General features: G+C 61.1%; 55 protein-coding genes (1 of these 55 running past the window's edge). 29 read left to right on the top strand and 26 right to left on the bottom strand.

From position 1 onward, the window contains the following. The 6 genes from CPY51_RS17345 to CPY51_RS17320 all read right to left on the bottom strand — a co-directional run. On the bottom strand, positions 1–468 hold the 5' portion of the coding sequence (locus tag CPY51_RS17345; RefSeq protein ID WP_111161482.1) for a carbohydrate ABC transporter permease. 369 nt of this gene lie to the left of the window's left edge; the window shows 468 of its 837 coding nt (coding positions 1–468); its start codon is at positions 466–468; the stop codon falls past the left edge of the window. Beyond that, positions 465–1,388: a carbohydrate ABC transporter permease gene (locus tag CPY51_RS17340; RefSeq protein WP_111161481.1), complete on the bottom strand. Its 924-nt coding sequence runs from the start codon at positions 1,386–1,388 to the stop codon at positions 465–467. Before CPY51_RS17340 ends, CPY51_RS17345 begins: the two co-directional genes overlap by 4 nt. Further along, complete coding sequence (locus tag CPY51_RS17335; RefSeq protein ID WP_111161480.1) at positions 1,381–2,544, bottom strand: ABC transporter ATP-binding protein; 1,164 nt, start codon at positions 2,542–2,544, stop codon at positions 1,381–1,383. Before CPY51_RS17335 ends, CPY51_RS17340 begins: the two co-directional genes overlap by 8 nt. Next, on the bottom strand, positions 2,541–3,377 hold the full coding sequence (locus tag CPY51_RS17330) for a metallophosphoesterase family protein (protein WP_111161479.1): 837 nt from the start codon (positions 3,375–3,377) through the stop codon (positions 2,541–2,543). The genes CPY51_RS17335 and CPY51_RS17330 overlap by 4 nt, the downstream gene beginning before the upstream one ends. A 148-nt stretch (positions 3,378–3,525) precedes the next feature. Next, positions 3,526–4,347: an SDR family oxidoreductase gene (locus CPY51_RS17325; protein WP_111161478.1), complete on the bottom strand. Its 822-nt coding sequence runs from the start codon at positions 4,345–4,347 to the stop codon at positions 3,526–3,528. A 199-nt stretch (positions 4,348–4,546) separates the two neighbouring features. Beyond that, complete coding sequence (locus CPY51_RS17320; RefSeq protein WP_111161477.1) at positions 4,547–5,740, bottom strand: phytanoyl-CoA dioxygenase family protein; 1,194 nt, start codon at positions 5,738–5,740, stop codon at positions 4,547–4,549. Positions 5,741–5,840: 100 nt separating this feature from the next. Between CPY51_RS17320 and CPY51_RS17315 the strand changes: the two genes are divergently transcribed. Beyond that, complete coding sequence (locus tag CPY51_RS17315; RefSeq protein ID WP_111161476.1) at positions 5,841–6,866, top strand: LacI family DNA-binding transcriptional regulator; 1,026 nt, start codon at positions 5,841–5,843, stop codon at positions 6,864–6,866. Positions 6,867–6,942: 76 nt separating this feature from the next. Next, entirely contained in the window at positions 6,943–7,152 is a 210-nt protein-coding gene (locus CPY51_RS17310; RefSeq protein ID WP_111161475.1) for a SlyX family protein, read from the top strand. 3 nt (positions 7,153–7,155) lie between these two features. Here CPY51_RS17310 and CPY51_RS17305 read toward each other — a convergent pair whose 3' ends face one another. Next, entirely contained in the window at positions 7,156–7,938 is a 783-nt protein-coding gene (locus tag CPY51_RS17305) for an SDR family oxidoreductase (protein ID WP_111161474.1), read from the bottom strand. 208 nt (positions 7,939–8,146) lie between these two features. On the opposite strand from CPY51_RS17305, the gene msrB reads away from it, so the two are divergent. The 3 genes from msrB to msrA are packed head-to-tail and all read left to right on the top strand — an operon-like array spanning position 8,147 to position 11,259. Further along, positions 8,147–8,635, top strand: a complete 489-nt coding sequence (gene msrB / locus CPY51_RS17300) for a peptide-methionine (R)-S-oxide reductase MsrB (RefSeq protein ID WP_111161505.1) — start codon at positions 8,147–8,149, stop codon at positions 8,633–8,635. Between the two features lie 22 nt (positions 8,636–8,657). Next, positions 8,658–10,508 carry a cytochrome c biogenesis protein DipZ gene (locus CPY51_RS17295; protein ID WP_111161473.1) on the top strand — a complete coding sequence of 617 codons (1,851 nt, stop codon included), beginning with the start codon at positions 8,658–8,660 and terminating at the stop codon, positions 10,506–10,508. Between the two features lie 13 nt (positions 10,509–10,521). After that, on the top strand, positions 10,522–11,259 hold the full coding sequence (gene msrA / locus CPY51_RS17290; RefSeq protein ID WP_111161472.1) for a peptide-methionine (S)-S-oxide reductase MsrA: 738 nt from the start codon (positions 10,522–10,524) through the stop codon (positions 11,257–11,259). Positions 11,260–11,272: 13 nt separating this feature from the next. Here the strand turns inward: msrA and CPY51_RS17285 are convergent, their stop codons facing one another. Together CPY51_RS17285 and CPY51_RS17280 are read right to left on the bottom strand one after the other, a co-directional pair. Continuing rightward, complete coding sequence (locus CPY51_RS17285; RefSeq protein WP_206607258.1) at positions 11,273–11,692, bottom strand: NUDIX hydrolase; 420 nt, start codon at positions 11,690–11,692, stop codon at positions 11,273–11,275. Beyond that, a complete protein-coding gene (locus CPY51_RS17280) occupies positions 11,689–12,477 on the bottom strand; it encodes a class I SAM-dependent methyltransferase (RefSeq protein WP_111161503.1) in 789 nt (262 codons plus the stop codon). Before CPY51_RS17280 ends, CPY51_RS17285 begins: the two co-directional genes overlap by 4 nt. A gap of 172 nt (positions 12,478–12,649) precedes the next feature. On the opposite strand from CPY51_RS17280, the gene CPY51_RS17275 reads away from it, so the two are divergent. From CPY51_RS17275 to CPY51_RS17260, 4 genes are all read left to right on the top strand, one after another. Next, on the top strand, positions 12,650–13,576 hold the full coding sequence (locus CPY51_RS17275) for a bestrophin family protein (RefSeq protein ID WP_111161502.1): 927 nt from the start codon (positions 12,650–12,652) through the stop codon (positions 13,574–13,576). A 65-nt stretch (positions 13,577–13,641) separates the two neighbouring features. Further along, on the top strand, positions 13,642–14,181 hold the full coding sequence (locus CPY51_RS17270) for a sigma-70 family RNA polymerase sigma factor (protein WP_111161471.1): 540 nt from the start codon (positions 13,642–13,644) through the stop codon (positions 14,179–14,181). Continuing rightward, positions 14,168–14,935, top strand: coding sequence for an anti-sigma factor family protein (locus CPY51_RS17265; protein ID WP_111161470.1), 768 nt, complete (start codon positions 14,168–14,170; stop codon positions 14,933–14,935). Before CPY51_RS17270 ends, CPY51_RS17265 begins: the two co-directional genes overlap by 14 nt. 22 nt (positions 14,936–14,957) lie before the next feature. Next, a complete protein-coding gene (locus CPY51_RS17260) occupies positions 14,958–15,677 on the top strand; it encodes a Bax inhibitor-1/YccA family protein (RefSeq protein WP_111161469.1) in 720 nt (239 codons plus the stop codon). A gap of 86 nt (positions 15,678–15,763) precedes the next feature. Here CPY51_RS17260 and CPY51_RS17255 read toward each other — a convergent pair whose 3' ends face one another. From CPY51_RS17255 to CPY51_RS17235, 5 genes are read right to left on the bottom strand one after another with little or no spacing between them, the layout of a single operon-like run. Further along, the gene (locus CPY51_RS17255) at positions 15,764–17,074 is read right to left on the bottom strand and encodes an NAD(P)/FAD-dependent oxidoreductase (RefSeq protein ID WP_111161468.1); all 1,311 of its coding nucleotides are present in this window, start codon (positions 17,072–17,074) and stop codon (positions 15,764–15,766) included. Beyond that, positions 17,071–18,057, bottom strand: a complete 987-nt coding sequence (locus CPY51_RS17250) for a branched-chain amino acid ABC transporter permease (RefSeq protein ID WP_195909560.1) — start codon at positions 18,055–18,057, stop codon at positions 17,071–17,073. The genes CPY51_RS17255 and CPY51_RS17250 overlap by 4 nt, the downstream gene beginning before the upstream one ends. Continuing rightward, positions 18,054–18,962, bottom strand: a complete 909-nt coding sequence (locus CPY51_RS17245; protein ID WP_111161467.1) for a branched-chain amino acid ABC transporter permease — start codon at positions 18,960–18,962, stop codon at positions 18,054–18,056. Before CPY51_RS17245 ends, CPY51_RS17250 begins: the two co-directional genes overlap by 4 nt. Beyond that, positions 18,959–19,708: an ABC transporter ATP-binding protein gene (locus tag CPY51_RS17240; protein WP_111161466.1), complete on the bottom strand. Its 750-nt coding sequence runs from the start codon at positions 19,706–19,708 to the stop codon at positions 18,959–18,961. Before CPY51_RS17240 ends, CPY51_RS17245 begins: the two co-directional genes overlap by 4 nt. Continuing rightward, positions 19,705–20,505, bottom strand: a complete 801-nt coding sequence (locus CPY51_RS17235; RefSeq protein WP_111161465.1) for an ABC transporter ATP-binding protein — start codon at positions 20,503–20,505, stop codon at positions 19,705–19,707. Before CPY51_RS17235 ends, CPY51_RS17240 begins: the two co-directional genes overlap by 4 nt. 119 nt (positions 20,506–20,624) lie before the next feature. On the opposite strand from CPY51_RS17235, the gene CPY51_RS17230 reads away from it, so the two are divergent. The 7 genes from CPY51_RS17230 (at position 20,625) to CPY51_RS17200 (ending at position 26,679) form a co-directional block, all read left to right on the top strand. Further along, positions 20,625–21,368, top strand: a complete 744-nt coding sequence (locus CPY51_RS17230; RefSeq protein WP_111161464.1) for a GntR family transcriptional regulator — start codon at positions 20,625–20,627, stop codon at positions 21,366–21,368. Further along, on the top strand, positions 21,365–21,853 hold the full coding sequence (locus CPY51_RS17225) for a DUF3830 family protein (protein ID WP_111161463.1): 489 nt from the start codon (positions 21,365–21,367) through the stop codon (positions 21,851–21,853). The genes CPY51_RS17230 and CPY51_RS17225 overlap by 4 nt, the downstream gene beginning before the upstream one ends. A 1-nt stretch (position 21,854) precedes the next feature. Further along, a complete protein-coding gene (locus tag CPY51_RS17220; RefSeq protein WP_111161462.1) occupies positions 21,855–22,214 on the top strand; it encodes a TIGR04076 family protein in 360 nt (119 codons plus the stop codon). Next, positions 22,211–23,266 (top strand): aldo/keto reductase, encoded by a 1,056-nt coding sequence (locus CPY51_RS17215; RefSeq protein ID WP_111161461.1) that lies wholly within the window; start codon positions 22,211–22,213, stop codon positions 23,264–23,266. Before CPY51_RS17220 ends, CPY51_RS17215 begins: the two co-directional genes overlap by 4 nt. Then, positions 23,263–23,700, top strand: a complete 438-nt coding sequence (locus CPY51_RS17210) for a hypothetical protein (protein ID WP_111161460.1) — start codon at positions 23,263–23,265, stop codon at positions 23,698–23,700. The genes CPY51_RS17215 and CPY51_RS17210 overlap by 4 nt, the downstream gene beginning before the upstream one ends. 42 nt (positions 23,701–23,742) lie before the next feature. Beyond that, positions 23,743–25,005: an ABC transporter substrate-binding protein gene (locus CPY51_RS17205; RefSeq protein ID WP_111161459.1), complete on the top strand. Its 1,263-nt coding sequence runs from the start codon at positions 23,743–23,745 to the stop codon at positions 25,003–25,005. 183 nt (positions 25,006–25,188) lie between these two features. Next, positions 25,189–26,679 (top strand): GMC oxidoreductase, encoded by a 1,491-nt coding sequence (locus CPY51_RS17200; protein ID WP_244598716.1) that lies wholly within the window; start codon positions 25,189–25,191, stop codon positions 26,677–26,679. A 155-nt stretch (positions 26,680–26,834) separates the two neighbouring features. Here the strand turns inward: CPY51_RS17200 and dgoD are convergent, their stop codons facing one another. Both dgoD and CPY51_RS17190 read right to left on the bottom strand, forming a co-directional pair. Next, on the bottom strand, positions 26,835–27,983 hold the full coding sequence (dgoD, locus tag CPY51_RS17195) for a galactonate dehydratase (protein WP_111161458.1): 1,149 nt from the start codon (positions 27,981–27,983) through the stop codon (positions 26,835–26,837). A gap of 70 nt (positions 27,984–28,053) precedes the next feature. Continuing rightward, positions 28,054–28,821, bottom strand: a complete 768-nt coding sequence (locus CPY51_RS17190) for a FadR/GntR family transcriptional regulator (RefSeq protein ID WP_244598713.1) — start codon at positions 28,819–28,821, stop codon at positions 28,054–28,056. 223 nt (positions 28,822–29,044) lie between these two features. Between CPY51_RS17190 and CPY51_RS17185 the strand changes: the two genes are divergently transcribed. The 8 genes from CPY51_RS17185 to CPY51_RS17150 all read left to right on the top strand — a co-directional run bounded on the left by CPY51_RS17185 (position 29,045) and on the right by CPY51_RS17150 (position 38,977). Further along, complete coding sequence (locus CPY51_RS17185) at positions 29,045–30,028, top strand: arabinose ABC transporter substrate-binding protein (RefSeq protein WP_111161456.1); 984 nt, start codon at positions 29,045–29,047, stop codon at positions 30,026–30,028. 116 nt (positions 30,029–30,144) lie between these two features. Beyond that, on the top strand, positions 30,145–31,653 hold the full coding sequence (gene araG / locus CPY51_RS17180; RefSeq protein WP_111161455.1) for an L-arabinose ABC transporter ATP-binding protein AraG: 1,509 nt from the start codon (positions 30,145–30,147) through the stop codon (positions 31,651–31,653). Between the two features lie 19 nt (positions 31,654–31,672). Further along, positions 31,673–32,623, top strand: a complete 951-nt coding sequence (gene araH, locus CPY51_RS17175; RefSeq protein ID WP_111161454.1) for an L-arabinose ABC transporter permease AraH — start codon at positions 31,673–31,675, stop codon at positions 32,621–32,623. 169 nt (positions 32,624–32,792) lie between these two features. Continuing rightward, entirely contained in the window at positions 32,793–33,224 is a 432-nt protein-coding gene (locus CPY51_RS17170) for an OsmC family protein (RefSeq protein ID WP_111161453.1), read from the top strand. 140 nt (positions 33,225–33,364) lie between these two features. Further along, positions 33,365–33,844, top strand: coding sequence for a hypothetical protein (locus CPY51_RS17165; RefSeq protein ID WP_111161452.1), 480 nt, complete (start codon positions 33,365–33,367; stop codon positions 33,842–33,844). Positions 33,845–33,975: 131 nt separating this feature from the next. After that, the gene (locus tag CPY51_RS17160) at positions 33,976–34,584 is read left to right on the top strand and encodes a TetR/AcrR family transcriptional regulator (RefSeq protein WP_111161451.1); all 609 of its coding nucleotides are present in this window, start codon (positions 33,976–33,978) and stop codon (positions 34,582–34,584) included. A gap of 56 nt (positions 34,585–34,640) precedes the next feature. Further along, positions 34,641–35,795 carry an efflux RND transporter periplasmic adaptor subunit gene (locus CPY51_RS17155; protein ID WP_111161450.1) on the top strand — a complete coding sequence of 385 codons (1,155 nt, stop codon included), beginning with the start codon at positions 34,641–34,643 and terminating at the stop codon, positions 35,793–35,795. Between the two features lie 35 nt (positions 35,796–35,830). Continuing rightward, positions 35,831–38,977 carry an efflux RND transporter permease subunit gene (locus CPY51_RS17150; RefSeq protein ID WP_111161449.1) on the top strand — a complete coding sequence of 1,049 codons (3,147 nt, stop codon included), beginning with the start codon at positions 35,831–35,833 and terminating at the stop codon, positions 38,975–38,977. A 214-nt stretch (positions 38,978–39,191) separates the two neighbouring features. On the opposite strand, the gene CPY51_RS17145 is transcribed toward CPY51_RS17150, so the two are convergent. The 7 genes from CPY51_RS17145 to CPY51_RS17115 all read right to left on the bottom strand — a co-directional run bounded on the left by CPY51_RS17145 (position 39,192) and on the right by CPY51_RS17115 (position 47,646). After that, entirely contained in the window at positions 39,192–40,847 is a 1,656-nt protein-coding gene (locus tag CPY51_RS17145) for a GMC family oxidoreductase (RefSeq protein ID WP_111161448.1), read from the bottom strand. A gap of 9 nt (positions 40,848–40,856) precedes the next feature. Further along, positions 40,857–41,633 (bottom strand): 3-ketoacyl-ACP reductase, encoded by a 777-nt coding sequence (locus CPY51_RS17140; RefSeq protein WP_111161447.1) that lies wholly within the window; start codon positions 41,631–41,633, stop codon positions 40,857–40,859. A 62-nt stretch (positions 41,634–41,695) separates the two neighbouring features. Further along, entirely contained in the window at positions 41,696–43,204 is a 1,509-nt protein-coding gene (locus CPY51_RS17135; protein WP_111161446.1) for an aldehyde dehydrogenase family protein, read from the bottom strand. Beyond that, the gene (locus tag CPY51_RS17130) at positions 43,204–43,983 is read right to left on the bottom strand and encodes an enoyl-CoA hydratase/isomerase family protein (RefSeq protein WP_111161445.1); all 780 of its coding nucleotides are present in this window, start codon (positions 43,981–43,983) and stop codon (positions 43,204–43,206) included. Before CPY51_RS17130 ends, CPY51_RS17135 begins: the two co-directional genes overlap by 1 nt. A 1-nt stretch (position 43,984) precedes the next feature. After that, a complete protein-coding gene (locus tag CPY51_RS17125; RefSeq protein ID WP_111161444.1) occupies positions 43,985–45,592 on the bottom strand; it encodes an acyl CoA:acetate/3-ketoacid CoA transferase in 1,608 nt (535 codons plus the stop codon). A 3-nt stretch (positions 45,593–45,595) separates the two neighbouring features. Beyond that, positions 45,596–46,600: a Gfo/Idh/MocA family protein gene (locus tag CPY51_RS17120; RefSeq protein ID WP_111161443.1), complete on the bottom strand. Its 1,005-nt coding sequence runs from the start codon at positions 46,598–46,600 to the stop codon at positions 45,596–45,598. After that, on the bottom strand, positions 46,600–47,646 hold the full coding sequence (locus CPY51_RS17115; RefSeq protein ID WP_111161442.1) for a LacI family DNA-binding transcriptional regulator: 1,047 nt from the start codon (positions 47,644–47,646) through the stop codon (positions 46,600–46,602). The genes CPY51_RS17120 and CPY51_RS17115 overlap by 1 nt, the downstream gene beginning before the upstream one ends. Before the next feature lie 307 nt (positions 47,647–47,953). Between CPY51_RS17115 and CPY51_RS17110 the strand changes: the two genes are divergently transcribed. Continuing rightward, positions 47,954–49,117, top strand: a complete 1,164-nt coding sequence (locus tag CPY51_RS17110) for a dihydrodipicolinate synthase family protein (protein WP_111161441.1) — start codon at positions 47,954–47,956, stop codon at positions 49,115–49,117. A gap of 39 nt (positions 49,118–49,156) precedes the next feature. On the opposite strand, the gene CPY51_RS17105 is transcribed toward CPY51_RS17110, so the two are convergent. Continuing rightward, the gene (locus CPY51_RS17105) at positions 49,157–50,209 is read right to left on the bottom strand and encodes a LacI family transcriptional regulator (RefSeq protein ID WP_244598712.1); all 1,053 of its coding nucleotides are present in this window, start codon (positions 50,207–50,209) and stop codon (positions 49,157–49,159) included. A 340-nt stretch (positions 50,210–50,549) separates the two neighbouring features. Between CPY51_RS17105 and CPY51_RS17100 the strand changes: the two genes are divergently transcribed. The 4 genes from CPY51_RS17100 (at position 50,550) to CPY51_RS17085 (ending at position 54,901) form a co-directional block, all read left to right on the top strand. Next, on the top strand, positions 50,550–51,809 hold the full coding sequence (locus CPY51_RS17100) for an ABC transporter substrate-binding protein (protein ID WP_111161440.1): 1,260 nt from the start codon (positions 50,550–50,552) through the stop codon (positions 51,807–51,809). An 81-nt stretch (positions 51,810–51,890) separates the two neighbouring features. After that, positions 51,891–52,844: a carbohydrate ABC transporter permease gene (locus CPY51_RS17095; RefSeq protein ID WP_111161439.1), complete on the top strand. Its 954-nt coding sequence runs from the start codon at positions 51,891–51,893 to the stop codon at positions 52,842–52,844. Beyond that, a complete protein-coding gene (locus CPY51_RS17090; RefSeq protein ID WP_111161438.1) occupies positions 52,841–53,785 on the top strand; it encodes a carbohydrate ABC transporter permease in 945 nt (314 codons plus the stop codon). Before CPY51_RS17095 ends, CPY51_RS17090 begins: the two co-directional genes overlap by 4 nt. A 3-nt stretch (positions 53,786–53,788) precedes the next feature. Then, a complete protein-coding gene (locus tag CPY51_RS17085) occupies positions 53,789–54,901 on the top strand; it encodes an ABC transporter ATP-binding protein (RefSeq protein WP_111161437.1) in 1,113 nt (370 codons plus the stop codon). A 115-nt stretch (positions 54,902–55,016) separates the two neighbouring features. On the opposite strand, the gene CPY51_RS17080 is transcribed toward CPY51_RS17085, so the two are convergent. Both CPY51_RS17080 and CPY51_RS17075 read right to left on the bottom strand, forming a co-directional pair. Then, positions 55,017–55,355 carry a hypothetical protein gene (locus CPY51_RS17080; protein WP_111161436.1) on the bottom strand — a complete coding sequence of 113 codons (339 nt, stop codon included), beginning with the start codon at positions 55,353–55,355 and terminating at the stop codon, positions 55,017–55,019. A 1-nt stretch (position 55,356) separates the two neighbouring features. Further along, positions 55,357–55,779 carry a PIN-like domain-containing protein gene (locus CPY51_RS17075; RefSeq protein WP_111161435.1) on the bottom strand — a complete coding sequence of 141 codons (423 nt, stop codon included), beginning with the start codon at positions 55,777–55,779 and terminating at the stop codon, positions 55,357–55,359. Between the last annotated feature and the right edge of the window lie 116 nt (positions 55,780–55,895).

The raw sequence follows: 55,895 nt of genomic DNA, 5'->3' as shown, positions 1-55,895 counted from the left end.
GAAGATCGCGAATACCGAGATCGAGAAGGGTGCGACCAGCGCCGTGTAGCTGTTGAGCAGCGACAACCCGTTGAAGCCGACGTAAAGCGGCAGGGCGGTCGCATGGATCGGGATCAGCAGGCCGAGCATGACCAGCACCATCATCAGCCGCGCGGCGCGAAATTTGAGTTTCGCCATTGCATAGGCGCAGGGAATGGCAATCAGCACCTGAAGCGAGAAGATCAGGCCGCAGACGAGCACGCCGTTGAGGAGCAGCGTCCCCATCGGCACCCGCGTCAGCGCCTTGGTGAAATTGGCGATGTAGTAGAAGTGCGCGGGGATGAGCGACAGCGCGGAGGTGAAGATATCGTCCTGCGCCTTCCCTGCTGTAGAGATCATGAAGATGTAGGGTGCGAGGAAAATCAGCGCACAGACCGAGAGAAGGCCAAAGCGGATTGCGCGGCCTGGGGTGAGAGCCTCAGTCTTCATGTGTAGTGCACCTGGCGATCGAGGAGGCGATATTGCAGGAACATCAGCACGACGAGGATGGCGAGGAACACCACGGTCATGGCCGAGGCATAGCCGACGCGCATATAGACGAAGCCTTCCTGATAGATGGTGAAGAGCAGGACCTCGGAGGCATGGTTCGGGCCGCCATCGGTCAGCGTCTTGACCGTGTCGAAGACCTTGACGGCGTTGATGACGCTGATCGTCGTGACGAAAAGCGTGGTCGGCCCGAGCATCGGCCAGGTCACCAGACGGAAGCGATCGAACGAGGATCTGGCGCCGTCGACTTCTGCCGCTGCATAGAGTTCGCGCGGGATGGCGGTCAGTCCGGCCAGGAACAGCACCATGTTGAAGCCGACCGACTGCCAGACGCCGATGATCGACAGGCTGTAGAGCACGGTTCCCGATGCGCCGAGCCAGTTCGGGCCGGGAATATCAACAAGTGCGAGCAGCGCGTTGATCGGCCCGATCGTCGGATGGAAAAGATATTGCCAGACGGTCGCCATCGCGACGATCAGCGAGGCGACGGGCAGAAAGAAAGCGGTTCGAAAAAAGCTGCGGGCAAGGGTCTCGCTTTCGATCAGGAGAGCCACGCCGAGACCGAGGACGATCGAAAGCGGGGCGACGATCGCGGTGTAGACCGACGTATTCCAGAGCGACTTGCGGAAGGTGCGGTCATTGAACAGATGCGCGTAGTTCTCGAAGCCGACGAAGCGGAACTTGCCGATCCCAAGCTGGAAATCCGTGAAGCCCAGGAAGATGACGGCGGCGATCGGCGCGAGCACGAAGAGAACGATGAGCAGGATCGCCGGAGATGCCAGCAGCCAGGCCGTGCGGGCTTCGCTGCGCTCACGCGCACGCTCGGTCGTCAACGGTATCGACATGGAGGCGAGGCTAGCCATGCGCCTTCTCCTTGAGGGCGTCGACGGCAACCGGCGTTGCCGCCAGGCGGCGGCCGTCCTCGGCGAAGACCATGGCCTTCTCGGGCGATAGCGTCAGTGCCACGGGCATGCCGGCGCTGACGCCGTTTGCCTCTGCCGGCGTGAGCTTGGCGATCATGATTTCGCCGATGGCGTCCAGCTTGCAGTAGAGGATCACTTCGGAACCGAGAAACTCGATACGCTCGACGTGGGCCGCGAGCGCATCCTTGCGGTTCTGCGAAAGCGACACGAATTCCGGTCGGATGCCGAGTGTGACTGATGTGCCGGCAAAGCTTGCATCATTCAGCGCCAGCCGGACGCCTCCGAATGACACGAGACCATTCTCGGCGAGCGCCGGCACAACATTGATGCGCGGCTGGCCGATGAAGCGGGCAACTTCGAGGTGGGTCGGGTCATCGTAGATGGCTTGCGGGGTGGTCAGCTGCAGCAGGTTGCCGCCGATCATGACAGCGACGCGGTCAGCCATCGAGAGCGCTTCGGCCTGATCGTGCGTCACATAGACCGTTGGGACACCGGCGCGGCGATGCAGCTCGACGATCTCACCGCGGGCATGGACGCGCAGGTTGGCGTCGAGATTGGAGAGCGGCTCGTCCATCAGGAAAACGCTCGGCTGCCGCACCATGGCGCGGGCAAGCGCCACGCGCTGGCGCTGGCCGCCGGACATCTGGCCCGGCTTGCGGTCGAGCAGGTGGTCGATCTTCAGCGATTTCGCCATCTCCTCGACATCGCGAAGGATAGCCGCGCGGGCACTGCGCTGGCCGGGAAGCATGGAGCCGACGAAAGGCAGGCGCTGCGTCCGCGAAAGGCGTCGCATGGCGAGCGGGACGGCAATGTTCTGGCCAGCCGTCAAATGCGGGTAAAGCGCGTAGGACTGGAAGACCATGGCGACGTTGCGGTCGGCTGGTGCGATGCCTGACATTTCCTGGCCGCCGATGAGGATTTCGCCGCCATCGGCATGGTCGAGACCGGCAAGGATGCGGAGCAGCGTGCTCTTGCCGCAGCCGGATGGGCCGACCAGCGCGATGAATTCACCGGGGGCGACATCCAGGCTGACGCCCTTGAGGATGGCCTGGTCGCCGAAGGATTTGGTGATGCCGCGAAGCGAGAGTGCGTTCATAGGGTCCGCTCCCGCTGCACCTTGTGGGCGACATGCGGATAGACCTCGGCGACGACGTCGTCGAGGACATGGGCCTTCATGCCGGGCACGGCGACAATCTCGCTGGTGACGTCAGTATCGAGATGATGCACCACGGCGCCGATCAGCCGCTCGCCCGGCATTTCGCGCTCCATCGTGTCGATGATGAAGGCCGCGGAGGGACCCCAGACGGTCGAGGTCCGGTCGAAGCCGCCCTTCCAGGCCCAGTGCAGATGGCCGCTGGCAAAGAGCGCCACGTCGTGGGTGGCGATCAGATCGTATAGTCTCCGGCGCGGTGTCGGACGGACGCTCCAGTAGCCGGTGTCGCCTTCGTCGGGCGCGTCGACGAAGAGCGGCTTATGGGCAAAGATCGCGACGCGAAGATCGCCGCGCCCTTCCAGCATGCCCTGCAGCCACTCGAACTGCGCCTCCTCTTCGGTGCTTCCGGAGCCCAGCAGCAGGCTGTCGATGCCGATCAGACGCCAGTTGTCGAGGTCTTCCGCCCAGTAGTCGGGGCCGACGAGGCGGCGCCAGCGATCCAGGCGAACGGCGTTTACCGGCTGGAGCGTGCCCGGCAGGTCGCCGACATCGTGGTTGCCGGGAACCAGCAGCATCGGCACGGAGATCTGACGCATCAGATCCATCGAGAAGGTGATGTCCTCATCGTTGTCGGCGCCGTCGACGGTGAGGTCGCCGGTGTGGATGACGAGATCGGCACCGCTTTCCTCGATCCAGCGTGTCAAAGGCTCCCAGTTGCCGTTGAAATGCGGTTTGCCGGGGCTGAAATGGGTATCGGTGATCTGGATGATCTTCACGGCGCCTCTCCGAGATTCGGGGTGGAAGCGCCGTGACGAATTCGGGCATCGCTGCCCGTCAGGCGCTTCTTGCGGCCTGTATAGAAGCGTCCGATGTCAGTTGGGTAACAGGCTTTTTCAGCCGTTTTCCAGTTTTGTCACATCTCTGTCAAAGTGGCGCTACCGGGTGCGGCGAACCGTCATAGGCGCCCCAGATCGACTGGTCGAAGCAGATCACCGACCCGGTCATCAAGCCGGACTCGGAAGAGGAGAGATAGGCGCAGGCTCGGGCGACTTCGGCAGGATCGACAAGCCGTCCGAACGGCTGGCTCGATGCGGCCTTTTCCAGCCAGTCGGCGGGTGCGTCGTGAAATTCGCGCTGGATGCGGTCCTCGCCTTCGGATGCCATCCAGCCGATGTTGAGGCCGTTGACACGGATGCGGTTGCGCAGCAGCGCATAGGCCGTGTTCTTCGTCAGCGTCTCCAGCGCTCCCTTGGAAGCGCAGTAGGCTGATATGAAGGGCTGGCCGGCCTTGGCGGACATCGAGCCGATGTTGACGATCGTGCCCTCTATCTTCTCGCGCCGCATGACCTTGACCGCCTCCTGCATCAGAAAGAACGGTGCGCGGACGTTGACTGCGAACATCGCGTCGAAGAGCTCAGGGCTGGTGTCGAGGATGGTGCCGCGGTCCGTGATGGCTGCGGCATTCACCAGTATATCGACGCGGCCGAAGGCATTGTCGCAAACGGCCACGACGTTGCGTGCGTCTTCGACATTGGCGAGATCGGCCCTGATGTAGACGACCTTTGCTCCGGTGGCGGCCTCGATTTCGTCAGCCTTGGCGCGGCCCTTGGCCTCGTTGCGCCCGCAGATGACGATGCCCTTGGCACCGCGTTCGGCAAAGAGCGTGGCGATGGTGGCGCCAAGCCCCTGCGTACCGCCGGTGACGATAGCGATCTTGCCGTCGAGGCGGCCGTGGTCAGTACTCATGGATGTCCTCCGTTTTGGAAATGTTTGAATAAATCCCCCTCATCCGCGCTGTCGCGCACCTTCTCCCCGAGGGGAGAAGGAGATGCCGCCGCCTCGACCTTCGTTCGTTTCATCGAGAGGAAGCGCCGCAGCCTCGGTTGCTTTCTCCCCTCGGGGAGAAGGTGCCCGCAGGGCGGATGAGGGGGTCTACGTTCGACACTCAGGTCAGCTTCTTCTCAGCCAGTTCCGCCAAAGCCGCGACGAATGCCTCGTCGCTCCAGCCCTCCCTCAGCGCCTCATGCATCAGCTGCGCCTGCGTCTTCGGTGCAAGGCCGCCGACGGGTGGGTCGCGGTCGAGGTTCGTGGGGAAGGAATAGCCTTCGGCGCACGAGGCGATGGCATTGGCGATTTCGGTGTCGGTCAATCTGGCCGAAGCCTTCAGCGCCTTGAGTGCCGGGAAGAGGGCGGCGCTCATGCGCCGGCGATCGACCGTCTCCATGGCGCGTCCGAATGCGGAGGATACCTGCAGGAGGTTTGCAACGCGCTTGATGTCGGCCGAGCGGTTTGTGCCGGCGGCATGGAAGAGGGCGGGGTTGAAGAAAACGACGTCGCCTTTTTCAAGCGGCAGCTGGACATGGTTGCGATCGAAATATTCCCTGAACTCCGGGCGCTTGAGCGCGAGGTAGCCGGGTACATAGGTCTGGCTGTGCGGCAGGAACAGCGTCGGTCCGCTTTCGAGCGGCATGTCGCAATGGGCGATCGCGCCCTGCAGCGTCAGCACCGGCGACAGCCTGTGGACATGGGCCGGATACTGCTCGATGACAGCGGAAGATTGGAAGCCGAGGTGATAGTCGCGATGGGCGGACTGTGCCGCGCCGCCCGGATTGACCCGGTTGACCTGCGCCGTCATCTGGTAGTTCGGCCCGAGCCAGGCCTGGCTCGCCAGTGCGACGATCGCGTTGCCGTAGTAGGCGGCGAAATTGCCTGGATCGGCAAGGCAATGTTTTTCCAGAGAATTCCAGATGCGGTCGTTGGCGCCCGGCTTGGCGAAATGGTCGCCGCCACCGGACGAGGTGCGATGCTGCTCTTCGATGATATCGCTGAATATGCCGCTGGCGTCGTCGATGACAGCTGTATCTTCATAGGCGCGCTTGAAGACGACGACACCAGGGCCGTCGCCGAAGACCTCGCAGATTTCGGCGAGTACCGCGCGGCGGCCTTCCGCGGTCGAGGCGGATGCCAGAACCTTGCGGCTGTCGTAGACGAGGACGTTCTTCTCGACGGCGCTGGCGTGCGGATAGTCCGCAAGCGCGGTTGTCTTTTCGGCGAGTGCGCGAAAGTCGTCGAGATCGCAGGCGTCCTCCGTCAGCCAGACGCGGTTCGCTCTCAATTTCTGAATGTTGTCGGTTTTCATCATGTGCCTCCCGTCACATTTCGGATGGAAGCACTATACGCTTGGATGAAGCGTGTTATAGCTCAACGATCCATCAAAAATCCATCAGAACGGCATAGCTGTGGGACATCCTTTTCTCGTCAAGGACATCGCGTTTCAGGCAGGCTTGAGCACCGCGACGGTCGATCGCGTATTGAACGGCCGTCCCGGCGTGCGGCGGCAGACCGAGCTGCGTGTCAGGGCGGCGATCGCCGAGCTGGAGAAGCAGCAAACCGGGGCCGAGACGACCGGCCGCAAACTGGCGATCGATATTCTGATGGAGGCGCCGGAGCGATTTACGGCGGCCGTGCGCGATGCCTTCGAGGCGGAGGTCGCGACCTATCTGCCGACAGTCTTTCGTTGCCGCTTTCATTTTTCCGAGGTGATGCGACCGGCCGAACTGGCACTGCTGGTCGACCGCATCCGGCTGCGCGGCACTGATGGTATGGTCGTGAAGGCGCCCGATGTGCCCGAAGTCGTGGAGGCGGTCGGCCGCGCCGTCGGGGCCGGCATTCCCGTGGTGACGCTGGTGACCGATCTGCCGAATGTCGCCCGTGCCGCCTATGTCGGCGCCGATAACCGCGCCGCCGGCGAGACGGCTGCCTATCTGATAGGGGAGCATCTGGCGGGCAGTCGCGGGACAGTGCTCGTGACGCTTTCGAGCAGCCGTTTTCGCGGGGAGGAAGAGCGGGAGATCGGCTTTCGCCGGATCATTCGCGACCGCTTTCCGGATGTCGGCATCCAGGAGATCAGCGAGGGGCATGGGACGGACGCTGCGACGGGCAGCCTGGTCTCCGTGGCGCTTGCGCGCGATCCGGCGATCAACGCGGTCTATTCCATCGGCGGCGGAAATCGCGCCGTGCTTGCGGCATTCGAGGCTGCCGGCCGGGCGATCCGCATCTACGTGGCGCATGACCTCGATGCCGACAACCGCGTGCTGCTGCGGGACCGGCGCATCACGTTCGTGCTGCATCACGATCTCAGGACCGATGCACGTTCGGCGTTTCGCGCCATCATGAGCCGCAGCCCCATCGGCGGCCGCGCTGCTGCGTCGTCCTTGTCTGCGGTCGAGATCATCACGCCCTACAACATGCCGGCTATGGGCTAGGCTGCCTTTCGGGCTTGCCATCGATACGGAAATCTGGTGTCTCCTGACGGCCTCACGATCGACAAGGAGCGGAGAGATGTCCGACATACAGAGCCGCATCACCAAGCTCGAGGAAGTCATTGCCCATCAGGCAAAGACGATCGAGGAGCTTTCCGACCAGCTGGCCGAACAGTGGCGCGTCGTCGAACAGACGCGATCGAAGCTCGACAGGCTGACGGAGCGTTTTCTGACGATCGAGGGCGAGTCGCTGGATGCGCCGGCGAATACGCGTCCGCCGCATTATTGAGCGCTATCTAAGCAGGCTTTGGCCGCCGTCGATCCAGATCGGCGTACCGGTGATGTGACGCGAGCGTTCCGAGGCGAGGAACAGCACGGCTTCGGCGACATCTTCAGCGCTGCCGGATTTTCCGTCTGTGAGGGGGATTTCTCCCTCCGGCCAGACGACCGGGATAGCCGCCTCGTCCTGGTTGCGCCTCGTCGTATTGGCGGAAATCTCGGTGGTTATCGCACCCGGACAAATCGCATTGATGCGGATGTGATGCTTGCCGAGTTCGAGGGCGAGCTGCTGGACCATCGCCAACTGCGCCGCCTTGGTGGCTGAGTAGGCGGTGGCGCCCGGTGTGGTGAAGGTGCGGGTACCATTGATCGAGGAGATGACGACGATCGATCCGCTGCCGCGCGCCTTGAGATAGGGCATGCAAACATGCAGCGTCAGATAGGTGCCGCGAAGATTTACGGATATCGTCCGGTCCCATTCCTCGGGTTTGAGATCATCGATGGGAGCCCAGACGCCGTTGATGCCTGCATTGGCGACGACGATGTCGATATGTCCGAAATGCTCGGCCAGCGCCCTTGCGGCTTCGCGCATCTGGTTCTCGTCGGAGACATCGGCGAGCAGTGCCAAGGCTTTGCCGCCGGCCGCATGGATTTCCAGTACCGTATCGTCGAGTTCGCTTCCGGTGTGACCCAGCACGCCGACCATGGCGCCGTCCCGTGCCAGCCGCAGTGCCGATGCCCTGCCGATGCCGGACGCTCCGCCCGTAATCAGCGCCACCTTGCCTGACAGTTCCATCGGGGTTCCTCTTCGACCACTCTCCGGCCATCAACCGTTCGGTCCCGCGATTGTTCCCCGAGCCTGTTACGCTTAGCCGTGATGGAGATATCGAGAAGAAACATTCACGTTTTGGTGTTTTCACGCGCACGTGTGTAACAAAACGCCTCTTCCTTCCGTATCAGCTGGTAGAATTCATGATCATCCACGTGATGGGGAGATTTCAATGATGTTGAACAGACGATATCTACTTATGGCGGGTGTATTTGGAGCGGTGGCCGCGCGTTTGAGCTGGGGCACCGACCCGGCACGGGCTGCCGAGACTTTTCCGGTCACTCATACCGACGCGGAATGGCACAAGCTGCTGACGGCAGATCAATTCGAGGTCCTGCGCAACGAAGGGACCGAGCGTCCTTTCACCAGCGAATTGCTGCATGAGGAACGCAAGGGCAATTTCGCCTGCGCCGGCTGCGATCAGGACGCTTTCCTGTCGAGCACCAAATTCGATAGCGGCACAGGCTGGCCGAGCTTCTGGGCGCCGATCGAGAATGCGGTGGCAACGACAAACGACACGTCCTACGGCATGGTGCGCAATGCGGTGCACTGCATGCGCTGCGGCGGCCATCTCGGCCATGTCTTCGGCGACGGGCCAAAGCCGACAGGTCTGCGCTACTGCATGAATGGCGTCGCCCTGAAATTCCACACTGTTTCTGCCTGACCAACCGGAAAGTCCTGTTCCCATGCTCCTTTTCCTGCTCGCCTATCTCGGCGGCGTGCTGACCATTGTCAGCCCCTGCATCCTGCCGGTCCTGCCCTTTGTCTTTGCGAGGGCGGGGCAGCCCTTCATGCGCAGCACGTTGCCGATGCTGGTCGGCATGGCCGCGACGTTCGCAGCGGTTGCGACCCTTGCAGCGGTGGGCGGCGGCTGGGCGGTCGAGGCCAACCAGTATGGCCGGTTCGCGGCGCTGATCCTGCTTGCCGTCTTCGGCATCATCCTGCTGTTTCCGGCCCTGTCCGATTATCTGACGAGGCCGCTGGTTTCCCTCGGAGCAAGTCTTTCGCAGTCGGCCGATCGCGGCAGCCGCAAGGGCGGCTCGACGGTTGTCGCGTCGCTGCTCCTCGGTGTGGCCACCGGTTTGCTCTGGGCTCCCTGCGCCGGTCCGGTGCTCGGGTTGATCCTGACGGGTGCAGCGCTTCAGGGCGCCAGCGTCGGCACGACCCTGCTGTTGCTCGCCTATGCCCTCGGCGCGGCGACATCGCTGGCGCTTGCACTTTTGATCGGCGGGCGGGTCTATCAGGTGATGAGAAATTCGCTTGGCGTCGGCGAGTGGGTTCGCCGTGGCCTTGGCGTTGCAGTTCTGGTTGCTGTCGTGGCGATTGGCCTCGGCGCGGATACGGGGTTCCTGACGCAGGCTTCGCTTGCCAGCACCGGGACGCTGGAACAGAGCCTGCTGGACAAGTTCCACCCGCAAAATCCGCCTGAGAACCAGCCTTCCGTCGTCATGAAGGGTGGCGACGCGATGATGAGTGCCAACAATGCGATGAAGGGCAACACAAGCAATACTGCGATGATGAGCGGCACCAACGCCATGATGATGAAGGCCGCAGCGCCTGCCGAGCCTGCGCTGCCGGTCGAAAGCACGATGCCGTCGCTCGACGGCGCCGTGCAGTGGCTGAACTCTCCGCCGCTGACGGCCGAGTCGCTGAAGGGCAAGGTCGTGCTCGTCGATTTCTGGACCTATTCGTGCATCAACTGCCTTCGCGCCATTCCCTATGTGAAGGCCTGGGCAGATAAATACAAAGACCAGGGCCTGGTCGTCATCGGGGTGCATGCGCCGGAATTCGCCTTCGAGAAGAACGTCGACAACGTCAAGCAGGCGATCGGCGACCTGAAGATCGACTACCCCGTTGCGGTCGACAACAATTATGCGATCTGGCGAGCCTTCGACAACCAGTACTGGCCGGCGCATTATTTCATCGATGCAGAGGGACGTGTGCGCCATCATCACTTCGGCGAGGGCGAGTACGACCAGTCGGAACATGTCATCCAGCAGCTTCTTGCGGAAGCCGGAAAAGCTGGCGTCGCCAGCGATGTGGTCGAGGTCAAGGCGACGGGTGCGCAGGCTGCGTCTGATGAGAGCGACGTCAAGTCGCCGGAGACCTATGTCGGCTGGCAGCGCTCGGAGAATTTCGTTGGAACCGAGGGTACGGTCAACGATGCCGCCCACACCTACACCGCATCGGAGCCGCAGCTCAACCAATGGGGCCTGACGGGCAACTGGACGGTTGGCAGCGAACAGGCTGCGCTAAATGAAAAGGACGGCAGCATCTATTACAAGTTCCATGCCCGAGACCTACATCTGGTGCTCGGACCGGGAGCCGACGGCAAGCCGGTGCGCTTTCAGGTGATGATCGACGGCAAGCCGCCGGCCAATAGCCATGGCGCCGATACCGACGAGGCCGGCCAGGGAACGGTTACCGGCCAGCGGCTTTACCAGCTTGTCCGATCGAACGGCCCGGTTGCCGACCACACATTCGAAATCCACTTTCTCGACCCCGGCGTAGAAGCCTATGCATTCACCTTCGGCTGATAGGAGATCATCCATGAAAACGTCATCGGAAAACGCTGTCTCGAACGTTCTGTCGCGGCGCGGCCGCCTGGTCGCGTCTGCCGCCGCTGTCCTCCTGATCGGTGGATTCGCGCTGCATTTCACGCCGTCGATGGCAGGCGAGGCAAGGGAAATCCCGGCACCGGCCGCCGACGAGGCGCCTGGCGCCGGCAATGAGACGATCGTGCTTGCAGGCGGCTGTTTCTGGGGTGTGCAGGGCGTGTTCCAGCATGTCAACGGCGTCGTCAGCGCAACATCAGGCTATGCCGGCGGCGCCAAGAATGCGGCTCAGTACGAGACTGTCAGCACCGGCACCACTGGTCACGCCGAGTCTGTCAAGGTCGTGTTCGATCCGAAGAAGGTGAGCCTCGGCCATCTGCTGCAGATCTATTTCTCCGTCGCGCATGACCCGACGGAGCTGAACTATCAGGGTCCCGACAGCGGTACGCAATACCGGTCCGCCATCTTCCCGACGTCGGCTGAGCAGGCGAAGGTTGCCAAGGCCTATATCGATCAGCTCAATCAGGCGCATGCCTTCGGCGCTGCCATCGTCACGAAAATCGAGCCGGACAAAACGTTTTATCCTGCGGAGGACTATCATCAGGACTTCCTGACGACCCATCCGACCTACCCCTACATCGTCATCAACGATCTTCCGAAGATCGACGATCTCAAGCGGATATTCCCCAAGGAGTATCGCGCAGATCCGGTTCTGGTCGAAGCCGCCAACTGACGTGATTTGCCGGCTATACGTCGCCGGCAGAGAGCGTCCGTCGGTAGTGCGGCAATATCAGGTACTCGGTTAAAGGAGCCATCGGGATATCCGCTTGCGCATGCGGCGATATCCAGACGGCCTCCTCGATTTCGGCCGCGGCCTCTATCCGATCCGCGGCCGTCACGTCGAGGCGGAATACGTCGGCAATGACGATATGATCCGGTTCGTTCGCGGCGGTTGCCTCGAAACGGCCGAGCAGTGTCAGCCTGTCCGGATCGACGAGAAGTCCGATTTCTTCCGCCAACTCCCGCACGAGCGCCTCGTGCGGACTTTCGCCCGGCTCGATCTTGCCTCCCGGCTGCATGAAGGCCGTCGTGCCGCGCTTTCGCACCAGAAGGGTTTCGCCATCATCACGAACGATCAGCGCGGCCGCTATCCTGATCGTGCTCAATTGCCGGTCATCCCTCGTGATATGACGAGATAGAGCGAGCCGTGGAATTCCGGCTGGGTTCGGAGCTCGCCGTATTTCTCGTCCCAGCGTCCGTCTTCGATTTCTGTGCGCAGCCGGTCGATGTAGCCTTTTGCGACCTCCGGTGTGACGAAGCTCCAGGCCGAGCACGAGAGGCGGGCTCCGTCTTCGAGCAGCATTTCCGGCCGGCCGTAATAGGCCTCGTTGAAGCCGTCTCGGCAATCGAGCGGGATCGGCATGGGCAGGATGTCGATTTCGGCGCCGAAGCCTTCGCGGATCGCAGCCATCGAAGGGTAGCGCCGCGCCTCGGTCGATAGTACGTCGGGCGCATAGTCGTTCAGCCAGAAGGATTGCACTTCGTTCGGATCGCAGGTGAGGATGAGGACCGGTCCGCGGGTGACGCGGCGCATCTCGCCGAGGCCCGCTTTCAGGTCCGGCCATTGGTGGATGGTGAACGTGCCCATGGCGGCGTCGAAGTGCTTGTCTGGGAATGGCAGGTTTTCGGCGACTGCGTCGATCGCGACCGATAGGTGTGCCGGGCGCTGGGCGCGCATCGAGGCGGAGGGTTCGACGGCCGTCACGTCGCGGTTGGTCGGTTCATACGACCCGGCGCCTGCTCCGACGTTGAGGACGGTGCCGGCATTGCCGAGCGCGTCGTTGATGACGGCAGCGATACGTGGGTCCGGCTGGCGGTAGCTCGAATAGCTCTTGCCGATCGTCCCGTAGTTCGCGTCGCCCGCGCTGCCATCGATGTGTCTCACGCTCATATCAGTCGATCCCATGTGTCATTCGAGTTGGGCACCTCTAAGCTCTGGATGTAATAGAGATTTGACGATGCCGGACAAAGTGGCAATGTTTCGCGGCCAGCAAAAACTTTGCTCCCGGCCAATCGTTTTGATGTATCGGTCGACGACAGCTATTCCTTGCCAAGAGCGCACCATGATCATCAGGCCGCGGCCCAGCCTACTGCAACTTTTCTTCATTGTCCGCGGTTCGGTGATCCTCAGAATCCTGCCGCAGATGATCGTCGTGTTCGTTTTGTCGGTGGCGATCGTCTGGGGACATGAGGCGAAGCCTGGGGTATTCCTTTCGCTGAACGGTGCGCCCTTCGCGCTTCTCGGCATCGCGCTGTCGATCTTCCTCGGTTTCCGCAATAACGCCTGTTACGACCGCTGGTGGGAAGCCAGGCGCAACTGGGGCCAGCTTGTCCATGTCTCCCGCGGGTTTGCCCGGCAGGCGCTGATGCTCGAGGCCGAGCATGGTGAAGAGGGTCGTGCCAAGCGGCGGCAACTCCTGAAGCTTACGATAGCCTTCGCCCAGGCGCTCGTCTGTCATCTGCGGCCGGGCGGCGGAGAAGAGAAGGTCGCCCGTCATCTCGAGGACGGGATCATCGACCTTTATCGCGCCACTGGAAATCCGCCCGATATGCTCCTGAGGCTGCTGGCCGCCGATCTGGCGCGATTGCGCGCGGACCGACGGATATCCGACATCCAGTATCAGATGCTCGATGCCAGTGTCGGGCAGATGGGCGCTGTTCAGGCCGCCTGCGAGCGCATCCGCAATACGCCCCTGCCGTTCGGCTACACGCTGCTTCTGCACCGTACGGCCTATCTCTTCTGCTTCCTCCTGCCGTTCGGCTTCGTCGATGCGCTCGGCTGGGGCACGCCGTTCGTCGCCGCACTTGTCGCCTATACTTTCTTCGGGCTCGATGCGCTCGGCGACGAACTCGAGGACCCATTCGGCAACCAGCCGAATGCGCTAGCGATCAGCGCGCTTGCCGACACGATCGAGATCAATCTGCTCGAAGCGATGGGCGAGACCGACCTGCCACCGGCGCCGCTTCCGAAGGATTTCATCCTGATGTGAGGCCTTTGCGAAAATTTCTGCAGGGGCGATGGAATAAACTTCGGCGTGCTTGCGTATACTAGGTCATGGAACGCAAGGGACGGACATTTGATGTTTTAGGGCAGCTCGGTTCGCTGAGGCGCTATGCCCGTTCGCTCGTACGCAATCCCGACGAGGCGGAAGACCTGGTGCATGACGCGCTGGTCAAGGCCTATGAACGCAAATCGACCTTTCGGCGCGGCGCGAACCTGCGCAGCTGGCTGTTGTCGATCGTGCATAACGCCCATATCGACCGACTTCGGAAAGGTCGCTCCATGAACCGGCGTCATGACGAGGCGGCAGTGGAGATGGAAACGTCTCTCCCTGCAGGCCAGGAGCATGCCGTTCGGCTAAGCCAGGTCCGCAGCGCCTTCTTCAGCCTGCCGGAAGAACAACGCGAAGCACTGCACCTCGTCGCCATCGAGGATCTTTCGTACCAGGAAGCGGCGTCGACATTGGGAATTCCGATCGGCACGCTGATGTCGCGGATATCTCGAGCCCGGGCTCATTTGCGGGATTTTGAAGACAAGGCGCCGGGTGCGTCCCATCTTCGGCTCATCGGAGGAAACGGTCATGACAACAATTGATCCGGTCATCGACGCCGACCTCGACGCCTATGTGGATGGCGAGCTCGATGTCGCCCGTCGCATCGCGGTGGAGTCCTATCTGTCCGATCATCCTGTTACCGCCGCCAAGGTCATGGCCGATCTCAGCATTCGCGGCGAGCTGCGCCTGGCGCTGGCAGCCGAGCCGCTTGCCGGGCGCCCTGAAACCCGTGAGGCGGCCCGCCGTCTCGAGCGAGGGCTTGCCTATAACAGGGTGCTGAATTCGCTTCAGCGGATTGCCGCGGTCGCGGTTCTCATCGCCGCCGGATGGGTGGCCCATACGTCATTCGGCGCCTTTACGGCCACCGAGGTCTCCGCCTCCGTACCGCCTCCGGTCTTTGTCGAGGATGCGGTGCGCGCCTATCGAACGACCGAGACCCGCGGCCGGGTCGCCTCGCAGCAAAAGGCGACAACCTACAATGCCGACGATATCCGCGCCGCAACGGCGATCGTCATGCCCGCACTGCCGGGCGGCTGGTCGGTTTCCGACGCCGAGATCTATCCCTCGGATTACGGCCCGAGCGTCGAGTTGTCAGTCGATGCGCGCGGCGAGCGGCTGTCGCTGTTTGCCGTTCGGCCCGGCAGCTTCTCGGTGCAGAAGGTCAGTCACGTGGCGCTTGACGGCATCCAGGCGGCTTACTGGCAGATCGGCGAGGTCGCCTATGTCCTGATCGCCAATGGCAAGGCGGAAAATCTCGACGGGGAGGCCGAACAGCTTTCCCGAACGCTCTATTAATTCAACTCTTGGAGATCGATCGATGACCCCGACTAATCCACGCTACGGCCTCGGCGCCACTACCGCCGGTTCACAGGCCCTGTTCGACGAGGGATTGCGCAAGCACATGCTGCGCATCTTCAACTACATGGGCATCGGCCTGGTTCTGACCGGCCTCGTTGCCCTGGTGGTCGGAACGACGCCTGCGCTTTACGTGCCGATCTTCTCGTCGCCGCTGAAGTGGGTGGTGATGCTGGCGCCGCTCGCCTTCGTGATGTTCTTCTCGTTCCGCATCCAGTCGATGTCGGGCGCCGGCGCGCAGCTGATGTTCTGGGCGTTCTGCGCGGTCATGGGTCTTTCGCTTGCCTCGGTGTTCCTGGTGTTCACCGGCACCAGCATAGCCCGGACCTTCTTCATCGCCGCGACGATGTTCGGGGCGACCAGCCTCTATGGCTACACGACCAAGCGTGATCTGGCGAATTTCGGCTCTTTTCTGATGATGGGCCTGATCGGCGTGGTCATTGCGAGCGTCGTCAACATATTCCTCGGCTCGAGCGCGCTGCAGTTTGCAATCTCGCTGATCGGTATCGTCGTCTTCGTCGGCCTGACCGCATGGGACACGCAGAACATCAAGGAGCAATATGCAGAGAACTACGACCAGGAATCGCAGCAGAAGATGGCCGTCATGGGAGCCCTTTCGCTCTACCTGAATTTCGTGAATATATTCCAGCTTCTCCTGAACTTCACAGGTGAAAAGGAGTAAGGGCGACTTCTTGGTGGGGCCAGAAGACGCCTGGGCGCCCGCGGCATCGGTCAATCGATGCTGCGGGCGCTGTCATTTTTGACGGGTCAATGGGCTGAGCGCTCGTCGAGGCGATCGCGCAGCATGCTCCACGGTAGTAGCGCGTTCGGTGCGTGTCGGAGCAGGCCATGAAAAGGGATCGGCGCCGGCGGGGCGAAGGGGATCGCAAGTTCGTTTGCGTCGGCACCGGCCGCCCAGTCGGCAAGCACCTTGCCCATGCCCGACGTCATGGCGATGCCACGGCCGTTGCAGGCAAAGCCGGCGATCATGCCGGGTCCGAGATCGACCAGGTGCGGCAGGAAATCCGGTTCCACGGCCGCAAGACCGGACCAGCTATAGGCGGGCGACGGCAGATCCTGCAGGTCCAGATGCTCGGCGAGGCGGCGATGGATGGTCTGCGGCACGCGATCGTCGGCACCGGCGCCGAATATATGCATGCCACCCGAGATCAGCCGATTGGCGGCATCGAAGCGAAAGGTGAAGAGGTTTCTGCGGGTGTCGGAGACGCATTGGTTTCCCGGCAGCAGGCGGGCACGCAGCGAGACGGGCAAAGGCTCGGTGGCGATCTGGAAGACCTTGAGCGGAAAATAGGTTCGGGAAAGCTGCGGGTTCAGCGCGCCGCCATAGGCGTTGGTGGCAACGACGACCTTGCCGGCGCGCACTTTGCCGCTGCGGGTGGCCAGGACCCAACCGTCGCCTGTACGATCGATCGATGTCACCGGCGATCGCTCGAAGACGCGCGCGCCGGCATTTTCGGCAGCGTCCGCAAGACCGCGCGCATATTCCACCGGGTTGAGTACTCCCCCCGATTCGTCCATCCAGCCGCCGAAATAGCCGTCGGCGCCGGTGAGGTAGCGAACGGCCTGCTTGTCGAGAACGACAGCCGGGCGGCCCCTGTCGGACCATTGTCGGGATCTCGATTTCACCTTTTCGAACGCCGCGGCCGAGTGGGCCGGCTGGATCCAGCCGCTCTGCTGCGCGTCGCATTCGATGCCATGCCGCCTGATCAGGTCGAATACGAGGTCGGCGCTGCCTGCAGCGAAGTCGACAAGCCGCTCGCCCCGCTCCGGGCCGAGCTCGGCGATGATGTCGTCCGGATCCCGCTTGGCGAAATTCGGAACGACAAAACCGGCATTGCGACCGGTGGCGCCCCAGGCGACGATCTCGGCTTCGAGGACCACGACCGAGAGGCCTTTTTCGGCCGCATGCAGTGCAGTCGACAGGCCGGAGAAGCCTCCGCCGACAATGGCGAGGTCCGCATCGATTTCGCCTTCGAACGTCGGCCTCGTCTTGTTATTTCGGCCGACTGCATGCCAGAGCGACAGGCCGCCGTTGCGATCGCTTGTTGCCTGGCTCATGGGGTGGCGCCGTCCTGATCGGGGACGGTCTTCTGCAGCTTCTTTCCAAAGCGTGGGCGACGGGGCATGTCACCGAGGATGCCGTTGGGGCGCACCAGCAGGATGATGCAGAGCATGACGCCGATGGCGACGATCTGCAGCGAGGCTGCGCGTGCCTGTTGTTCCGGGGTGAAAAGCACGCTGGTGAGCGCGCCCGATCCGGCCCAGATTGCCCAGACGAGGACGCTGCCAACGACGGCTCCCTTGTTGCTGCCCGAACCGCCGACGATCAGCATGACCCAGACCTGGAAGGTCAGGATAGGCACATAGTTATCCGGCGCGATGAAGCCGATGAAATGAGCTTGCACGGCGCCGGCGAGACCCATGATGGCGCCGCCGACCGCGAAGGCCTGAACACGGTAGAAGCGAGCGCTCTTGCCGAGCGAGATTGCCGCGCGCTCGTCTTCGCGAAGGCCTTTCAGGACGCGGCCCCAGGGGCTGCGCGCAAGGTGCTCGAGCGCCAGATAGGCAACGAGGGTGACGACGGCGACCACGGCGAGGTTTGAAAAATTGAAGAGGATCGGCGTCGAGGCAAGGCCGCCGAAGGGGCGGGGGATGAAGCCTATACCGAAGGGGCCGCCGGTGAAGCTTTGTGCATTCAGCGCCACGAGTTGCACCACGACCGCCACCCCGAAGGTGGTGATGGCGAGGTAATCCGACTTCAGGCGCAGGGTCGCAACGCCGGTGATCGCTGCAGCGATGGCGGCGACGACCATGGCGCCGACCCAGCCGACGAGGATCGGCATGTCGAAGCCGCCGAACCTGCCCGTCGCATCGGGCGTCGTCAGCAGCGCCGAGGTATAGGCGCCGATTGCGACGAAGCCGGCAACGCCGACGTTGAAGAGGCCGGTGAGACCCCATTGCAGATTGAGGCCGAGGGTGATGAGCGAGAATATGAGCGCGGTCGTCAGGAAGAACGCGCCGTAACCGACGATATCCATCATCTCTCTTTCACTCCGAAAATGCCGATCGGCCGGACGAGCAGCACCGCCATCAGGATGATGAAGGAGACCGCCGCACGCCATTCGGCACCGATCAGTTGCACCGCGCCGGACTCGGCAAGGCCGATGATGAGGCCGCCGAGGACGGCGCCGGGTACGCTGCCGATGCCGCCGAGGATGGCCGCCGCGAACATTGGCAGCAGCATGTCGAAGCCCATCAGCGGGCGGATCTGGACGAGGATGCCGATCATTACGCCGGCGACGCAGGCAAGAGAGCCGCCGAGCAGCCAGGTGACGCGGACGACCTTGGCGACGTCGATGCCGACAACGCGGGCGAGCGCCGCGTTCTGGCTGACGGCCTGCATCGAGCGACCGATCTGCGTCCGGGTGATGAGCAGGTGGACTGTGAGTACGAGAGCGGCGGTGACCAGCAGCAGAACGATCTGGTCGGGGGTGATGCGGATACCGAAGCCGACCGGCATGGCGATCTGGATGGCGCGGCTGAAATAGGCCGGGCGCGAGGTGAAGATGAATTCGAGCAGGCTTCGCAGCGCCATGGATGCGCCGAAGCTTGCCATGACGACGATAATGGCCTGCCCCTTGGCTCGCAATCGCGCAAAGAGGATCATGTCGAGCACGAGTGCCATGAACCCGGTGAAGGCCATGCCGACGATGACGGCGACGATGAGCGGCCAGCCGAACGATAGCGCGCCGATCGGAGCGATCTTGCCGAACATGGCTCCGATGGCGCTGACGACGGTGAGCGTCGCATAGGTGCCCCAGGCCATGAAATCGCCATGGGCGAAGTTGGAGAAGCGAAGGATCGAATAGGTGAGCGTGACGCCAATGGCGCCGAGGCCGACCATCGAACCCGTCAGCAATCCGTCGACGATGAATTGCAGGTTCATGCGGCACCTCCGGTTTTCGGGTGCGATGGACGCTGGCCAAGGTAGAGCTCCGCAACGACAGGGTCGTTCCAGAGTTCGGAGGCGACGCCCTCGTGCCGATCCTTGCCTTCGACTAGCACATAGGCGCGGTCGCCGATCGCCAGCGCCGCCTTGGCATTTTGTTCGACCAAAAGGATGGTGACGCCCGACTTGCGGATGTCGGTCAGCATCTCGAAGACCATCGAGACGAACTTCGGCGAGAGGCCAGCCGAGGGTTCGTCCAGCACCAGCACTTTCGGGTGGACGATGAGGGCGCGGGCGACGGCCAGCATCTGGCGCTGTCCGCCGGAGAGGTTTCCGGCCGACATCCGCCGATGGCGCTCGAGATCGGGGAAGGTCGCGTACATCTCGTCGATGCGCGCCGGGATGTCTCGCGGTTTCAGGATGCCGCAGGCGACCTTGAGATTGTCGTCGACCGACATCTGCGGAAAGATGTTCTCCGTCTGCGGCACGAAGGCAAGGCCGAGCCGAACCATGGTGTGGGCCGGCGCTGCGGTAATATCCAGGCCGTCGAGCAGGACGGTGCCCGAGGTTATGGGGACGAGGCCGGCGACCGCCTTGATGAAGCTGGACTTGCCGGCTCCGTTCGGGCCGAGGACGACGACGATCTCGCCTTTGCCAACTGATATGGAGGCACCGCGGACGATCGGAACGCCGGGCTCATAGCCAGCGACGAGATCGCGGACGAGGAGGACGGGTTCGCTCATGCCGCACCTCCGAGATAGGCTTCGATGACGCGCGGATCGCGGGCGACTTCGTCGGCGGTACCCTCGCAGAGAAGCTCGCCGCTCGCCATCACCAGCACGCGGTGGCAGAGACGGGTGACCATGTCGATATTGTGCTCGATGAGGAGGAAGGTGATGCCGCGGGCGTTGATGTCACGGATACGGTCGATGATGACCTCGAGCAGCGTCGCGTTGACGCCGGCCGCCGGTTCGTCGAGCAGGATGATAGCTGGATCGGCCATCATGACGCGGGCGAGCTCAAGCAGCTTGCGCTGGCCGCCTGACAGCACGCGGGCGGGCTCGTGGGCAAGCCGTGTCAGCGAAACGAGATCGAGCAGATCCATCGCCTTCTGCTCGAAAGTTTTCTCTTCGGCCGCGACGCGCCATGGCATCAGGAAATTGGCGAACAGTCTTTCGCCCGCCTGGCCCTGAGCCGCCAGCATGACGTTCTCGATCAGCGTCAGGTTTGGGAAGGGGCGGGGAATCTGGAAAGTGCGGCCGAGGCCGCGGCCGATGCGGCGATGGGCGGGCTCGCCGGAAACGACAGTGCCGTTCAGCAATATTTCGCCCGATGTGGGCGGCACGCTGCCGGCCAGCAGGTCGAACATCGTCGTCTTGCCGGCGCCGTTCGGGCCGATCAACCCAAGGATCTCGCCGCGACGGACATCGAAGGACACGTCGTTGACGGCAGCCACGCCGCCGAAGCGACGGACAACGTTTTTCGCAGTCAGAACAGGCGCTTGGGTATCCTCCCCATGCCGTTCGGATTGTAGTGCCATGGATCCCTCTGGCCGAAGACGATCGTAGTGCCGTCTTCTGATTTTTGATTTGTGATCACACTTGCGTTGATCACGCTAATCGGCTTTAATCGGTTCTGCAAGTCAAAAGCGGGACCCCAATGCAAAAGACCGCCACCGAGAAAAGCAACGACGTCATCGCCGCCCAGCTCGCGCCGGTCGGTCGGGAAACCGTGCAGGATCGCGTGTATTCGGAGCTTCGCCGGGCGTTGATCGGCGGTCTTTTCGAACCCAACCAGACGCTCACCATTCGCGGACTTGCTGACGCGCTCGTCACCAGCACCATGCCGGTTCGCGAGGCGCTGGGGCGGCTGATTACGGAGAAGGCCCTCGAGGCTCTTCCGAACCGGTCCGTCCGCGTTCCCCCGATCACGCTCGATCGGCTCGACGACCTGCTTCGGGCCCGCATCCTCATCGAAGGCGAGGCGATCGCGCTGGCGGCGACCCGCATGACCCCGCGACAGATTTCAGTCATCGAGGGAATGCTTGGCGAGTGGGACGAGATGCGCGCGTTGAAGCACAAGAAGGATGTCGACCACGAGGTTACTCTCAACCAGAGTTTCCATTTCGAGATTTATCGCTCCTGCGGTTCCGCGGTGCTGATCCCGATGATCGAGAGTCTGTGGCTGCAATCCGGCCCCTGCATCCGGGTCGCGATCTACGCGTTTTCCGAAGCAGGCGAAGTCGATACAGCGCATTATCATCGCCGCATCGTTGCCGCGCTCGCGGTGCAGGATGCGGCTGCCGCACGCGAGGCGCTCGTTGCCGATATCAGCCGGCCATTCACCTTCCTGCGCAACAAGCTGCAAGCCGATGCTGCGGCGAAGTCCGAGAACCGACCATGACCCAGCGTGCCATCCATATCTCCGAGCCGCGTTCAGGGCTTTCCGTCATCGCCACCTTTCTCGATGCGAAGGCGCCCGACAATGCCGCCTTCCTCTCGGAATATCTGTCGGAGCCGAAGGTCGTTCCCGGCATTCATGCCATGTGGACCGGTCCGGAAATCTCCTGCCCGATCCCTGCGACGCATCTCGAAGGTGCGGACTGGGCAAAGGCCCTGCCGGCCGAGAATGCGACGCTGACACCGCAGCCGGGCGATATCGTACTGAGCTACGTGCCGGCGCGCATGTGGGGCGGCAACCCGAATCCGATCTTCGACATCGGCCTGTTCTATGGCCAGGGCGCGCGGCTACTGTTCCCGATCGGCTGGCTTGCCGGCAGCGTCGTCGCGCAGGTTCGCCCCGAGGATCGCGAGCATTTCGCGGCCTCCTGCGGCATCATCCGCCGCAATGGCGCCTGCGACGTAACGTTTAGGCGGACGGAGGTCTGAGATGAGTGCGGTCGACGATAGTTTCGAGCTTTTCGACCTTCGCGTCGAGGCGGTCATCCCTGAGGGGAAGCCGATCTACTGCGGTGCGAAGGAGGGCGACTATTTCGAGCTCAAGGGCGAGATGCTCTCGATGCCTGAAGGGCAGGGCTTCTCGATCTATTCGATCTCCGCCGTGTTGCCGCTGCTCGCCGCCAAGCAACGACCGACCCATAAGAACGATTGGATGACGTCCGACGCTGAGATCGCCTGTCCCGATCCGAACTGCGCAAGTCGGCTGAAGATCGTCCGGCTTGGAAAGCGCCGGTTCAGCCATGCAGAGACGACGGCGGTGCCGCTGTCCAACAGGAATGAAGACAAATGAGTGCCAGGACTTTCGAACTCCGGCCCGGCTATACAATCTCCCGCGTCATTCGCGGCGGTTGGCAGCTTGCCGGCGGTCATGGCGAAATCGATCGCGGGCAGGCGGTGACAGACCTGATCGCCGCCTTCGATGCCGGCATCAAGACCTATGACTGCGCCGACATCTACACGGGCGTCGAAGAGTTGATCGGAGCTGCGCGAGGCCGTCTTGCGGAGGAACGCGACACCGACGTCGCGGCGACGATGAAGGTTCATACGAAGTTGGTGCCCGATCTCGAGAAACTGGGCAATATCAGCCGCCACTACATCAGGAGCATTGTCGAGCAGTCGTTGCGCCGCCTGCGAACCGACCGGCTGGACCTCGTGCAGTTCCATTGGTGGGACTACGCATTCGACGGCTATCTCGACGTCATGGGATGGCTGAACGAGATGCGGCAGGAGGGTATGGTGCGCAATGTCGGCACGACCAACTTCGACACCCCGCACGTTGCCGAGATCCTGAAAGCCGGCATTCCGATGGTCAGCCAGCAGCTGCAGTATTCGGTGCTCGATCAGCGGCCGGCCAACCAACTGAGCGCGCTGGCCGCCGAAAACGGCGTCTCGTTTCTCTGCTACGGCTCGGTTGCCGGCGGTTTCCTTAGCGACAAGTGGCTCGGGCAGCCGGAGCCGGAGATGCCGCTCGAGAACCGATCGCTGGTGAAATACAAGCTGATCATCGACGATTTCGGCGGCTGGGACCTGTTCCAGTCATTGCTTCGGACGCTGAAGGATGTCGGCAACCGGCATGGCGTCGATATCGCCACCATTGCCAGCGCCTGGGTGCTGCAGCAACCTCAAGTCGCCGCGGTCATCGTTGGCGCGCGGAACCAGGCGCATGCGCTTGCCAACGCGAAAATCATGGATATTTCGCTTAGCGACGAGGACAATCGCCGGATCGCGGGTGTCATCGCCGAAAGCCGCGGACCGCTTGGCGATGTCTATACGCTGGAACGGGATCGGACCGGCCGGCATGGTTCGATCATGCACTACAACCTGAATGCGGGGAAGGTATGAGCGGCAGCATCTCCCTTTTCGAGCGTGCCAGCGCCGAGGTCATCGCGTTCCACCGGTTTTTCGTTGCGTGGTATGATGCGGCGACGGCCGACACGACGGATTTCGGCCGGTGCGAACAGGTCTTCGGCCAGGGCTTCCATATGATCCCGCCAACCGGCCGCATCTTTGACAGGGAAGCGACCATCGATTTGATCCGATCGAACCGAGGCAGTTTCAATGGGGACTTTTCGATCGAGATCGAAGATATCCGCTGCGGCTGGGAGGCCGCGGATACGATCGTCGTGACTTACATAGAAGCGCAGGTCAGGGCCGGAATATCCAGCCGCCGTCAGGCAAGTGCGCTTTTCACATCGAGTTCATCGGCGCCCAATGGCGTCGAATGGCGTCATCTGCATGAAACCTGGTTGCAGATGCCGGAGACCTCTCAGGCCTAAGACAGAAACCAAGTCGTACCTAACCTAACAAGGGGAACAAAGATGAAAAGGACGATATTCCAACTGACCACCGCTTTGGCGCTTCTGGCCGCTGCGGGCGTCGCAAATGCCGCAGATTGCAAGATCACCGTCGGACTGGTGATGGAACTGACGGGTCCTGCCGGCGAATACGGACAGGCCGGTGCAAAGTCGGTCGAGATGGCCTTCCGCGATATCAATGCGGCGGGCGGCGTTCGCGGCTGCGACCTCGTCACCGACACGCGCGACAGCCAGAGCCAGGGCAACGTCGCCGTCGACGCTGCCACGCAGCTCGTGCAGGTGAAGAAGGTGCCCGTCATCATCGGCGGCATCATCTCATCGGTGTCGATCCCGATCCTGACCTCGGTCACGGCACCGGCCAAGGTCGTCCAGGTGTCCCCGGCCTCGTCCTCGCCGACGCTGACAGCGCTTGGCCGGGACGGCAAGACCAATGGCATCTTCTTCCGCACCATCACCTCGGACGCGCTGCAGGGCGTTGCGGCTGCAAAATATGCCATGGATAAGGGCTTCAAGAAGCTCTCGGTCATCCATGTCAACAACGACTTCGGCGTCAACATGGTTGCCGAGTTCTCCCGCGCCTACAAGGCACTCGGCGGCGTCATCGTCTCCGATACGCCATACAACGAAAAGCAGTCGAGCTATGCCTCCGAAGTCACGGCCGCGATGGGTGGAAGCCCTGACGGTCTCTACCTCGTCAGCACGCCGGTCGATGGAGCAACGATTGCCCGTACGTGGATTTCGCAGGGCGGCGTGCAGAAATTCCTGCTCAACGACGGCATGAACAGCCCTGATTTCATCGATTCCGTCGGCGCCGACTATCTGAAGGATGCCTACGGCACGTCGTCGGGTACCAGCCCGACTGCGTCGACCGAGTATTTCATGAAGAACTACAAGGAGTTCTCCGGTATCGAGCCGTCCAACCCGGCAGCTGACCGCTCCTACGATGCCGGCGCTATCGTCGGGCTCGCCATCGCAATTGCGGGCTCGGATGAGCCGGGCAAGATCCGGGATGCGATGTTCAAGGCGGTCGATCCCGAGGGCACGCCGATCTATGCCGGCAAGGAGGAGTTCGCCAAGGCGCTCGGCCTGATCAAGGACGGCAAGGCGATCCGCTACGAAGGCGTCATCGGCCCGGTCGCCTTCGACAAATATGGCGACATCACTGGCCCGTTCCGCCTCTGGAAGATCGCCGACGGCAAGGTTGCGACCGATGGCGAAATGTCGACGGAGGACGTCAACAAGCTCCAGGCCCAGCTGAACAAATAGGCTGGCAGCTAGGTACCTGGACGGGCCGATCATCTGTTCGGCCCGTCCTGTTTTCGCGTGTGCACAGGCGAGTACGACCTGCAACCGTGCGTTTTTACTTTCGCTCTGGACAGTTCCCGGTTTTTCAAGCCACAAAGCGAAGCGGGAAAAGGCTTTGGGAGGAACTATGATGCGGAACCGGACATCGTCATCATCGGCTCTGGTATCGGCGGCTCGACGCTCGCCTACGGCCTTGCCGCGACTGGTGCCAATATTCTGATACTCGAGGCCGGAGAGCGGCTGGAGGACAAGCCGGAAAACCGCGACCAGAGGGCGATCTTTCAGCGCGGCCATTTCCGACCCAAGGAGACCTGGTACGAGAAGGGCGGTTCGGGCTTCAATCCCGGCAATTACTACAACGTCGGAGGTAATTCGAAATTCTATGGTGCGGTGCTGGTCCGCTATCGGCGCGAGGATTTCGAGGAGATGCAGCATCTCGAAGGCGTCTCGCCGGCATGGCCCTTTCCTTACGAAGAGCTGGAGCCCTGGTACAGCAAAGCCGAGCAGCTTTATCAGGTCCGCGGGACACTCGGCGAGGATCCGACGGAGCCGGACCATTCCCAGCCTTATGCCTTTCCGCCGATCCCTGACGAGCCGGCGATTGCGAGCGTCCGCAAGCGGCTGAAAGAGAACGGGGTCCATCCCTATTCGCTGCCGCTCGGCGTCGACATCGATAAATGGATTGCCAAGGGAAAGACACCCTGGGACGCCCATCCCAACAGTTTCGACGGCAAGATGGATGCCGAGACGGTGGCGCTCGCCAACGCGCTGCAGTATCCGAACGTGAAGATCAAGACAGGCGCGCGGGTGACGCGGCTGGAGACGGCAGGCGATGGCCGGACGATAGAGGCGGTGCATTATATGTCGTTCGGCGAGACCAGGGTTGTCCGACCGAAGCTGGTCGTGCTTTCCGCCGGCGCGGTGCAATCGGCGGTTCTGTTGTTGCGCTCTGCGAACGACGCCAATCCGCGCGGGCTTGCCAACCGGTCGGACCAGGTCGGCCGAAATTTCATGAACCACAATTCGTCCGCGGTGCTGGCGATGTCGCCATGGTACAAGAACGACAGCATCTATCAGAAGACCTTCGGCTTCAACGATTTCTATCTGTCTGACGGCGAGGGCGGTCCGCCGCTCGGCAACGTGCAGTTGCTCGGGCGCGTCTCGGGCGCTATCCTCAAGGCGAACATGCCGGCCTATCCCGAGTGGTTGCTGAACAAGATTTCCGCCCATGCGATCGACTTCTACGCAATGAGCGAGGATCTGCCTTCGCCGGAAAGCCGCATTACCGTCGAGGGCGAGCGCATCGTGCTGCAATGGGTGCGCACCAACTGGCAAGCCCATCTCGACCTTGTATCGAAGTTGAAGCGGGTCCTCAAAAAGGCCGGCTTCCCGATCGTGCTTTCCCGCCCCTTCGACAAGCGGACGCCATCGCACCAATGCGGTACCGTCAAGATCGGCCATGACGGCTCGAGCGCTCCGCTCGACGTCTTTTGCCGCGCCTTCGACCATCCCAACCTGTTCGTGGTCGATGCCAGCTACCTGCCGACATCGGCGGCGGTCAATCCGGCATTGTCGGTTGCGGCACAGGCGCTGCGGGTTGCCGAGCACATCTCGCAAACGGACTTGCGGCGATAGCCAGATCCCGACGACGTCTCTCGTCATGCTCGGGCTCGTCCCGAGCATCTGCGATCTCATTGGGCTACGGCAGATCCTCGGCACAAGGCCGAGGATGACGGAGGTGGGGTGCCGGCCTCACACCTCCGCTGGGTCCGATGTGGATCAGACAGCAATTACCATTCGGCGACGCTGCCGTCTTCGTGGCGCCAGACCGGGTTGCGCCAGCGGTGGCCTTCCTTGGCGCGTTCGATGACGTAGGCCTCGTCGACTTCGATGCCGAGGCCGGGGCCCTGCGGGATCGAGACGAAACCGTCGGCATACTGGAAGACTTCCTTGTTCGAAATGTAGTCGAGGATGTCATTGCCCTTGTTGTAGTGGATGCCGAGGCTCTGTTCCTGGATGAAGGCGTTGTAGCTAACTGCGTCGACCTGGAGGCAGGCGGCGAGCGCGATCGGGCCGAGCGGGCAATGCGGTGCGAGCGCCACGTCGTAGGCTTCGGCCATGGCCGCGATCTTGCGGCATTCGGTGATGCCGCCGGCGTGGGAGAGGTCCGGCTGCAGGATGTCGACATAGCCGTCGGTCAGGACCGACTTGAAATCCCAGCGGGAGTAGAGCCGCTCGCCGAGCGCGATCGGAACGGAGCAGTGGTTGGCGATTTCCTTCAGTGCTTCGCGGTTTTCCGAAAGAACCGGTTCTTCGATGAACATCAGCTTGTAGGGCTCGAGTTCCTTGGCGAGAACCTTGGCCATCGGACGATGGACGCGGCCGTGGAAATCAACGCCGATGCCGATATAGGGGCCGATCGCATCGCGGATGGTGGCGATGGTCTCGACCGCCTTTTCGACCTTGTCATAGGTGTCGACGATCTGCATTTCCTCGCAGCCGTTGAGCTTGATCGCCTTGAAGCCGCGGGCGACAACGTCGCGGGCGTTGTTGGCAACGTCGGAAGGCCGGTCGCCGCCGATCCAGGAGTAGACCTTGATCTTGTCGCGGACCTGGCCGCCGAGTAGGGAATGGATCGGCTGGCCGAGCGCCTTGCCCTTGATGTCCCAGAGCGCCTGGTCGATGCCGGCAATGGCGCTCATGTGGATGGCGCCGCCGCGGTAAAATCCGGCGCGGTACATGACGTTCCAGTGATCTTCGATCAGGAACGGGTCCTTGCCGATCAGATAGTCCTCAAGCTCGTGAACGGCGGCCTGGACGGTCAGTGCCCGGCCTTCGACGACAGGCTCTCCCCAACCGACGATACCTTCATCGGTCTCGATCTTCAGGAACATCCAGCGCGGCGGAACGATGTAGGTCGTCAGTTTGGTGATTTTCATGGGAAATGTTTCCGTTTCGTCTCACATGGTCATATCGGCGGCATGCCCGCCGCGGATTTCAATAATTCTGTCAGGATCGTGTGGCTTTTGTCCGTCCGATCACCTTTTCAGCGGCGGCAAGGTCGCGAACGGCCAGATCCAGCATGCGATTGGCGCAATCACGCGCGGCAAAGCGATCTCGCATGCGCAACGCCTCCACGAGTTCGCCATGCAGGACGATCGCCTCGTCGCGGCTGTCGACTGCCACATTCGATGCATGGAGCGCGTATTTCAATCCGGCATGGATGGCGCTCGACAGGCGGCGGAAGACCTGGTTGTGGCTGGCTTTGAGAAGCACGGTGTGAAACATCACATCGGCCTCGGTGAACCGCTCGGGGTCGCCGCCGAAGTCGCGCATCTGGCGCCAGGCGTTGTCGAGATCGGCGATCTCCTGGGCAGTTGCCCGCTCGGCGGCATATTCGGCGGCGGCTGGCTCGATGGAGCGCCGCGCTTCGATGATGCAGCCGAGAATGTCGAAACCCTTGATGTAGGGACCCATCCATTCGAGCACGTCCTGATCGAGGATGTTCCATTCATCCTTGTCACAAACGGTCGTGCCGATCCGGGGCTTGCCGCGTACCAGCCCCTTGGATTCGAGGATCTTCAGGGATTCGCGGATAACTGTCCGGCTGACGCCGTAGATATTGCAGAGGTCGTTTTCACGCGGCAAGGGCGACCCGGAGACATAGCGTTCGGCACAGATATCCTCGGCGATTGCCGCGGTCACGTTCCTGCGCACGCGCGGACGTCGCTCGGCCTGGATACTCGTCAAATCCTGCTCTCGTGCAACCAATTCCAAATGACCTCTCCGCCATGCTCCCCGCGTGGCCGACACTTGCTTAGCGGAAATTTTTCGACTTTGCGACAAGCGCATACGTCGACATCTGCGTTCTTTCTCATTTATCACATTATTTCAATCATCATACATTGGCAATTGACTGGTATGATGATTTATCTTACTCAAATATAAACTGCCTGGGAGGGTAGTCGGCGAATTCGTTATTTTTTAAAGGGAGAGAGACATGCGCTTTTTCAAAGCAGCCATCCTGGCTGGCACGGTCGCGATCGTAGCGGCCACATCAGGTTTTGCGGCCGACGTGAAGATCGGCTTCGTCGTCAAGCAGCCGGAAGAGCCCTGGTTCCAGGATGAATGGAAGTTTGCAGACATCGCGGCCAAGGAGAAGGGCTTCACGCTCGTCAAGATCGGCGCCGAAGACGGCGAAAAGGTCCAGTCGGCCATCGACAACCTTGGTGCGCAGGGCGCGCAGGGCTTCATCATCTGCACGCCTGACGTAAAGCTCGGCCCCGGCATCGTCGCCAAGGCAGCCGCCAACCAGCTCAAGGTTATGACGGTCGACGACCGCCTGGTCGGCGCCGACGGCAAGCCGCTTGAAGACGTTCCGCATATGGGCATCTCCGCCACGAAGATCGGCGAAGGCGTCGGACAGGCGATCGCCGACGAAATCAAGAAGCGCGGCTGGGACATGAAGAATGTCGGCGCGATCCGCGTTTCCTACGACCAGTTGCCGACTGCCGTCGACCGTGTCGAAGGTGCGATCGCGGTGCTGAAGGCTGCCGGCTTCCCGGCCCAGAACATCTATGATGCACCGCAGGCCAAGACGGATACGGAAGCAGCGCTCAACGCCGCGACGACCGTTCTCAACAAGCATGCGGATGTGAAATACTGGGTCGCGGTCGGCCTCAACGACGAAGCCGTGCTCGGCGCCGTTCGCGCCACGGAATCGGTCGGCATCCCCGCTACCAACGTTATCGGTGTCGGTATCGGTGGTGCGGACTCTGCGATCAACGAGTTCAAGAAGCCGACTGCAACCGGCTTCTTTGGCACCGTCATCATCTCGCCGAAGCGCCACGGTTACGAGACCGCGATGAACATGTACAACTGGGTCGCCGACAACAAGGAGCCGCCGAAGCTGACGCTGACCTCCGGCCAGCTGGCACTTCGCGACACCTACCAGGCCGTTCGCAAGGACTTGGGCATCGAGTAACATTTGCGGATAACTCTGGTTACCCCCGGGGATAACTCTGGTTACCCCGGGGATAACATGACTACCCAAGGTCCGGCGGCTTTCTGCCGCCGGACATTTTTTGCAGCGGACAAGCAATGACAGCCTTCCTCGAATTCGACGGCATTTCCAAAAGCTATCCCGGCGTCCAGGCATTGGCGGACATTTCGTTTTCCGTCGAAAAGGGCGCTGTTCATGGGCTGATGGGCGAAAACGGCGCGGGCAAGTCGACGCTCATCCGGGTGCTATCCGGCGACCAATCGGCCGATAGCGGCAAGATCATGCTCGAAGGTGCTGAGCAGAACTACAGTTCCGTGCGCGATGCGTTTCATGCCGGCGTCATCGTCATCCACCAAGAACTGCAGCTGGTACCCGAGCTGACGGTTGCTGAAAATCTCTGGCTCGGCCGCTTTCCCGGCAAGGCCGGCGTCATCGACGGCAAACGGCTCGTCGAGACTGTCCGGGAGAAGCTCGTCGAGATCGGCATCGATATAGATCCGGCGGCGAAGGTGGCGTCGCTGTCGATCGGTGCGAGGCAAATGGTCGAGATCGCCAAGGCGGTCATGCTCGATGCCCGGGTCATTGCGCTGGACGAGCCGACGTCGTCTCTTTCGTCCCGTGAAAGCGAAATACTGTTCTCGCTGATCGCCCGGCTCAAGGCGCGCGGCACGGTCATTCTTTACGTCTCGCACCGGCTGGACGAAATCTTCCGGCTCTGCGACAGCCTGACGGTGCTGCGCGACGGAAGACTGGCGGCGCATCATCCCAACGTCTCGAAGGTGACCCGCGAGCAGATCATCTCGGAGATGGTCGGGCGCGAGATCAACAATATCTGGGGTTGGCGCCAACGCGACCTCGGGCCGGTGCGGCTGGAGGTGAAGAACCTTGCCGGGCCTAAACTCGGCACCCCCATCAGTTTCTCGGTGCGGCAAGGCGAGATCCTCGGTTTCTTCGGCCTGATCGGGGCTGGACGCAGCGAGATGACGCGGTTGCTCTACGGCGCCGATCATCGCGGCAAGGGCGGCGTCGCGATCGACGGCGTGGCCGTCTCGCCGAACAATCCTAAAGCTTCGATCAATGCCGGGATGGTGCTCTGCCCGGAGGACCGCAAATTCGATGGCATCATCCAGGGCCGTTCGATCGAGGAGAACATCGCGATATCGTCGCGGCGACATTTTTCGCCGTTCGGTATCATCCGGCCAAGCAAGGAGGGCGAGCTTGCAGAGCGCTTCATCGCCAAGCTTCGGGTTCGAACGCCGTCGCGCAAGCAGGACATCATCAACCTGTCGGGCGGCAATCAGCAGAAGGTCATTCTTGGGCGATGGCTCTCCGAGCAGGGCGTCAAGGTGCTGGTTATCGACGAGCCGACCCGCGGTATAGACGTCGGCGCCAAGTCGGAAATCTACGATATCCTCTATGAACTTGCGGCTGGCGGCATGGCGATCGTCGTCATATCGAGCGAATTGCCAGAGGTGATGGGCGTCTCCGATCGGATCATGGTGATGTGCGGCGGCAAGGTCGCCGCCAACGTCGCCCGCGCCGATTTCAACGAGCACCAGATCCTGACCGCCGCCTTGCCGGACAAGAATGCCGCAGCCTCCTTTTGACCTTTAGGAAACCGTGACGATGCCTTCCTTGAAAAGAATCTTCCTAGGCGAACAGGGACTTGTCGTGATCTTCGCGGTCGCCTTCGCGGTCGTTTCACTGACAGTTCCGAACTTCCTCACCGAGCGCAACATGCTCGGCCTGCTGCAGTCGGTCGTGACCATCGGCATCGTCGCCTGCACCATGATGTTCTGCCTCGCGTCCCGCGACTTCGATCTTTCCGTCGGCTCGACCGTCGCCTTCTGCGGCATGGTCTCGGTCATGGCGTCGAATGTGACCGGGTCCATCACCCTGGGGCTGCTGGCTGCGCTCGTCTGCGGCGCGTTTGTCGGTTTCGTCAACGGCATCGTCATCGCAAAATTCAGGATCAACGCGCTGATCACGACGCTTGCCACGATGCAGATCGTCCGCGGGCTGGCGCTGATCTCTTCCGACGGTCGTGCCGTTGGGATCAACGATCCGAGTTTCTATCAGCTTGCATTGTCGAAGCTCCTCGGAATTCCGACGCCGATCTGGATCATGGTGATATTGTTCCTCGTTTTCGGCTTCGTGCTCAATCGCACCGTCTTCGGCAAGAACACGCTGGCGATCGGCGGCAATCCCGAGGCATCGCGGCTGGCGGGCGTCAACGTCGCCAACATGCGCATCTGGATTTTCGCGCTGCAGGGCCTCGTCTGCGCGGTTGCCGGCGTATTGTTGGCATCCCGCATTACCTCGGGCCAGCCGAATGCGGCAACGGGCCTGGAACTCTCGGTGATTTCTGCCTGCGTGCTCGGCGGCGTATCGCTTGCAGGCGGGAGGGCCGCCATGACGGGAGTCATCGTCGGCGTCCTGATCATGGGCATTGCCGAAAACGTAATGAACCTGTTGAATATCCAGGCCTTCTACCAGTATGTCGTGCGCGGGCTCATTCTTCTGGTCGCGGTTCTGCTCGACAATCTGCGCTCGGCCGCCATGGGTCGTCGAGGCTGATTTATTCCACATGACAAAAATATCATAAATTGACGGGCATCGACCTGTCGCCTTCCGAGGCTGGCGCGTTATATCGACCCGCAGAAGTGGTCTTACGGCTTCTTCCAATCGGTCAACAAGGGAAGGCAACTTGCCTTTTCCGACGCATAATCGAAAACAGGAGGACGGCATGCAGATAAATCGTACAGGCTCGGCTCATTGGGCCGGCGGCTTCAAGGATGGCAGGGGCGCGATTACCACGCAAAGCGGCGCGCTGAAGGAATACCCCTATGGCTACGCCAGTCGTTTCGAAGGCGTCCCGGGTACCAATCCCGAAGAACTGATCGGCGCTGCCCATTCCGGCTGCTTCACGATGGCGCTTTCGGCGATCCTCGGCGAAGCCGGTCTCACGGCCACCAGCCTGCAGACAACCGCCAAGGTGACGCTCGAGAGCGTCGAAGGCGGTTTTGCGATCACCGCGATCAACCTCAATCTAGTGGCTTCCGTGCCCGGCACAGACGAAGCCACATTCAAGGGCCTCGCCGCAAAGGCAAAGGCCGGTTGCCCGGTCTCCAAGGCACTCGCGGCTGTTCCGATCACGCTCGACATAACCTTCAGCTGATCGCAGAATGCCTGCAGCCGCGCCGCTCCCGCAGCGCGGCCATTTCACCACAATTCGCGCTAAATCTACAATCCTGCATATATAGGAAGCACTATTCTTTTTGGACGCATATCCAGCGTGCCAAAAAGGAGTGCTCAGGAATGTCAGCATTTACACTGTTTCACGTCATTATTTCACTGATTGCAATCGTCAGCGGCCTCATTGTCGCCTACGGCTTCGTTACCGCCAGGCGGTTCGAGCAAACCACGCTGGTCTTCCTGATCATGACGTTGGCGACCAGCGTTACCGGTTTCCTCTTTCCGTATAACGGCTTCACGCCCGGCATCGGCGTCGGGATTCTCTCGGTGTTGATCTTCATCCCGACGGCGGCGGCTCGATATAAGTATCACCTGGCCGGTATCTGGCGACCGGTCTTCGTGATCGGCAGCCTGGTTCTTCTCTATTTCAACTGTCTCGTGTTGATCGTGCAGTCTTTTCAAAAGGTTCCGGCGCTTAATGCGTTGGCGCCAACCGGAGGCGAGCCCGCTGTCATCATCTCGCAGGTGGTCCTTCTCATCGCGGCCGTCGTGATCGGTTTTCTCAGCCTGCGGCGGTTCCGCCCTGCCTTGATGGGCTTCTGACGGCTCCCTGGCCGTTCTCTCGGTCGCAAGTTGCTGCCTGCTTTCGCGGACGGCATCGTTGACTTACTAGCTATGATGCATTACGAGTGACGATAATTGAAATTCGTCACTCGTAATTTGGAATAGCCTAGATGGACGAACTTGCCGACCTCAGCATTGATTCCTCCCGCCAGGAAAACGTGACCCGTATTCTCGATTCGGCTGAGCGGCTGTTTCGTCACTACGGCTATGGCAAGACGACGGTTGCCGACATCGCGCGCGACCTCGGAATGTCGACGGCCAATATCTATCGCTTCTTTGCATCGAAGACGGAGATTCACCAGGCTGTCTGCGGGCGCATGCTCGAGATGAGCTACAATATTGCGTTGACGATCTCCCGTCTGCCGATCAGCGCTTCCGACCGCCTGCGGCAATATGTCAACGCCCAATACCAGATGACCGTCGAAGTCATGCTGGATGAGCAGAAGGTCCACGAGATGGTGATCATTGCCATCGAACGGGACTGGCATGTCATCGAAAAGCATGTCGACCGGATCCACGATATCATTGCCGACATTATCAGGGAGGGGATTGCTGCCGGCGAGTTTGCGGAGCAGGACGCCGAGATTGCGTCGAAATGTTTCGGCGCGGCGACGGTTACGCTCTGTCATCCCCAGATGGTTGCGCAGTGTCTTGCCAAGGAGAACCGGGCAATGCCCGAGGATCTCATAGACTATGCGATCAGAGCTCTGAAGAAATAATCGCGCGGCGGCCCAGCCGCGCCCTTTGTCACGTCTTGTTGTTCGAGGAGTGCGAAATGTTTTCGCCAAAAAATGATTATACGCCGATCGTCGCTGGCTTTGCTGTTATCGCGCTGATCGCGATGGTGGCTTCCGGCTGCACCGAGAAAAAGGAAGAAGCCACGCAAGTCGTCCGACCGGTCAAGGTCGTCGAGATTGCCAAGGCCGATACCACTCGTGCGCTCGACTACTCCGGTTCCGTCCGGGCGCGGACCGACATGAACCTCGGGTTCCGCATCAACGGCAAGATCGTCGACCGTCGTGTCGATATCGGTGAGCGCGTCAAGCCCGGCGACGTGCTGGCGCGGATAGATTCCACCGACTACCAGCTGGCGGTAAAGCGTGCCGAGGCTACCCTCGATTCGGCGCAAAAGCAGGTGCAGACCGCCGATCTGACCCTCAAACGCGCCCAGCAGCTATTCGAAAAGAACGTCGCTCCGAAATCGCAGCTGGAGCAGGCGCAGCTCAGCTACGACCAGGCGACGTCGACACGTGATTCAGCCAGCTCCGCCCTCGACGAGGCAAAGAACCAGGTTGCCTACAGTGACCTCAAATCGGATCTGAGCGGCATCGTCACCGCTGTCAACGCCGATGTTGGCCAGGTGGTCGGCTCCGGCACACCGGTTCTGACCGTCGCCGTCGATGGTGAAAAGGAAGTGCAGATCGCGGTGCCTGAAATGGATATCGCCCACTTCACATCCGGAAAGGCCGTCAAGGCCCGCTTCTGGTCCGACGATGCGCTCGTGCTCGATGGCAAGGTGCGCGAGGTCTCCGGCAGCGCCGATACTCAGTCGCGGACTTTCAGCGTTCGAGTCAGCTTGCCGAACGACCCGCGCGTGCTGCTTGGCATGACCGCGAACGTCGAGGCCAGCGCGGAAAATACGCAGCCGTTCGTGTCGATCCCGCTCAGCGCGCTTGCCGAGAAGGACGGGCAAAAGATCGTCTGGCTCGTAGATCGCCAGGCGGGCACGGTTCATTCGCAACCGGTCAGGGTGGCGGATTTTTCCAGTGACGGGGTCCGCGTCGCCGACGGGCTGAAGGCAGGCGAGACTGTCGTTGCGGCCGGAACGCAGTTCATGACCGAAAACCTCAAGGTCAAGCTACCGGACGCTACAAACCAGCAGGCGGCTGCGGCACCTGACGGCACCGTCACCTCAGCTGTCGTACGCTGAGCAGCAACTCGCATCATTCAGAGCGGAACACTGTTATGGATAGCCTCCCAGAGGAAAAGAAGCCCTTCAACCTGTCGCGCTGGGCAATCGCCCATCCTAGCATCGCGCGCTTCCTGTTCGGGCTGATCATCGTTGCCGGCGCGCTCGGGCTCACGCATATGGGCCAGAAGGAAGATCCCGATTTCACCTTCCGCGTCATGGTCGTGCAGGTGATGTGGCCGGGCTCGTCGATGACCGACATGGAAGACCAGGTCGTCAACAAGATCGAGCGCAAGCTGCAGGAAACGCCGCATCTCGATTTCGTCCGCTCCTATACAAGGCCGGGCAGCGCCATCATCACGGTGCAGATCAAGGGCGACACCAATACCGCTGAGGTGAACGACGCGTTCTACCAGGTGCGCAAGAAGGTTGGCGACATCTCCAGCGAACTGCCGGCTGGATTGCTGGGCCCCTATTTCAACGATGAATTCGGCGACACCTTCATCACGCTGCATTCGATCAGCGGCGATGGCTACAGCTATCCGGAGCTTAAGAAGTTCGCGATCCAGGCCCGCGACATGCTGCTGTCGACGCCGGGCGTCGAAAAAGCCGTCATCATCGGCGACCAGCCCGAGAAGATCTATATCGATGTCTCGTCGAAGGTGCTTGCCGAACGCGGTCTCACGCTCACCGATCTGCGCAACGCGGTCGTTGGCCAGAACAACGTCGATCCCGCGGGCTCCGTCGAAACCGATACACGCTCGGTGCGCATCTCCGTTGAAGGCGACGTGCACAGGGTCGAGGATATCAGGGAACTTCGCCTGAGGGCTGGCGGCCAGGTGACGCGTCTTGGCGACATCGCTACTGTTACAGCGGGGCTCGAAGACCCCTACACGGCAAAATTCCAGTTTAACGGCCACGACAGCGTCCAGCTCGGCGTCGTCATGGCAAAGGGTTTCAAGGTTACCGATGTCGGCAAGTCGGTCGACGCCACCTACGAGCGCTTCATTTCGTCGCTGCCGCTCGGCGTTTCGGTCGATCAGATATCCAATCAGCCTGATGTCGTCACCGATGCTGTCAGCGAGTTCATGCATGCGCTGGTCGAAGCGCTGGCGATCGTGCTCATCGTCTCGTTCGTCTCGATCGGCTGGCGCTCCGGCCTGGTGATCGCCATTGCCATACCGCTGGTGCTGGCAGCGACATTCGCCATCATGTTCGAACTCGGTATTGACCTGCAGCGCATCTCGCTCGGCGCGTTGATCATCGCGCTCGGGCTGTTGGTCGACGACGCGATGATTGTCGTCGAACTGATGGAGAGGAAGCTGGAGGAGGGGCTTGTCAAGCTCGATGCGGCCAGCTTTGCCTATTCATCGACCGCATTTCCGATGCTGACCGGAACGCTGATCACGACGGCGGGCTTCATTCCCGTCGGCTTTGCGGCCTCCACGGCAGGCGAATATGTGCGCTCGCTATTCTACGTCGTCGGCATTGCGCTGGTGACGTCCTGGTTCGTGGCCGTCTATTTCACGCCGTGGCTCGGCTACATGATCCTGAAGCAGCGCAAGCATGCGGGCAGCCATCACGACGTCTTCGATACGCGTTTCTATCGACGCCTGCATAAGACAGTGGGCTGGGCGGTGCGCCACCGCGTCATCGTGCTGTTGCTGACGCTCGGCACCTTTGCCGGCAGCCTGTTCGCCTTCCAGTTCATTCCGCAGAACTTCTTCCCGCAATCGTCGCGGCCGGAAATCCTCGTTGATCTCTGGCTGCCGGAAGGCACCAGCATCAAGGAAGTCGAAAAGCAAGCCAGTGCGTTGCAGGCCCGCGTCGCCGACGATCCGGACAAGCGCTTCGTCGCCACCTATATCGGCGAAGGCGCGCCGCGCTTCTTCTTGCCGCTCGACCAGCAGCTTGCCAACCCGAACTATGCGCAGCTTCTAGTGATGGCCAAGGACGAGCCGGCCCGCGAACGGCTTATCCTCAAGCTCAGGACCATACTTGCCGAGGATTTTCCGTCGATCCGCGGCAAGGTGGATCGCCTCTTCCTCGGTCCGCCGACGGGCTGGCCGGTGCAGTTGCGCGTCATGGGACCCGATCGCCAACAGGTTCGCCACATTGCCGATCAGGTCAAGCAGCGGTTCCAGGCCGATCCGCAGCTCAGCGCCATTCACGACGACTGGCTGGAGCCGGTGGCCGCGATGAAGCTGGTCATCGACCAGGATCGCGCCCGTGCGCTCGGCGTTACCTCGCAACGCGTCCGGCAAATGATGCAGGCAGCCATGTCCGGCGCGCCGCTGGGCGATTTCCGCGAAGGCGAGGAAACTGTCTCCATCGTTGCCCGCGAGCCGGATGCAACGCGCCGCATGCTCTCTGCCGTCAATTCGGTCTACATACCGACTGACTCAGGTGGCTTCGTTCCGCTCTCGCAGGTCGCCAAGGTGGTGCCGGTGCTCGAGCAGGATCTCGAATGGCGTCGCAACCGTCTGCCGACGATCACGGTGAGGGCAACGCTTCCCGACAACGTGCAGTCGACCGATGTCACCGCCAAGATTTACAGCGATATGAAGGATCTGAGAGACAGCCTGCCTGCCGGATACAAGATCGAGATCCAGGGCGGGGCAGAGGATGCGGCCGAAAGCCAGGCCTCGATTGCCGCCAAGGCGCCGATCATGCTGCTCGTCATCGTCGTGCTCCTGATGGCGCAGCTGCAGCACTTCGGCAAGGCGATGCTGGTGCTGGCGACGGGTCCTCTCGGTATCATCGGTGCCGCTGCGGCTCTTCTGATCAGCGGCTCGCCATTCGGCTTCGTGGCGATCCTCGGCGTCATCGCGCTGCTCGGAATCATCATCCGCAACTCCATCATCCTCGTCGACCAGATCGACCAGGATATAAGGGCCGGCATGGACCGGCAGGAGGCGATCATCGGTTCGGCCGTCCGCCGCTTCAGGCCGATCATGCTGACGGCGCTGACCGCGGTTCTGGCGCTGATCCCGATCTCGCGCGGCGTGTTCTGGGGTCCGCTCGCCTACGCGATGATGGGCGGCATCCTGGTTGCGACAGTGCTTACGATCTTCGTCCTGCCGGCCGGCTACGCCCTGTTCTTCGGCCGTGAGCCGAAGAGGCACGACGCGGTTCCATCGAGCGAAAAAACAGATGAGGACGGCGATCGCCATCGCGACATCCCGGCCATTGCCGCCGAATAGCCAATAAAAAGCGCGGGCAAGAAGAGAGGGGTTCCGGCATTGCCGGGACCCCTTTTTCGCGTGAATTCCGTATCCGTGGGAGCTCCGGCAATCGTCCGAACAAGAAGGCCCTGCGGATCTCGGGGCCTTCAGTTTGGTTGGAATAGCGGAAATGGGCGGAGAAGGTTGAACCGCGCGGCGCGCAACGGCAACCAATCACCATGCAGATCGCGCACTACTCGATCCGAACCCGGCCGCGCGGAAGTTGGTCGTTGCGTTCGTGCGCGAAGATCGCGGCGGGGAGTGGCTGCAGGTCGCGGATGATATCGGCGGCCTTTTCGCCGACCATGATCGTCGGCGCGTTGGTGTTGCAGGAGGGGACCCGCGGCATGACGGAGCTGTCGCAGACACGCAGGCCCTGCAGCCCGTGTACCTTCAGGTCGAGACCCACGACCGCGTCCCGCCCGGTTCCCATTTTGCAGGTTCCAACGGGATGGTGGTCGGTCTTCGCATTGGCGCAGCCGTATTCGAAGAGCTCTTCATCTGTCGTCACCTTCGGTCCGGGAAGTCGCTCGGCCATGATGAACGGTTTCAGGGCCGACTGCTGGAAGATCTCACGGGCGAGCTTCAGGCCCTCCAACGACATAGCCCTGTCATGAGGATCGGACCAGTAGTTCGGGTCGATCAGCGGCGCACTTGCCGCATCTGACGACGAAAGCCTGACGGTTCCGCGCGAGCGCGGATGAAGATAGGCGGAATTCAGTGTCACGCCCGCATTTTTCAGCTTTTCGACACCCGCCTCGATGCCGGATCCAAGTCCCAGGTGGAACTGGATGTCAGGCGAGCGCGCATTCGGGTCGGCGTACCAGAAACCACCCGTCTCGAACAGCGATGAGGCAACCGGTCCTGTCCGGAACAGGGCATATTCCAGACCGGCCCATACCGTCCTGTGGAGCTTGGCGACGCCGTCGTAGGTGTGGTCGCCGGTGCATTCGGCAATCACGAACAAGTCGAGATGGTCCTGCATGTTGGAGCCGACGCCTGGGAGATCGTGGTGGACCTTCACGCCGACGGACGAGAGGTGATCCGCCGGCCCGATGCCGGATTGAAGCAGCAGCTTGGGCGAGCCAATCGCGCCTGAGGATACGAGCACCTCCCGGTCGGCTAGGATCGTTTCAGCGCCCCCCGATGTCGCGACCTCCACGCCGATCGCGCGGCTGCCCTCGAGCACCACACGGGTGACCCGTGCGCCAAGCCTTACCGTCAGGTTCTTCCGGTTTCTGATGGGATTGAGATAGGCCAGCGACGCCGAAGAACGGCGGCGGTCGCGCTGCGTCAACTGATAGAACCCGACGCCTGCCTGCTGTTTGCCGTTGAAGTCGTGATTATACGGTATGCCGAGTTCCTGGCCGGCCCTGATATAGGCATCGCAGATCGGCAAGGCGGAAACCGGCATCGATACGCCGATTGGGCCGCCGTACGAATGGTAGTCATCGGCGAAGCGCTGGTTGTCTTCGGCTCTCTTGAAATAGGGAAGCACCTCGCGGTAGCTCCAGCCATCGCATCCGTCTTCGGTTGCCCAGGTGTCGTAGTCGACGGCATTTCCGCGGGTATAGAGCTGGGCGTTGATGGATGAGCCGCCGCCGATCACCTTTGCCTGGGTGTAGCGCAGAACACGGCCCTTCATATGCTTCTGCGGAACCGTCTGCCAACCCCAGCTGGCGACACCCTTTGTCATCTTGGCAAAGCCCGCGGGCATGTGGAACAGGGGATTCCAGTCGCCTCCACCGGCTTCCAGCAGCAGGACTTTGACATCGGGATCTTCGGATAACCGGTTGGCGAGAACGCAACCTGCCGGGCCTGCGCCGGTGATGATATAGTCGAATGCCATGCTCTTCCCCTACAACCTTGCGATCGACAAGCCGCCATCGGCATCGATCACCGACCCCGTGGCGAAACTAAAACTGCGCGACGCCAACGCGGATACGATGGCGCCGACATCCGCAACCTCTCCCCATCGCTTCATCGGCACGAGACCATCGGCGATCAGCTGGTCATATTTCTCCGCGACATGAGCCGTCATTTCCGTGCGGATGATGCCCGGGCGAATTTCGAAGACGCCGATGCCGCAGTCCGCGAGCCTCAAGGCAAGCCCCTTTGAAAACGTCGACAACCCGGCCTTGCTGATGCAGTAGTCCAGTCTCTCGGGCGAGCTCAGGGACGCGGAGACCGATGTGATATTGATCACGGATCGAACCGTTTTCGTGCCAGCGGTCTCCAGCATCGATTTCACCACAGCTTGCGTGAAAAAGACCGTGCCGCGCAGGTTCGTCGCGATGATCGCATCGAAATTCTCCGGGGTGAGGTCGAGGAAATCGCCACGCACGACCGAGGCCATTCCGGCGTTGTTGACGAGGCAATCGATCCTGCCGAACTGCGAGACAATGGTCTCGACGGTTCGTCGATGCGTTGAAACGTCCGATAGGTCGGACTTCGTATAGATCGCCCGGGCACCCAGCGCGTTGAGGTCGTCAAGCACGCTATCGCCAGGCTTCGGATCATCGATGCCCGTCAACACAATGTCGAACCCGCATCCGGCAAGGGCTATCGCGCTTGCAAACCCGATGCCGCGACGGCCGCCGGTGATGACGGCGACAGGTCTCGATACATCCCCCATGATATCCCCCGTTCATTCTTGCTGCCGGCGCGCGACAGGGCGCCGTCGTCACATATCCTCGTTCACCGTGGCATCCACCAGCCAGTACGTGCGCCGATATGCATGTTGAGCGTCTTCGTCTCGGTATAGTCTTCCACCGCATGACGACCGAGCTCGCGGCCCTGGCCTGATTGCTTGTATCCGCCGAAGGGGAGTTCCGAGGCGCCGTCCATGAAGGTGTTCATCCAGATCGTGCCCGCCCGGACCTTGCGGCCGATCGTCAGGCAGGTGTCGAAATCCCGGCTCCAAACGCCCGCGGAGAGGCCGTAGTCGACTGAATTGGCAATCGAAATCGCCTCTTCCGTCGTTTCGAAGGTAAGGACCGAAAGGACAGGCCCGAACACTTCCTCGCGTGCCACCGCCATATCGGGCGTCACGCCCGAAAGGATCGTCGGTCCCATGAACTGGCCCATGCCGAAGTCAAGGGTTTCACCGCCGTGAGCGATCCTGGCGCCGGCGGCCGTCGCTCCGCTGACGTAGGCCGAGATCTTCTCGAGGTGCTGCGGCGTGATGATGGCGCCGACCTGCGTCGCGGGATCCAGGGGGTCGCCCACCTTGACCTTTTTCGATAGCGCAGCGATGCGGGCGATGACATCTTCCGCGATGCTCTTGTGGAGGATCAGACGCGAGCCTGCATTGCAGCATTCCCCCGCGTTGAAATAGGCGCCGAAGACGGCGGCGTCGACGAAGGCGTCGAGGTCGGCATCGGGAAAGACGATCTGCGGGTTCTTCCCGCCAAGTTCGAGCGAGACCTTTTTCAGCGTTTGCGCGGCGTTGGCCATGGTGAGCTTGCCGACGCCGGTCGAGCCGGTGAACGAAACCATGTCGACATCAGGATGCGTGGTCATCGTCGCGCCGACTTCAGGTCCAGTTCCGACCAGGATATTGACGACACCGGCGGGTACCCCCGCCTCTATCAGGATTTCGCCGAGGACCAATGTCGAGCCCGATGTCAGTTCCGACGGCTTCACCACGCAGGTACATCCCGCTGCGAGCGCAAACGGCAATTTCTGGCCGACGATGAGGAAGGGGAAGTTCCACGGCGTGATGATCGACACGACGCCGATCGCCTCGCGCAGCACAACACCTAGCGTGCCATCGCCGAGCGTATTATAGCTCTCGCCATGCAGGTCGCGGGCGAGCGCTGCCGCGTATCGCCATATATCGACGGAGCCTGCGATTTCGGCGCGGACCTGGGAGATCGGCTTGCCGGCTTCGATGGCGTCGAGATAGGCTAGTTCTTCGGCGCGCGACGAGATCAGATCGGCTGCCTTCAAAAGAATTCCGGAGCGCTGGGCGCCGGTCAGGCCGGACCAGACGCCGCTGTCGAATGCCTTGCGAGCCGCTGCGATTGCACGTTCGGCGTCGACTTTGGTCGCAGCCTGATAGCGGCTGACGACGACGCCATGGCTCGGGGCTACCCGTTCGAGTGTCCGTCCCTCGGCACCACCAACCCATTCGCCTGATATCAGCATCTTGAATTCGCGAACCTTGAGGTCTGCGAGCGTCTTCGGAGCCACCAAAACAGTCATTACCATTCTCCCTTGAATTCTGCTGGACGCTTGTTCGAAAACGCGGCAACCCCCTCCTTGAGGTCGCCGGTCTTGGCAACCAGTATGGAGCCAAGGGTTTCGACGGCTGCGCCGTTGTCCTCGCCATTTGCAACGGCGAGCATGAGTTTTGAAATCTCGAGCGCGGCGGGGCCGCGCATGGCGATCCTGTCCGCATATTCCTTCGCCGCGGTCAGGGCATTGCCGGTTTCGACGACCTGATCGACCAAGCCATGAAGGCGTGCTTCCTCCGCTGTGAAAATCTCGCCGCCGAGCACCATGCGACGCACGACCTGCGCCCCGAAGCGCCTGACCAGCCGCTGCGTGCCGGACCATCCCGGCACCATGCCAAGCGACGTCTCGGGAAGGCCGATCTTCACGTGTCTTTCGGCGATGCGAATATCTGCAGCGGCCGCCAATTCAAGTCCGCCACCCAGCGCATGGCCGTTCACCGCGGCGATCAGAGGCATGCGCAATGTCGCCAGCCGATCGAAGACGCGATGGCCGAAACGTACCCAGGCGTGGCCGAATTCGTTGGGCTGCATGCCGCCCCAGGCCTTGATGTCGCCGCCTGCCGAGAATGCCTTGCCTGCGCCGGTCAGAATCGCGACGCGGATGGCCGCATTCGCCTCGACCTCGTCGCATGCGGCTGACAATTCCTTGAGCATGTCGATGTCGAGGGCGTTCAGCTTTTCCGGCCGCGAAATCGTGATTGTCGCGACGGCGCCGTCAATATCGATGCTGATTCTTGATTGGGACATCTCAGGCCCCCTTCAGCTTGCGCTGCGGTTTCGCCGGCAGAGAAAGCCCGATGGGTGCCTCGGCAAAGAGCGCCGCGTCCATGATCTTCAGGTCTGGAGAGACGATCAGCGGGAATTCGGACTGGTCGAGAATATGCGTCGCCAGATCGACGCCCGGTGCGATTTCGGTGAGCACGATGCCATCAGGCGTCAGCTTGAGCACGCAGCGTTCGGTGACGTAGGTGATATCCTGCCCCTGTGCGACGGCGCGCTTGCCGGAGAAGGTGATGTGCTCGACCTCGTTGACCAGCTTCTTCAGCTTGCCTTCCTTCTCGATGACCAGTTTGCCGGCGTCGATCGAAAGCTTCGCCCCCGCATTGAACATGCCGGAGAAAACGATCTTTTTGGCTCGCGCGGTGATGTCGACGAAACCGCCGGCGCCGGCAGTTACGTGAGGTCGGAATGAGAGCTTCGAGACATTGACCGAGCCATCCCGGCCTATCTCGAGGAAGGAAAGGAGCGAGGCGTCGAACCCTCCACCCTGGAAATAGGTGAACTGGTAGGGCGAGGGCATATATGCGTCGGCATTCGAGGAGCAGCCGAAGGCGAAGTCGAGGAGGGGAACGCCACCGACGGCGCCTTGCTCGATGACCCAGGTAATGGCGCCGTGAAGACCCTCCTCGAGGAGGATGCGCGGCACGTTGGCCGAAATTCCGAAGCCGAGGTTCACGCAGCTGCCGGACTGCAGTTCCTGCGCGACGCGGCGGGCAATGACCTTCTGGATATTGAAGTCGGGGACGCCGAAGCTGTCGAGCGGATGGAAGATTTCGCCTGAGATCGCCGGATCGTAGAGCGTCTGTGTCGTTTGCTTCTGATCCGGGTCGACCACGATGTAATCGACCAGCATCCCCGGCACGCGGACGTCGTGCGGCTTCAACGTGCCTTCCTTGGTGACGCGCTTGACCTGCGCGATGACGATGCCGCCACTGTTCCTTGCTGCAAGCGCCTGATCGAGGCCGCCGAGATAGGCACCCTCGTGCTCGTAGGTCAGGTTTCCGCGCTCGTCGGCGGTCGTGGCCCGGATGATCGCCACATCAGGCGCGATCGACGGGAAAAACAGCCACTCCTCGCCCTCGAAATCGAGCTTCTTGACGATCGGCACGGCTGCCGCTGCCGCATTCATTGCGCAGCCCTGGTTTTGCGGATCGACGAACGTATCCAATCCGACCTTGGTGATCACTCCCGGGCGCTTGGCCGCCGCCTCGCGGTGCATGTCGAAGAGAATTCCGGACGGGATGTTATAGGCCGGAATTTCGTTGGCGCCGATCATCTGCCAGATGAGGGGCGGCTCCGATGTCGATGGCCCCGAGGGATAGGACCCGCCGATGATCCTTGCCAGGAGCCCCTTGCGCGCGATGTGGTCGACGCCTTTGATGCCGCTCATGTCGCCGGCGGCAATGGGGTGCAGCGTGGTCAACTGGCGCGGACGGCCTGTCGCCTCGAACCGTTCCCCTATGGCTTTCAGCATCAGGTCCGGGCAGCCGAGGCCGCTCGACGACGACACAGACACAACCGCTCCGTCGGGGATCAGCGCTGCAGCTGCTTCCAGGGTGATTTCTTTGGTGGCCATATCTCAGAGTCCGGTTTCTATTGTTACAGCGGCGCCGGTTCGCGCCGCTTCGACCACGGCAAGGCCGGTCGCAAGCGACCAGATGCCGTCCTCGCCGCTGGCTGAGACATGGCCTCCGCCAGCGACGGCCGCATGGAAATTGTGGAGCGCGGTCCGGTAAAGATTGCTGTCGTCCAAAGGCAAATCCTGCTCGCCTTCGGCGGTGCGCAATGTCACCGTTCCGACTGGCCTTTGCGTCATGACATTCTTGCCGATCAGGGAACCGTGGGTGCCGTGAACCTCGAACCCGGTTTCGGCGAATTTTGTGGTGAAGCCGTCGTGGAACTGGGCGATCAGGCCGGATTTGAAACGCATGACGCCCATCACCGCATCTTCCAGACCCTCCTTGCCCATTCCACCCGACTGGCTGAACGCGATGACCTCGGTCGGATCGTCGTTCAGGACAAAGCGCAGGGTATCGGTATCGTGCACGGTGATATCGAGGATGACGCCGCCGCCGGCCTGGGGTTTGTCCAGACGCCAGCCTTGCAGATGCGGCGGGAGGTAGACCGCATGGAACACCCGGGCGGACAGCGGTTTGCCGATCTTGCCGGAGGCGATGGCATCGCGCATCGCGAGGTGGCTGGCGGCGTTGCGCAGATGGTGGTTGGTGGCGATAACGACGCCCGCGTCGCGCGCCGCCTTGATCATAGCATGGCCATCGGAGAGCGACATCGCCAGCGGCTTCTCGCACAGGACGTGTTTGCCAGCCTTGGCAGCGGCAATCGCCTGGTCGCGATGGAGTTCGTTGGTGGTCGAGATATAGACCGCGTCTATGGCTGGATCGCCGACCACCTCGTCAAGGGACGTGACGGCTTTTGGAATTCGGTTCTCCGTGGCATAGGCCGCGCCACGCTCGGCGCTCGTGCTCATCACGGAGGCGATCTCGCCGCCGGTGGCCCGGATCGCGTCTATCACCCACTCCCTGGCGATCGTGCTCGCGCCCATCAATCCCCATCGAACAGTCATCAGGCAGTCCTCTTTTCAACGTCTCTGCGCGCCGGGCCGCTGCTTTCGCGCACGACGAGGCGGACCGAACCAACAAGAGCCTCGGGGTCGGCGTTTCCGGAATTGATCTGTTTCAACAAAAGCTGCGCCGCGCGGCGGCCCATCCCTTGTGGGTCCACCGACACCGTGGTCAGGGCTGGCACTGCCGTTTTTGCCTCGATGACATCGTCGAACCCGATGACCCCGAAGTCGGCGCCCGGTTCCAGGCGGTTGGCTCGAAGCCCATCGCACACGCCGAATGCCACTGCGTCGTTAAAACACAGCGCCGCGGTTGGGCGATCGCCAAGTCTGACCGCGCGATCGATGGCATCCACGCCGCCGGCTCTCGATGGGGCGGAGCTGATGACCAGGCTCGCATCAAAGGCGATATCAGCCGATTTGAGCGCCGTCTGATATCCGACGAGGCGCTCTGCAAAGACTGCCGTGTCGGGGAAGCCTCCGAGGAACGCGATCCGGCGGTGTCCAAGTGCTACCAGGTGCTCGACAGCGGCCGAGGCTCCCGCATGATTGTCCGACATGAGCGAGGAAACCTTGGCTCCCTGGATGTTGCGGACGACAACGACGACCGGAATTCCGCTTGCCACCAGGGGCTTTAGGTCTGCGGGCTCGGTTCCCCTGGCAGGCGAGACGATCAGGCCAGAAATGCCGTGTTCGCGCATCGAGGCGATGACCTCACGCTGGCGATCGACGCTTTCGCCTGTGTTGGACAGGAACTGCACATAGCCCGCGGATTGCACGACGTCGTCGACGCCGACGGCGAGTTCCGCAAAAAAGCTGTTCGTAAGATCATTGACCACAATGCCGATAATCTTCGACTTCGAGTTCGATTGCCGGAGATTGGCGGCGCCCCTGTTATAGACGTAGCCGAGCTCGCGAATGACGGCAGACACCTTGGCTCGCGTCACCTCGTTCACCAGCGACGAACCCTGGAGCACGAGGGACACGGTCGACTTCGACACGCCGGCGGCATGTGCGATCTCAACGACTGTAATTCGCTCCTTCGTCATTGGATTCCTCTACCCGACGCATTCTGGTGATCGATATTTAATTGGAACGATCCAAATTTGTCAAGCGAAGTTGCAATGGAATAATGTGTTGTTGCCTCGAATCGCGGGCAAAATACGGCGCGGATGACGCAGAAAAGTTTGCAAAATTCAATTGTTGGCGTAGTTTTTAGCAGAGATAGGACCGATCACTCTCTCGGCGACATCAGGCCGTCAATTTTTGGGGAAGCGGTAAAGGCGGAATAATTCATCTTGAAATTTGGAACGATCTAAATTATTGGAGATTGTCATTCGACTGGAGGAGACCACGATGATCACGTTGCAGCTGCCCAAAGCCGACGGTAGCGTTGAGCAATACCGCCTGTCCGGCCAGCCGATCGAGCGTCCTGCCAGCCCGCCGAAATTCAATCGCATTGCCTATGCAGCCGCCCACGTGGTCTCCGATCCTCTGCGGGATTTGGATCCGTGGGGTCGTCCTGCGATCGATTGGGACGCGACGATCGCGTTTCGTCGCCACCTTTGGGGCTTGGGTTTCAAAGTTGCGGAAGCCATGGATACGGCGCAACGCGGCATGGGGCTCGATTGGGCGGGTGCGCAGGAACTCATCCGCCGCTCGCTTCAGGCGGCGCGGGACATCCCGGGCGCGGACCTTGCCTGCGGCGCCGGCACCGATCATCTTGCGCCTGCAGATGCGAGGTCCTTGGACGACGTCATCAGAGCTTACGAGACGCAGATCGAGTTCGTCGAGAGCCATGGTGGCCGGGCGATCATGATGGCGAGCCGGGCGCTTGCGCGACTGGCCCGCTCGCCTGCCGACTACGCCAAGGTCTATGGGCGCATTCTCTCGCAGGCGAAGGAAAAAGTCGTCCTTCACTGGCTCGGCGACAAGTTCGACCCTCAGCTTGCGGGCTATTGGGGCGGTGAGGGTTTTGAGGCGTGCCTCGACAGCGTCCTTGCGATCATCGGTTCAAATGCGGACAAGGTCGAAGGCATCAAGATTTCATTGCTCGACAACGCAAAAGAGGTCCAGCTGCGCAACCGTCTTCCTGAAGGCATCTTGTGCTTTACCGGCGACGACTTCAATTATGCGGAGCTTATCGAGGGAGATGGCGCGCGCTATAGCCACGCATTGCTCGGCATCTTCGATGCAGTCGCGCCGTCCGCCTCGAAAGCCCTTGTGTCGCTTGCTGCCGGCGATGTCGCCGCATTTCGGTCGCTGATCGAGCCGACCGTGCCGTTGTCCCGGAAGATTTTCGAGACGCCCACGCAATACTACAAGGCAGGCGTCGTATTTCTTGCCTGGTTGAACGGGCACCAGTCTCATTTCTCAATGCCAGCCGGCCTGCAATCCGCGCGCGGCCTCATCCACTACACCGATATCTTTAGGCTCGCCGACAAGGCCAATGTCCTCGACAAGCCGGAGCTTGCCGCGCGCCGAATGAAAACCCTGACCGAGCTCTACGGCGTGGCATAGCCGGGCCGAAGCTCAGGTCTTCAGTCGAAGGAAAGTCGATTAACCCGCGTCAGCCAGCATTGGGAAGTTAAATTGAGGCTTCAGCAAAACCTGCATATCGGCCGTCTCGTCGCCGGCAATCCGGGCCAGCAGAAGGCGTCCCATCTGCTCCCCCGTGTCGGTCAGATCTTCGTAGATCGTCTCGACCTTGGGCTGGATCTGGCTGAGCAGTTTCGAGGTTCGCTTGGCAACAACGTCGTATTCCTTGCCGAGCGTCAGGCCGTTGTCGCTCATGCCGGTAATCGTCGCCAGAGCCGAGACCTCTCCACCGCAGGCAAAGCCGTCGGGAGCGTCAGCCTGGCCCCCGCGGCGGCTTATGTAGTCGCGGATCCGGTCGACGGGACAGTCGAGGTCGATGTCGTCGGGTATTTCGTAGGCAACGCCGGCCTCGCGGACGGCAGTCATGAAGCCGTGCAGCAGGTGTTGCGAGAAGGTGAGGCGCTTTGGAGGCAGTATGATCATCGGCTTGCGCCGACCACGAAGGATCAGCCACTTGGTGGCCTCGTAGGCAAAGCTGAAATTGTCATAGTCGACATAGGGATGCTCGGTGGTGAACTCGGTCCTGCCATGGGTAACGAAGGGAAATCCCTTTTCCAGCAGGAGACGGACGCGTGGGTCGAAGGGCTCCGTGCGGGAGAAGATCATTCCGTCGGCCATGCCGTTGCGGACGATGTAGCGCACGGCGTCGATATTGCTGCCATTGATGAAGTTCGGCGTGACGATCAGGTGATATGGCGTGTCCTTCAGCGCCTTGGCGAGCCCGTGCATAAGCGAAATCCCATAGCCAAGGATTTCCTCGTGCGGGTCGAGAAGGACGCTTATGACATTGGTCCTGCCTGTCTTCAGGCGCTGCGCAGCGCGATCCGGCAGGTAGCCTATTCTTGCGGCGACCTCATGGATATGCTTGCGGGTTTCGAGCGATATCTGGGGGGCGTTGCCGAGGGCGCGGGACACGGTGGTTACTGCGAAGCCGGTCATTTCGGCAATCGTTCGAAGCGTCGGCTTGCCGCTTTTCGGGATAGGGCGCGGCGAGGTGTTGGGGGTGTCTTTCAATTCAATACTCGGTGCCCATGAGGATGGGCATTTTTAGCCGCTTACGTGAGGATGCGCAATGTGTTTGTGAAAACGTTTATTCACCATTGAACATGGTCTTTGCTCAGCGAGAGGGAATTGATAGAGTTAGCGAATGGCAATGTAAACAATGGCTTGTCTAAACCATTCGAGGGTGTATCTGAGGCCTTTGGGGGTGCTTGACTTCACACAATTTATAACGTTTTAAATAACGCGCGGTGAAAAGCACCGCATTGAGATTTGCGACCCGCCTGGGGCGGGATGGCATTTAAAAGCGGAGGAGGAGCTTCCGCTTCAACGACTTGCAACCGGGGAGGATACGATGCGCAAGTTTATGATGACGACGGCAGTGGCAGCACTGATGGTAGCAGGCTGCGGAGCAGCCCGTGCCGCTGACGTCAAAGAAGTTCAGATGCTTCATTGGTGGACGTCAGGTGGCGAAGCTGCGGCGCTCAACGTGCTGAAGGGCGATCTTGCCAAGGAAGGCTATGCCTGGAAGGACGTGCCTGTAGCAGGTGGCGGCGGCGATGCTGCCATGACGGCGCTCAAGGCGATGGTGGCTGCGGGAACTTATCCGACAGCGTCCCAGATGCTTGGCTACACTGTGCTGGACTACGCGCAGGCCGGCGTCATGGGCGACCTGACGGAAACTGCGAAGAAGGAAGGCTGGGACAAGTCTGTTCCGGCGGCTCTGCAGAAGTTCTCGGTTTATGAAGGCAAGTGGGTCGCGGCTCCGGTCAACGTCCACTCCGTCAACTGGCTGTGGATCAACAAGGCTGTCATGGACAAGATCGGCGGTAAGCAGCCGAAGACCTTCGACGACCTGATTGCGCTTTTGGACAAGGCCAAGGCTGCGGGCGTCGTTCCGCTGGCATTGGGCGGCCAGAACTGGCAGGAAGCCACGATGTTCGACTCGATCGTCCTGTCGACGGGCGGACCTGAGTTCTACAAGAAGGCCTTCAACGACCTCGATGAGGACTCGCTGAAATCCGACACGATGAAGAAGTCGTTCGACAACCTTGCCAAGATCATCAAGTACGTCGACCCGAATTTCTCCGGCCGTGACTGGAACCTTGCGACCGCCATGGTCATCAAGGGCGACGCTCTCGTCCAGGTAATGGGCGATTGGGCGAAGGGTGAATTCGTTGCTGCAAAGAAGACTCCGAACAAGGATTTCCTTTGCTACCGCTTCCCGGGCACTGAAGGCAGCGTGATCTACAATTCGGATATGTTCGGCATGTTCAACGTTCCGAACGACCGCAAGGCCGCTCAGGTCGCGCTGGCAACCGCAACGCTCTCGAAGAGCTTCCAGTCGGCATTCAACGTCGTCAAGGGATCGGTACCTGCCCGGACAGACGTTCCGGATACGGCCTTCGATGCTTGCGGCAAGAAGGGCATCGCCGATCTGAAGGCTGCGAACGACGGCGGCACGCTGTTCGGTTCGCTCGCCCAGGGCTATGGCGCTCCTCCGGCAGTTGCCAACGCCTACAAGGACGTCGTGTCGAAGTTCGTTCACGGACAGATCAAGTCGTCCGATCAGGCCGTGGTCGAGCTCGTCAAGGCAATCAACGACGCCAAGTAAGCATCTCTGAAAGCTTAGTGTCTCCCCCGCATAAGGCGGGGGAGCTTTATGCCAGACCAGCCCCGGGGAGGGGTAGATTTCATGAGCACCGTTGTGACCCCCGACGTCACCCTCACGCCCGAGCGAGCCGAGCGATATTCGATCCGCTCCCGATTGCAGGACGCCTTGCCAAAGATCGTTCTCGCACCGAGCTTCCTGGTGACGATCATTTTCGTCTACGGCTTCATCATCTGGACCGGCTACCTGTCCTTCACCAATTCAAAAACCTTCCCCTCATATACGCTGACCGGCGCGCGCGCGTATCAGCGGCTGTGGGGCTGGACATTCGAGAGCGATCCGCCGTCGAGCTGGTACACCTCGATCACCAACATGGCCATCTTCGGCTTTCTCTATGTCGGCATCTGCCTGGCACTTGGCCTTTTCCTCGCCATCCTGCTTGATCAGAAGATCCGCGGGGAGGGCATATTGCGCCCGATCTACCTCTATCCCATGGCGCTTTCGTTCATCGTGACCGGCGTTGCCTGGAAGTGGTTTCTCGATCCCGGTCTCGGGCTCGAACAGACGCTGCATCAATGGGGCTGGACGAGTTTCCATTTCGACTGGATCAAGAACAAGGACTTCGTCATCTACACGGTCGTGATCGCCGGCGTCTGGCAAGCCTCCGGCTTCGTCATGGCGATGTTCCTGGCAGGTCTGCGTGGGATCGACAGCGAAATCATGAAGGCGGCGCAGATAGACGGCGCGACGACAGTACAGCTCTACAGGCGCATCGTCATTCCGCTGCTGCGGCCCGTGTTCCTCTCCGCTTTCATCGTGCTCGCGCACATGGCGATCAAATCCTACGATCTGGTGGTGGCGCTGACCAGCGGCGGGCCTGGCGGCTCCGCCTGGCTGCCCTCCAACTTCATGTACGAATATACCTTCAAGCGCAACGAGATGGCGGTCGGTTCGGCCAGCGCGATCATCATGCTGATGACGATCACTGCAATCATCGTGCCTTATCTCTATTCAGAGCTCCGGGAGAAATCACGATGAGCGTCGCCATATCGCCTGGCGCCACAGGGCGCCACACCAGCGGAGTGAGAATTCTCAACCGTGTGGTGATCTATGGCCTGCTGATATTGTTCGCCATTGTCTACCTGATGCCGCTCTTCGTCATGGTCGTCACCTCTTTCAAGACGATGGACGAGATCCAGAACGGCAATATGCTTTCGCTGCCGGCGGCGCCAACCATCGACCCCTGGATCAAGGCCTGGGGCGAGACCTGCGTCGGCCTGACCTGCGCCGGCATCAAGGGCTATTTTTGGAATTCCATAAAGATGGTGGTTCCGGCGGTGCTGATCTCGACCCTGCTCGGCGCCCTCAACGGCTATGTGCTGACCAAGTGGCGCTTTCCCGGCCACACCCTGATTTTCGGTCTCATGCTGTTTGCATGTTTCATTCCGTTCCAGTCGGTGCTGCTGCCGATGGCGACGATCCTCGGCAGTCTCGGGCGCTTCGGCGTGACGCTCCAGAACGCCACCGGTCTTTCCTTCGGTTTCGGAAATCCCACCGTCAACCTGGTGTTCGTCCACGTGGTCTACGGCCTCGGCTTCACCACCCTGTTCTTCCGGAATTTCTACGAGGCGTTTCCGACCGAGCTGGTGAGGGCCGCCCAGGTCGACGGTGCGGGGTTCTTCCAGATTTTCCGGCGCATCATGCTTCCGAATTCGCTGCCGATCATCGTCGTCACTGTCATCTACCAGTTTACCAATATCTGGAACGACTTCCTGTTCGCATCCGCCTATGCCGGCACCGGAGAGTCCATGCCGATGACGGTCGCGCTCAACAATGTCGTCAATACGTCTACCGGCGTCGTCGAATACAACGTCAACATGGCAGCGGCGATGATCGCCGCCATGCCCACTCTTATCGTCTACATCGTCGCAGGGCGCTACTTCGTACGCGGGCTGATGGCCGGCGCCGTCAAAGGATAACCAATGGCTTTTCTAGAAATAACCGGCCTCAGGAAGCGATTCGGGTCGCTTGAAATCCTCAAGGGCATCGATCTCGAACTGGAGAAGGGTGGCTTTCTGGTGCTCGTCGGGCCATCTGGCTGCGGCAAGTCGACTTTGCTCAACACGATAGCCGGGCTCGAGACGATCAGCGAAGGCGACATCCGGGTAGACGGCCGGGCGATCGGCGATCTGCATCCCTCCAAGCGCGACATCGCCATGGTGTTCCAGAGCTATGCGCTCTATCCGAACATGACCGTGGCCGGCAATATTTCGTTCGGCATGGAGATGCGGGGCGTGCCGGTGGCCGAGCGCAAGACGGCTATCGACAAGGTCGCCAAGGTGCTGCAGATCACCCATCTGCTGGACCGCAAGCCGAGCCAGCTCTCGGGCGGCCAGCGGCAACGCGTCGCCATGGGACGGGCACTCGTGCGGGACCCGAAGCTGTTCCTTTTCGACGAGCCGCTGTCCAATCTCGATGCGAAGCTTCGTGTCGACATGCGTATCGAAATCAAGCGCCTGCATGCGGCGACGGGGACCTCGATCGTCTACGTCACGCACGACCAGATAGAGGCGATGACGCTTGCAACGAAGATCGCGGTCATGCGCGACGGCGAGGTGCAACAATTCGGAACGCCGGCCGAGATCTACAACAACCCAACCAATCTGTTCGTCGCCGACTTCATGGGTTCCCCTGCGATGAATCTTCTGACAGCGACGATCGAGGGCACCGGCAACGATCTCCACGTCTCGTTGGCACGACCCGACGCCGAACCGCTCCGCCTGCCTGCTGCGCAGGTGCAAAGTCTTGCTCCCTATGCCGGGAAACAGGTCATCTTCGGGATACGCCCGGAAGCGCTCACCGATCCAGACGGCGCCGACCGCAATGCCCGCCAGCTTGTCGAAGGCGACTGCCTCATCGACGTCGTCGAGCCCGCCGGCTCCGACACCTTCGCGGTCACGAAGCTCGGCGGCAAGGAAGTCGTGGCGCGTTTGCGAGCCGATGTTCGTATCGTCCCCGGGCAGAACGCGAGACTGGCGTTCAATTTGGACAAGGCGGTTTATTTTGATCCGCAGAGCGAGAGGCGGATTGCTTGAGGGAGGGGTATGGGGTGAGGGCGCGTGGGGATGCTCGATCGGTTGGGCCGTGCGGTAAGCTGGGTTTTGCCTTCCATGACGGGCCAACGTCGCGGCTTATGATCCTGCTATCCGCTCAAACGGGAATGTTGTCACCAGATGTTGGGAGTGCCGTTGCCGAAGTTGTTTTGAATCTCGTGTCGAAATATGTCAGAAGCATTTGAATCAACCTAGCGTGATAAACGGCATAAACACTGGATGACATCTCCTTGTTTTTTTTGCCTATAATATTAAACAGAAGACGATCGGAAAGAACGCGAGGTCGCATCCATGCCTGATTCAAGAAGGTTTCAGTAGTAAGCGTAAGATCACCATCTTCATCGAGTTTCCACGCAGTAACTCTGCCATCAGTAATGCTTCGCTTAATAGCGGATAAGAGCGCCTCGGGATTCTCGGTAAAAGCTCGAACCGCCATTTTATTGCTCTTCGTCTTCCTGTTCATTTTCGTTGAGTGACAAGTTCGTTTTTTTCTTATCTTCCCCTCGTTCCACATCGTCTAATTTGGACTTAAGAGGGAGCCTTATCTTGTCGGTAGTCAACTTCAAGTAGCGCTGAAACCTTTGCTGACTCTGGATGTTTAGCGCAGCAGATACTTCTTTCAATGCCGCGGCACTAATGTCCACCTTAACAAATTCCTTTGCAGCTCTAAGAAAACCTTCTGTCGTATAAAGCCAAATCGATCGTCCTGTGAGGGCAAGAAATTCTTTACGAAGCGCCGGAAGCGGTCCGACCAATCGGCTACCCTCATAATGCCACCAGTCCTCCTTGACGTCGTCAGTTACCAATATAACGTCTTGGGATTTTTCCACGGCAATGGCCGATATCTGGTGACCTGCCACTGCGAATTTCCTCCAAAATTGATTAGAGTTCGGCCTGACGAAGGACGGACGAATGAAGAAGCAGAGATTTACGGAAGAGCAGATCATCGGTGTGCTGCGTGAGCAGGAGGCTGGCG

This window comes from Arminella tubonensis, from assembly GCF_003240585.1.
Taxonomy (GTDB): Bacteria; Pseudomonadota; Alphaproteobacteria; order Rhizobiales; family Rhizobiaceae; genus Rhizobium; species Rhizobium tubonense.
This window is presented reverse-complemented; position numbering and strand designations above follow the sequence as displayed.

What these genes read in the sequence shown, in the direction of transcription:
- CPY51_RS17340 (WP_111161481.1), bottom strand. Translation starts at nt 1,388, where the DNA reads ATGGCTAGCCTCGCCTCCATGTCGATACCGTTGACGACCGAGCGTGCG.
- CPY51_RS17335 (WP_111161480.1), bottom strand. Translation starts at nt 2,544, where the DNA reads ATGAACGCACTCTCGCTTCGCGGCATCACCAAATCCTTCGGCGACCAG.
- CPY51_RS17325 (WP_111161478.1), bottom strand. Translation starts at nt 4,347, where the DNA reads ATGAGTACTGACCACGGCCGCCTCGACGGCAAGATCGCTATCGTCACC.
- CPY51_RS17320 (WP_111161477.1), bottom strand. Translation starts at nt 5,740, where the DNA reads ATGAAAACCGACAACATTCAGAAATTGAGAGCGAACCGCGTCTGGCTG.
- CPY51_RS17310 (WP_111161475.1), top strand. Translation starts at nt 6,943, where the DNA reads ATGTCCGACATACAGAGCCGCATCACCAAGCTCGAGGAAGTCATTGCC.
- CPY51_RS17305 (WP_111161474.1), bottom strand. Translation starts at nt 7,938, where the DNA reads ATGGAACTGTCAGGCAAGGTGGCGCTGATTACGGGCGGAGCGTCCGGC.
- msrB (WP_111161505.1), top strand. Translation starts at nt 8,147, where the DNA reads ATGTTGAACAGACGATATCTACTTATGGCGGGTGTATTTGGAGCGGTG.
- CPY51_RS17295 (WP_111161473.1), top strand. Translation starts at nt 8,658, where the DNA reads ATGCTCCTTTTCCTGCTCGCCTATCTCGGCGGCGTGCTGACCATTGTC.
- msrA (WP_111161472.1), top strand. Translation starts at nt 10,522, where the DNA reads ATGAAAACGTCATCGGAAAACGCTGTCTCGAACGTTCTGTCGCGGCGC.
- CPY51_RS17280 (WP_111161503.1), bottom strand. Translation starts at nt 12,477, where the DNA reads ATGAGCGTGAGACACATCGATGGCAGCGCGGGCGACGCGAACTACGGG.
- CPY51_RS17275 (WP_111161502.1), top strand. Translation starts at nt 12,650, where the DNA reads ATGATCATCAGGCCGCGGCCCAGCCTACTGCAACTTTTCTTCATTGTC.
- CPY51_RS17270 (WP_111161471.1), top strand. Translation starts at nt 13,642, where the DNA reads ATGGAACGCAAGGGACGGACATTTGATGTTTTAGGGCAGCTCGGTTCG.
- CPY51_RS17265 (WP_111161470.1), top strand. Translation starts at nt 14,168, where the DNA reads ATGACAACAATTGATCCGGTCATCGACGCCGACCTCGACGCCTATGTG.
- CPY51_RS17260 (WP_111161469.1), top strand. Translation starts at nt 14,958, where the DNA reads ATGACCCCGACTAATCCACGCTACGGCCTCGGCGCCACTACCGCCGGT.
- CPY51_RS17255 (WP_111161468.1), bottom strand. Translation starts at nt 17,074, where the DNA reads ATGAGCCAGGCAACAAGCGATCGCAACGGCGGCCTGTCGCTCTGGCAT.
- CPY51_RS17250 (WP_195909560.1), bottom strand. Translation starts at nt 18,057, where the DNA reads ATGATGGATATCGTCGGTTACGGCGCGTTCTTCCTGACGACCGCGCTC.
- CPY51_RS17245 (WP_111161467.1), bottom strand. Translation starts at nt 18,962, where the DNA reads ATGAACCTGCAATTCATCGTCGACGGATTGCTGACGGGTTCGATGGTC.
- CPY51_RS17240 (WP_111161466.1), bottom strand. Translation starts at nt 19,708, where the DNA reads ATGAGCGAACCCGTCCTCCTCGTCCGCGATCTCGTCGCTGGCTATGAG.
- CPY51_RS17235 (WP_111161465.1), bottom strand. Translation starts at nt 20,505, where the DNA reads ATGGCACTACAATCCGAACGGCATGGGGAGGATACCCAAGCGCCTGTT.
- CPY51_RS17230 (WP_111161464.1), top strand. Translation starts at nt 20,625, where the DNA reads ATGCAAAAGACCGCCACCGAGAAAAGCAACGACGTCATCGCCGCCCAG.
- CPY51_RS17225 (WP_111161463.1), top strand. Translation starts at nt 21,365, where the DNA reads ATGACCCAGCGTGCCATCCATATCTCCGAGCCGCGTTCAGGGCTTTCC.
- CPY51_RS17220 (WP_111161462.1), top strand. Translation starts at nt 21,855, where the DNA reads ATGAGTGCGGTCGACGATAGTTTCGAGCTTTTCGACCTTCGCGTCGAG.
- CPY51_RS17215 (WP_111161461.1), top strand. Translation starts at nt 22,211, where the DNA reads ATGAGTGCCAGGACTTTCGAACTCCGGCCCGGCTATACAATCTCCCGC.
- CPY51_RS17210 (WP_111161460.1), top strand. Translation starts at nt 23,263, where the DNA reads ATGAGCGGCAGCATCTCCCTTTTCGAGCGTGCCAGCGCCGAGGTCATC.
- CPY51_RS17205 (WP_111161459.1), top strand. Translation starts at nt 23,743, where the DNA reads ATGAAAAGGACGATATTCCAACTGACCACCGCTTTGGCGCTTCTGGCC.
- dgoD (WP_111161458.1), bottom strand. Translation starts at nt 27,983, where the DNA reads ATGAAAATCACCAAACTGACGACCTACATCGTTCCGCCGCGCTGGATG.
- CPY51_RS17185 (WP_111161456.1), top strand. Translation starts at nt 29,045, where the DNA reads ATGCGCTTTTTCAAAGCAGCCATCCTGGCTGGCACGGTCGCGATCGTA.
- araG (WP_111161455.1), top strand. Translation starts at nt 30,145, where the DNA reads ATGACAGCCTTCCTCGAATTCGACGGCATTTCCAAAAGCTATCCCGGC.
- araH (WP_111161454.1), top strand. Translation starts at nt 31,673, where the DNA reads ATGCCTTCCTTGAAAAGAATCTTCCTAGGCGAACAGGGACTTGTCGTG.
- CPY51_RS17170 (WP_111161453.1), top strand. Translation starts at nt 32,793, where the DNA reads ATGCAGATAAATCGTACAGGCTCGGCTCATTGGGCCGGCGGCTTCAAG.
- CPY51_RS17165 (WP_111161452.1), top strand. Translation starts at nt 33,365, where the DNA reads ATGTCAGCATTTACACTGTTTCACGTCATTATTTCACTGATTGCAATC.
- CPY51_RS17160 (WP_111161451.1), top strand. Translation starts at nt 33,976, where the DNA reads ATGGACGAACTTGCCGACCTCAGCATTGATTCCTCCCGCCAGGAAAAC.
- CPY51_RS17155 (WP_111161450.1), top strand. Translation starts at nt 34,641, where the DNA reads ATGTTTTCGCCAAAAAATGATTATACGCCGATCGTCGCTGGCTTTGCT.
- CPY51_RS17150 (WP_111161449.1), top strand. Translation starts at nt 35,831, where the DNA reads ATGGATAGCCTCCCAGAGGAAAAGAAGCCCTTCAACCTGTCGCGCTGG.
- CPY51_RS17145 (WP_111161448.1), bottom strand. Translation starts at nt 40,847, where the DNA reads ATGGCATTCGACTATATCATCACCGGCGCAGGCCCGGCAGGTTGCGTT.
- CPY51_RS17140 (WP_111161447.1), bottom strand. Translation starts at nt 41,633, where the DNA reads ATGGGGGATGTATCGAGACCTGTCGCCGTCATCACCGGCGGCCGTCGC.
- CPY51_RS17135 (WP_111161446.1), bottom strand. Translation starts at nt 43,204, where the DNA reads ATGACTGTTTTGGTGGCTCCGAAGACGCTCGCAGACCTCAAGGTTCGC.
- CPY51_RS17130 (WP_111161445.1), bottom strand. Translation starts at nt 43,983, where the DNA reads ATGTCCCAATCAAGAATCAGCATCGATATTGACGGCGCCGTCGCGACA.
- CPY51_RS17125 (WP_111161444.1), bottom strand. Translation starts at nt 45,592, where the DNA reads ATGGCCACCAAAGAAATCACCCTGGAAGCAGCTGCAGCGCTGATCCCC.
- CPY51_RS17120 (WP_111161443.1), bottom strand. Translation starts at nt 46,600, where the DNA reads ATGACTGTTCGATGGGGATTGATGGGCGCGAGCACGATCGCCAGGGAG.
- CPY51_RS17115 (WP_111161442.1), bottom strand. Translation starts at nt 47,646, where the DNA reads ATGACGAAGGAGCGAATTACAGTCGTTGAGATCGCACATGCCGCCGGC.
- CPY51_RS17110 (WP_111161441.1), top strand. Translation starts at nt 47,954, where the DNA reads ATGATCACGTTGCAGCTGCCCAAAGCCGACGGTAGCGTTGAGCAATAC.
- CPY51_RS17100 (WP_111161440.1), top strand. Translation starts at nt 50,550, where the DNA reads ATGCGCAAGTTTATGATGACGACGGCAGTGGCAGCACTGATGGTAGCA.
- CPY51_RS17095 (WP_111161439.1), top strand. Translation starts at nt 51,891, where the DNA reads ATGAGCACCGTTGTGACCCCCGACGTCACCCTCACGCCCGAGCGAGCC.
- CPY51_RS17090 (WP_111161438.1), top strand. Translation starts at nt 52,841, where the DNA reads ATGAGCGTCGCCATATCGCCTGGCGCCACAGGGCGCCACACCAGCGGA.
- CPY51_RS17085 (WP_111161437.1), top strand. Translation starts at nt 53,789, where the DNA reads ATGGCTTTTCTAGAAATAACCGGCCTCAGGAAGCGATTCGGGTCGCTT.
- CPY51_RS17080 (WP_111161436.1), bottom strand. Translation starts at nt 55,355, where the DNA reads ATGGCGGTTCGAGCTTTTACCGAGAATCCCGAGGCGCTCTTATCCGCT.